The 57,436-nt window shown below is 36.1% G+C and carries 59 protein-coding genes (1 of these 59 cut by a window edge); 27 read left to right on the forward strand and 32 right to left on the reverse strand.

The window, feature by feature from the left end; genetic code table 11:
* Positions 1 to 146 precede the first annotated feature (146 nt).
* The 4 genes from ACPDG9_RS10200 (at position 147) to ACPDG9_RS10215 (ending at position 2,034) form a co-directional block, all read left to right on the forward strand.
* The gene (locus tag ACPDG9_RS10200; RefSeq protein ID WP_430527656.1) at positions 147 to 404 is read left to right on the forward strand and encodes a hypothetical protein; all 258 of its coding nucleotides are present in this window, start codon (positions 147 to 149) and stop codon (positions 402 to 404) included.
* 125 nt (positions 405 to 529) lie between these two features.
* A complete protein-coding gene (locus ACPDG9_RS10205) occupies positions 530 to 820 on the forward strand; it encodes a MauE/DoxX family redox-associated membrane protein (RefSeq protein ID WP_430527714.1) in 291 nt (96 codons plus the stop codon).
* Positions 810 to 1,493: a hypothetical protein gene (locus tag ACPDG9_RS10210; protein ID WP_430527657.1), complete on the forward strand. Its 684-nt coding sequence runs from the start codon at positions 810 to 812 to the stop codon at positions 1,491 to 1,493. Before ACPDG9_RS10205 ends, ACPDG9_RS10210 begins: the two co-directional genes overlap by 11 nt.
* A 358-nt stretch (positions 1,494 to 1,851) precedes the next feature.
* Positions 1,852 to 2,034: a hypothetical protein gene (locus ACPDG9_RS10215; RefSeq protein WP_430527658.1), complete on the forward strand. Its 183-nt coding sequence runs from the start codon at positions 1,852 to 1,854 to the stop codon at positions 2,032 to 2,034.
* A gap of 111 nt (positions 2,035 to 2,145) precedes the next feature.
* Here ACPDG9_RS10215 and ACPDG9_RS10220 read toward each other — a convergent pair whose 3' ends face one another.
* The 6 genes from ACPDG9_RS10220 to ACPDG9_RS10245 form a co-directional block, all read right to left on the reverse strand.
* Entirely contained in the window at positions 2,146 to 2,496 is a 351-nt protein-coding gene (locus tag ACPDG9_RS10220; protein ID WP_430527659.1) for a hypothetical protein, read from the reverse strand.
* Positions 2,497 to 2,508: 12 nt separating this feature from the next.
* Positions 2,509 to 2,775, reverse strand: a complete 267-nt coding sequence (locus ACPDG9_RS10225) for a hypothetical protein (RefSeq protein WP_430527660.1) — start codon at positions 2,773 to 2,775, stop codon at positions 2,509 to 2,511.
* A gap of 125 nt (positions 2,776 to 2,900) precedes the next feature.
* Positions 2,901 to 3,386: a hypothetical protein gene (locus ACPDG9_RS10230; protein ID WP_430527661.1), complete on the reverse strand. Its 486-nt coding sequence runs from the start codon at positions 3,384 to 3,386 to the stop codon at positions 2,901 to 2,903.
* A 31-nt stretch (positions 3,387 to 3,417) separates the two neighbouring features.
* Positions 3,418 to 4,368: an NAD(P)-dependent oxidoreductase gene (locus tag ACPDG9_RS10235; protein ID WP_430527662.1), complete on the reverse strand. Its 951-nt coding sequence runs from the start codon at positions 4,366 to 4,368 to the stop codon at positions 3,418 to 3,420.
* 22 nt (positions 4,369 to 4,390) lie between these two features.
* A complete protein-coding gene (serC, locus tag ACPDG9_RS10240) occupies positions 4,391 to 5,458 on the reverse strand; it encodes a 3-phosphoserine/phosphohydroxythreonine transaminase (protein ID WP_430527663.1) in 1,068 nt (355 codons plus the stop codon).
* Between the two features lie 3 nt (positions 5,459 to 5,461).
* A complete protein-coding gene (locus ACPDG9_RS10245; protein ID WP_430527664.1) occupies positions 5,462 to 6,520 on the reverse strand; it encodes an acyl-CoA reductase in 1,059 nt (352 codons plus the stop codon).
* A 73-nt stretch (positions 6,521 to 6,593) separates the two neighbouring features.
* On the opposite strand from ACPDG9_RS10245, the gene ACPDG9_RS10250 reads away from it, so the two are divergent.
* Positions 6,594 to 6,944, forward strand: a complete 351-nt coding sequence (locus ACPDG9_RS10250; protein WP_286442186.1) for a 4Fe-4S dicluster domain-containing protein — start codon at positions 6,594 to 6,596, stop codon at positions 6,942 to 6,944.
* A 92-nt stretch (positions 6,945 to 7,036) separates the two neighbouring features.
* On the opposite strand, the gene ACPDG9_RS10255 is transcribed toward ACPDG9_RS10250, so the two are convergent.
* Positions 7,037 to 9,076, reverse strand: coding sequence for an LTA synthase family protein (locus ACPDG9_RS10255; protein WP_430527665.1), 2,040 nt, complete (start codon positions 9,074 to 9,076; stop codon positions 7,037 to 7,039).
* A 658-nt stretch (positions 9,077 to 9,734) separates the two neighbouring features.
* Here ACPDG9_RS10255 and ACPDG9_RS10260 point away from each other — a divergent pair.
* From ACPDG9_RS10260 to ACPDG9_RS10275, 4 genes are all read left to right on the forward strand, one after another.
* Positions 9,735 to 10,184 (forward strand): hypothetical protein, encoded by a 450-nt coding sequence (locus ACPDG9_RS10260; RefSeq protein ID WP_430527666.1) that lies wholly within the window; start codon positions 9,735 to 9,737, stop codon positions 10,182 to 10,184.
* Positions 10,185 to 10,484: 300 nt separating this feature from the next.
* Entirely contained in the window at positions 10,485 to 10,979 is a 495-nt protein-coding gene (locus tag ACPDG9_RS10265) for a hypothetical protein (protein ID WP_430527667.1), read from the forward strand.
* A gap of 151 nt (positions 10,980 to 11,130) precedes the next feature.
* On the forward strand, positions 11,131 to 11,904 hold the full coding sequence (locus tag ACPDG9_RS10270; RefSeq protein ID WP_430527668.1) for an SMI1/KNR4 family protein: 774 nt from the start codon (positions 11,131 to 11,133) through the stop codon (positions 11,902 to 11,904).
* A 10-nt stretch (positions 11,905 to 11,914) separates the two neighbouring features.
* On the forward strand, positions 11,915 to 12,496 hold the full coding sequence (locus tag ACPDG9_RS10275) for a hypothetical protein (RefSeq protein ID WP_430527669.1): 582 nt from the start codon (positions 11,915 to 11,917) through the stop codon (positions 12,494 to 12,496).
* 38 nt (positions 12,497 to 12,534) lie between these two features.
* On the opposite strand, the gene ACPDG9_RS10280 is transcribed toward ACPDG9_RS10275, so the two are convergent.
* Genes ACPDG9_RS10280 through ACPDG9_RS10290 form a run of 3 tightly spaced genes read right to left on the reverse strand, consistent with a single transcriptional unit; the run spans position 12,535 to position 14,888 of the window.
* Entirely contained in the window at positions 12,535 to 13,623 is a 1,089-nt protein-coding gene (locus ACPDG9_RS10280) for a DUF695 domain-containing protein (RefSeq protein WP_430527670.1), read from the reverse strand.
* Between the two features lie 45 nt (positions 13,624 to 13,668).
* A complete protein-coding gene (locus ACPDG9_RS10285; RefSeq protein WP_430527671.1) occupies positions 13,669 to 14,199 on the reverse strand; it encodes a hypothetical protein in 531 nt (176 codons plus the stop codon).
* 47 nt (positions 14,200 to 14,246) lie between these two features.
* Complete coding sequence (locus ACPDG9_RS10290; RefSeq protein ID WP_430527672.1) at positions 14,247 to 14,888, reverse strand: DedA family protein; 642 nt, start codon at positions 14,886 to 14,888, stop codon at positions 14,247 to 14,249.
* Positions 14,889 to 15,070: 182 nt separating this feature from the next.
* On the opposite strand from ACPDG9_RS10290, the gene ACPDG9_RS10295 reads away from it, so the two are divergent.
* The gene (locus ACPDG9_RS10295) at positions 15,071 to 15,262 is read left to right on the forward strand and encodes a PLDc N-terminal domain-containing protein (RefSeq protein ID WP_430527673.1); all 192 of its coding nucleotides are present in this window, start codon (positions 15,071 to 15,073) and stop codon (positions 15,260 to 15,262) included.
* Positions 15,263 to 15,341: 79 nt separating this feature from the next.
* The gene (locus tag ACPDG9_RS10300; protein WP_430527674.1) at positions 15,342 to 15,587 is read left to right on the forward strand and encodes a hypothetical protein; all 246 of its coding nucleotides are present in this window, start codon (positions 15,342 to 15,344) and stop codon (positions 15,585 to 15,587) included.
* Between the two features lie 253 nt (positions 15,588 to 15,840).
* Here the strand turns inward: ACPDG9_RS10300 and ACPDG9_RS10305 are convergent, their stop codons facing one another.
* The 8 genes from ACPDG9_RS10305 to ACPDG9_RS10340 form a co-directional block, all read right to left on the reverse strand.
* Complete coding sequence (locus ACPDG9_RS10305) at positions 15,841 to 16,479, reverse strand: DEAD/DEAH box helicase (protein ID WP_430527675.1); 639 nt, start codon at positions 16,477 to 16,479, stop codon at positions 15,841 to 15,843.
* A gap of 1 nt (position 16,480) precedes the next feature.
* Positions 16,481 to 17,653, reverse strand: coding sequence for a sigma-54-dependent transcriptional regulator (locus tag ACPDG9_RS10310; RefSeq protein WP_430527676.1), 1,173 nt, complete (start codon positions 17,651 to 17,653; stop codon positions 16,481 to 16,483).
* A 25-nt stretch (positions 17,654 to 17,678) separates the two neighbouring features.
* Positions 17,679 to 18,983 carry an ABC transporter permease gene (locus ACPDG9_RS10315; protein WP_430527677.1) on the reverse strand — a complete coding sequence of 435 codons (1,305 nt, stop codon included), beginning with the start codon at positions 18,981 to 18,983 and terminating at the stop codon, positions 17,679 to 17,681.
* A gap of 2 nt (positions 18,984 to 18,985) precedes the next feature.
* On the reverse strand, positions 18,986 to 19,906 hold the full coding sequence (locus tag ACPDG9_RS10320) for an ABC transporter ATP-binding protein (protein WP_430527678.1): 921 nt from the start codon (positions 19,904 to 19,906) through the stop codon (positions 18,986 to 18,988).
* A gap of 190 nt (positions 19,907 to 20,096) precedes the next feature.
* A complete protein-coding gene (gene dnaJ, locus ACPDG9_RS10325) occupies positions 20,097 to 21,221 on the reverse strand; it encodes a molecular chaperone DnaJ (RefSeq protein ID WP_430527679.1) in 1,125 nt (374 codons plus the stop codon).
* 43 nt (positions 21,222 to 21,264) lie between these two features.
* Positions 21,265 to 21,807: a nucleotide exchange factor GrpE gene (locus ACPDG9_RS10330; protein WP_430527680.1), complete on the reverse strand. Its 543-nt coding sequence runs from the start codon at positions 21,805 to 21,807 to the stop codon at positions 21,265 to 21,267.
* 123 nt (positions 21,808 to 21,930) lie between these two features.
* On the reverse strand, positions 21,931 to 22,836 hold the full coding sequence (locus tag ACPDG9_RS10335) for a TIGR01777 family oxidoreductase (RefSeq protein WP_430527681.1): 906 nt from the start codon (positions 22,834 to 22,836) through the stop codon (positions 21,931 to 21,933).
* A 15-nt stretch (positions 22,837 to 22,851) separates the two neighbouring features.
* Positions 22,852 to 23,313, reverse strand: coding sequence for a DUF4442 domain-containing protein (locus tag ACPDG9_RS10340; protein ID WP_430527682.1), 462 nt, complete (start codon positions 23,311 to 23,313; stop codon positions 22,852 to 22,854).
* Positions 23,314 to 23,604: 291 nt separating this feature from the next.
* Here ACPDG9_RS10340 and ACPDG9_RS10345 point away from each other — a divergent pair, with 291 nt between their 5' ends.
* The 3 genes from ACPDG9_RS10345 to ACPDG9_RS10355 are packed head-to-tail and all read left to right on the forward strand — an operon-like array spanning position 23,605 to position 25,394.
* Positions 23,605 to 23,946, forward strand: coding sequence for a PadR family transcriptional regulator (locus ACPDG9_RS10345; protein ID WP_430527683.1), 342 nt, complete (start codon positions 23,605 to 23,607; stop codon positions 23,944 to 23,946).
* Positions 23,939 to 24,151, forward strand: a complete 213-nt coding sequence (locus ACPDG9_RS10350; protein WP_430527684.1) for a hypothetical protein — start codon at positions 23,939 to 23,941, stop codon at positions 24,149 to 24,151. Before ACPDG9_RS10345 ends, ACPDG9_RS10350 begins: the two co-directional genes overlap by 8 nt.
* Before the next feature lie 22 nt (positions 24,152 to 24,173).
* A complete protein-coding gene (locus ACPDG9_RS10355; protein WP_430527685.1) occupies positions 24,174 to 25,394 on the forward strand; it encodes a PspC domain-containing protein in 1,221 nt (406 codons plus the stop codon).
* Between the two features lie 36 nt (positions 25,395 to 25,430).
* Here the strand turns inward: ACPDG9_RS10355 and ACPDG9_RS10360 are convergent, their stop codons facing one another.
* Together ACPDG9_RS10360 and ACPDG9_RS10365 are read right to left on the reverse strand one after the other, a co-directional pair.
* A complete protein-coding gene (locus ACPDG9_RS10360; RefSeq protein ID WP_430527686.1) occupies positions 25,431 to 26,132 on the reverse strand; it encodes an OmpA family protein in 702 nt (233 codons plus the stop codon).
* Between the two features lie 22 nt (positions 26,133 to 26,154).
* Positions 26,155 to 26,553 carry a hypothetical protein gene (locus ACPDG9_RS10365; protein ID WP_430527687.1) on the reverse strand — a complete coding sequence of 133 codons (399 nt, stop codon included), beginning with the start codon at positions 26,551 to 26,553 and terminating at the stop codon, positions 26,155 to 26,157.
* A gap of 227 nt (positions 26,554 to 26,780) precedes the next feature.
* On the opposite strand from ACPDG9_RS10365, the gene htpG reads away from it, so the two are divergent.
* The 3 genes from htpG (at position 26,781) to ACPDG9_RS10380 (ending at position 32,507) form a co-directional block, all read left to right on the forward strand.
* Positions 26,781 to 28,634, forward strand: a complete 1,854-nt coding sequence (gene htpG, locus ACPDG9_RS10370; protein WP_430527688.1) for a molecular chaperone HtpG — start codon at positions 26,781 to 26,783, stop codon at positions 28,632 to 28,634.
* A gap of 129 nt (positions 28,635 to 28,763) precedes the next feature.
* Positions 28,764 to 29,735, forward strand: coding sequence for an EamA family transporter (locus ACPDG9_RS10375; RefSeq protein ID WP_430527689.1), 972 nt, complete (start codon positions 28,764 to 28,766; stop codon positions 29,733 to 29,735).
* Positions 29,736 to 29,891: 156 nt separating this feature from the next.
* A complete protein-coding gene (locus ACPDG9_RS10380; RefSeq protein ID WP_430527690.1) occupies positions 29,892 to 32,507 on the forward strand; it encodes a hypothetical protein in 2,616 nt (871 codons plus the stop codon).
* 38 nt (positions 32,508 to 32,545) lie between these two features.
* Here ACPDG9_RS10380 and ACPDG9_RS10385 read toward each other — a convergent pair whose 3' ends face one another.
* Both ACPDG9_RS10385 and ACPDG9_RS10390 read right to left on the reverse strand, forming a co-directional pair.
* Positions 32,546 to 33,376: a lysophospholipid acyltransferase family protein gene (locus tag ACPDG9_RS10385; protein ID WP_430527691.1), complete on the reverse strand. Its 831-nt coding sequence runs from the start codon at positions 33,374 to 33,376 to the stop codon at positions 32,546 to 32,548.
* A gap of 78 nt (positions 33,377 to 33,454) precedes the next feature.
* Positions 33,455 to 34,105 carry an NUDIX hydrolase gene (locus ACPDG9_RS10390; protein ID WP_430527692.1) on the reverse strand — a complete coding sequence of 217 codons (651 nt, stop codon included), beginning with the start codon at positions 34,103 to 34,105 and terminating at the stop codon, positions 33,455 to 33,457.
* Positions 34,106 to 34,156: 51 nt separating this feature from the next.
* Here ACPDG9_RS10390 and ACPDG9_RS10395 point away from each other — a divergent pair, with 51 nt between their 5' ends.
* Together ACPDG9_RS10395 and ACPDG9_RS10400 are read left to right on the forward strand one after the other, a co-directional pair.
* Entirely contained in the window at positions 34,157 to 34,600 is a 444-nt protein-coding gene (locus ACPDG9_RS10395) for a DUF4268 domain-containing protein (protein ID WP_430527693.1), read from the forward strand.
* A 42-nt stretch (positions 34,601 to 34,642) separates the two neighbouring features.
* Positions 34,643 to 36,511, forward strand: coding sequence for a hypothetical protein (locus tag ACPDG9_RS10400; RefSeq protein WP_430527694.1), 1,869 nt, complete (start codon positions 34,643 to 34,645; stop codon positions 36,509 to 36,511).
* Between the two features lie 50 nt (positions 36,512 to 36,561).
* Here the strand turns inward: ACPDG9_RS10400 and ACPDG9_RS10405 are convergent, their stop codons facing one another.
* The 5 genes from ACPDG9_RS10405 to ACPDG9_RS10425 form a co-directional block, all read right to left on the reverse strand.
* Entirely contained in the window at positions 36,562 to 37,752 is a 1,191-nt protein-coding gene (locus ACPDG9_RS10405; protein ID WP_430527695.1) for a GlmU family protein, read from the reverse strand.
* 135 nt (positions 37,753 to 37,887) lie between these two features.
* Entirely contained in the window at positions 37,888 to 38,139 is a 252-nt protein-coding gene (locus ACPDG9_RS10410) for a type B 50S ribosomal protein L31 (RefSeq protein WP_182648819.1), read from the reverse strand.
* A 230-nt stretch (positions 38,140 to 38,369) separates the two neighbouring features.
* Complete coding sequence (locus ACPDG9_RS10415) at positions 38,370 to 38,585, reverse strand: heavy-metal-associated domain-containing protein (protein ID WP_430527696.1); 216 nt, start codon at positions 38,583 to 38,585, stop codon at positions 38,370 to 38,372.
* Positions 38,586 to 38,734: 149 nt separating this feature from the next.
* Entirely contained in the window at positions 38,735 to 41,152 is a 2,418-nt protein-coding gene (locus ACPDG9_RS10420) for a heavy metal translocating P-type ATPase (protein WP_430527697.1), read from the reverse strand.
* Positions 41,153 to 41,240: 88 nt separating this feature from the next.
* Entirely contained in the window at positions 41,241 to 41,804 is a 564-nt protein-coding gene (locus tag ACPDG9_RS10425; protein WP_430527698.1) for a helix-turn-helix domain-containing protein, read from the reverse strand.
* A 245-nt stretch (positions 41,805 to 42,049) separates the two neighbouring features.
* On the opposite strand from ACPDG9_RS10425, the gene ACPDG9_RS10430 reads away from it, so the two are divergent.
* From ACPDG9_RS10430 to ACPDG9_RS10455, 6 genes are all read left to right on the forward strand, one after another.
* Positions 42,050 to 42,634, forward strand: a complete 585-nt coding sequence (locus ACPDG9_RS10430; protein WP_430527699.1) for a DUF4199 domain-containing protein — start codon at positions 42,050 to 42,052, stop codon at positions 42,632 to 42,634.
* A 9-nt stretch (positions 42,635 to 42,643) separates the two neighbouring features.
* On the forward strand, positions 42,644 to 43,609 hold the full coding sequence (locus ACPDG9_RS10435; RefSeq protein WP_430527715.1) for a glycosyltransferase family 2 protein: 966 nt from the start codon (positions 42,644 to 42,646) through the stop codon (positions 43,607 to 43,609).
* Positions 43,610 to 43,620: 11 nt separating this feature from the next.
* Positions 43,621 to 45,348 (forward strand): phospho-sugar mutase, encoded by a 1,728-nt coding sequence (locus tag ACPDG9_RS10440; RefSeq protein ID WP_430527700.1) that lies wholly within the window; start codon positions 43,621 to 43,623, stop codon positions 45,346 to 45,348.
* Between the two features lie 69 nt (positions 45,349 to 45,417).
* Positions 45,418 to 47,247, forward strand: a complete 1,830-nt coding sequence (locus ACPDG9_RS10445) for an ABC transporter ATP-binding protein (RefSeq protein ID WP_430527701.1) — start codon at positions 45,418 to 45,420, stop codon at positions 47,245 to 47,247.
* Between the two features lie 149 nt (positions 47,248 to 47,396).
* Positions 47,397 to 48,590 carry a nicotinate phosphoribosyltransferase gene (gene pncB / locus ACPDG9_RS10450; RefSeq protein WP_430527702.1) on the forward strand — a complete coding sequence of 398 codons (1,194 nt, stop codon included), beginning with the start codon at positions 47,397 to 47,399 and terminating at the stop codon, positions 48,588 to 48,590.
* Between the two features lie 97 nt (positions 48,591 to 48,687).
* Positions 48,688 to 49,107, forward strand: coding sequence for a nucleoside-diphosphate kinase (locus ACPDG9_RS10455; RefSeq protein ID WP_158962782.1), 420 nt, complete (start codon positions 48,688 to 48,690; stop codon positions 49,105 to 49,107).
* Between the two features lie 51 nt (positions 49,108 to 49,158).
* On the opposite strand, the gene ACPDG9_RS10460 is transcribed toward ACPDG9_RS10455, so the two are convergent.
* The 5 genes from ACPDG9_RS10460 to ACPDG9_RS10480 form a co-directional block, all read right to left on the reverse strand.
* On the reverse strand, positions 49,159 to 49,644 hold the full coding sequence (locus ACPDG9_RS10460; RefSeq protein WP_430527703.1) for a hypothetical protein: 486 nt from the start codon (positions 49,642 to 49,644) through the stop codon (positions 49,159 to 49,161).
* Between the two features lie 4 nt (positions 49,645 to 49,648).
* Positions 49,649 to 50,908: a C10 family peptidase gene (locus ACPDG9_RS10465; protein ID WP_430527704.1), complete on the reverse strand. Its 1,260-nt coding sequence runs from the start codon at positions 50,906 to 50,908 to the stop codon at positions 49,649 to 49,651.
* Positions 50,909 to 51,541: 633 nt separating this feature from the next.
* On the reverse strand, positions 51,542 to 52,486 hold the full coding sequence (glsA, locus tag ACPDG9_RS10470) for a glutaminase A (RefSeq protein ID WP_430527716.1): 945 nt from the start codon (positions 52,484 to 52,486) through the stop codon (positions 51,542 to 51,544).
* Positions 52,487 to 52,572: 86 nt separating this feature from the next.
* Positions 52,573 to 53,607 (reverse strand): AMP-binding protein, encoded by a 1,035-nt coding sequence (locus tag ACPDG9_RS10475; protein ID WP_430527705.1) that lies wholly within the window; start codon positions 53,605 to 53,607, stop codon positions 52,573 to 52,575.
* Positions 53,608 to 53,628: 21 nt separating this feature from the next.
* A complete protein-coding gene (locus tag ACPDG9_RS10480) occupies positions 53,629 to 54,534 on the reverse strand; it encodes a CPBP family intramembrane glutamic endopeptidase (RefSeq protein WP_430527706.1) in 906 nt (301 codons plus the stop codon).
* A 42-nt stretch (positions 54,535 to 54,576) separates the two neighbouring features.
* Between ACPDG9_RS10480 and arsC the strand changes: the two genes are divergently transcribed.
* Together arsC and ACPDG9_RS10490 are read left to right on the forward strand one after the other, a co-directional pair.
* Entirely contained in the window at positions 54,577 to 54,918 is a 342-nt protein-coding gene (arsC, locus tag ACPDG9_RS10485; protein WP_430527707.1) for an arsenate reductase (glutaredoxin), read from the forward strand.
* An 83-nt stretch (positions 54,919 to 55,001) separates the two neighbouring features.
* Positions 55,002 to 57,436, forward strand: partial view of a TonB-dependent receptor domain-containing protein gene (locus tag ACPDG9_RS10490; protein WP_430527708.1) — the 5' portion only. It continues 55 nt past the right edge of the window; the window shows 2,435 of its 2,490 coding nt (coding positions 1–2,435); it begins with the start codon at positions 55,002 to 55,004; its stop codon lies beyond the right edge, outside the window.

A 57,436-nucleotide genomic window follows, 5' to 3' on the forward strand; every position in this document is an offset into this window, starting at 1 on the left:
GCCTTTCTAATTCTTTTCATAATTCAAAGATAAGTTTTTATGCTTAACTTAATGTCCAGGCTAAGTTACCAAGTCCACTCTCTTCCTCGTATACTAATTTTGACCTTTATACTCCTTTTGAATCAACTGAAATAAGACATCCTTTTGTGAGCTTAACTGTTGAAAAAGAGTTTAGTAAAAAGAATATAAAAGTGGCTCTGGTAGTAAACAATCCCTTTATCAAAGCGAAAGAGGAATCTACTACACTGTATTCAGACAGCTATGACAACGTCCATATCGTCGATACGCGATTTAGATCGAAAGAAATAAAAGACTACGCTTCTATCGCGGTCAATTTAAGTTATACCCTAGGCAACAACAAACTAAAGGCTAAAAGAGATGCACCAATTCAAGCTACCTATTAATACCAATACTATGAAATACATCAAAAACTTTTTATTGTTATTCTGTATTTTCTTTTTACTCCTGTCAGTAATTGAAAAATTAATCAACTATAATTCTTTTGTATTAAGTATAGAAAAATACCCAAATTTTCTATAATTGGCTCATACTTCCATTATCCTATTTTGTAATAATAATGGAAATAAGTACTGTTATCACATTAATAATCAAAGAAAAAATAGGCTTCTTATTTCTGTCAATAATTTTCTTAATCTTTTCAATCTACATTATCATCTTAAATCATTTTGATAAATATTCCGCTTGTGGATGTGGTGGTCTTTTAAACTATTTAGGATATACAAGACATCTTATTTTTAATACATCCATATGTATTTTGTCATTTTTTTCTTATCTAAAATTGTATCAAAATGAAAAATAAAAAAAGAGCAGTAACCATTCTTTTTATAGCTGTTTCTATATTAATTTTTATTTTTTTTAGTATAAAGAACAAAATAAATTCTACTATTGATGAGGTTTACATAGATAGAAATATCATTAATACAGAGAGCAAGTCATTAGATATTGTCAAGAATATTTACACAATGCCTAGATTATCTTTTTCTTATAATAAGCCTGAATTTTTAGCATATAAAATAAATTATGCATCAGTAGATATTAATGAATACAACATTAACTCTTCTCAATTAATCAACTCTATTTCAATAAATATTAACGAACTAATTACTATTTCAAGTTTTGATAATGATTACTTATATTATATTAACAACAAAAACACACTTTTTAAGATAAACAAAAAAAAATTAAAAACAGAAAAGATAAAAGATTCTGTTTACAATGCATTTCCAATAAATAAGGAACAATTTCTTATTTATTCAACTATTAAAAAAGAAAATAAGTACAATATAGGTATATATAAATTAAACCTTAATGGCGAATTGAATAATATTTTCACAAATCAATCTGATACTATTTACAAAATGGAAAATATTCTTCTTTATGATGGGTATTTTACTCAACATGGAAATGGTTATTTCAGTTACACCTATTACAATATCCCAAAAATTGTCCTATTCAATAGTGATTTAACATAGTTAAAAACTTTCATACTATCTGACCAAACCGCACTACCTGCTATTTATTCAAGGAACAATACTTTTACATTATCTCAAAGTTCTAAATCTTTCACAAAAGGTGTATGTCTTGATAATTCGAGAAAGAAACTTGTAGTTTTTTCAAATTACTTTAATAAATATGATAATGGGATTCTATTAGATTATTATTCTTTAGAAACTGGTAAATATCAGAACAGCAAGCTTATAGTGATAAAGAATCAAAAGATTAATAATTCATACATTCAAAAAATATACTCTAAAGGCAAGATTAAAATATTTTCATTCGGAGATATAATAAATATCTAAAATAATTATTAACTAATTAAATTTAAAAATCATGAAAACAATTAAAATTACAATTGCGTTGTTAGCAATTATGGGAGGTTTTATTCTAAACCAAAGTGTTTATGCCCAAAAAGTGGGGTACGTTTGTAATCAATCATCTGATAGAATATGTCGAATAGGTGATATAACAAGTAAAGGAGATGCAGAAAGAGTTTCTATTCCAGTGAAGCCATAATTTCTTAATTCTCAAAAAAAGAATTAATTCTAAGTGGTTGGAGGCAATTCTGACCACTTTTTTTATCAAATCAGTTAATATGTCTTTACACAATAGGAATCCATTAAAAATTCAAACTATTCCACGTTCCTTCAACACACCCAATAATTCTTGATAATCTTTTACGCCAAACGCCACTAATAGTTTAGACACTCTCTTTTGCGTGGCACTTCTACTCAACAAAATTTGATCACTTATTTGATTCATGCGATAACCTTGAGCTAGCAAAAAGAGGATCTGCCTATTTTTTGAATCCAATAAAGAGGCATTTTTCACAATAGTCTGAATTGCCTTTTTTGCGCTAGGACTTATATAAGGGAAGTCGATTTTGGCAGCGGTTACAAGATCGCGAAACAATTTTTTCGTAAAATCTGTTTTGACCAGTAATGCATCTACCTTTATTGTTTTATGTATTTCATACAAGACAAGTGCTTTCTACTTGTCTGTTAGTAGAATGATCTTGCAATACGGAATATCCTTTTTTATAAACGCAGTGCAATCCAAACCTATTTCTACTTTTTCGTCAAAAACACCCATACTATGATCTGTAATAAGGGCTAGATCTAGATCTTTTACTGTAGTAAAAAGCGCAAAAAATTCTTGGCTATTAGCCATCTTCAAAAAAGTATGCTTTTCATTTCCTAAAACAGCTATATACCCTTCTACTAATAGTGGATTAGGTTCGATAATCAAAATTTTCATTTTTTATATTCAAAGTATAAAAATAAAAACACAAAACTTTTAAAAATCAATTATTAATGTAATTTAAATAAAAATCCCAAAAAGAATTATCTTTTTGGGATTTTTTTATTTTACGTTGGTATATATTAGAACAATCCTTTCAGTGAATCAATAGCTCCTCCTAATCCTTCTTTTCCTCCTGTTAAAGACCCTAACATATCTTTTAATCCTCCGCCATTGCCATCACTTAATCCACCGATTAAATCTGTTAGTTGGAAACCACTTTCTCCACCTTGCACTTTAGAAACAATCATTTCAATGACAGAAGGAATTACGCTACCTGCAAAATTAGAAGCTACACCTTCTGGTAATCCGATTTTTTCTGTTAACCCCGAAATCAAGTTTCCAATCATTCCTGATACCATCGGATTGGATGCTAAATTGCTTACTCCACCTCCCAGTAAATCAGTCAAACCACTGATATTACCACTGCTGATGCTATCTTTGAAACCATTGATGATACTCTCTCCTGTTTCTTTTGTAACTGCTGAAGTTAAATCTGTTGAAATTGCAGATCCACTGATTTCCTTTGCACTTACCTGCTCAATTAATTTTGTAATTTGCTCTACCATAGTTTTTATTATTTCATCTAAAATTAAGCAATTAATTTAACATACCCTTTATTTTAACAGTTATTTCAGACCAAACTTGATGGTGACTTTCATGCGTCGCTGTTGCGATATTAGGTGATAGAGAAAAAGCAGGTTGCATCAATACCTGAATTACAGGATGGGGTTCTTCTTCAAAGCGATCTAATCCCGCAAAAAGGATTGTTTCTTTGTTTACCTCATCCACTAAATCCACTTCATTAATCGCTTCTGGATAGGCACAGTTGACAATGCCAATTAGATTTTGTGCTTTTTCAAAAGATTCTTTATTAACAATATAACGTTGAAAATACTTGGTATGAACCGAAATAAAATGCACTTGTTCAAGTAGTACATCCATCGTTATGGATTCCATGTCAATAGGGAAAACAATTCCATTCGGCAGTTCAAATTCTGTTTTGATTGTAGGTGTTGCTGGATCCGTATATACTACATGCATCCCCAGTCCCAATGCTTTTTGTGCCAAAAACTGCCCTGCTAAATTCATTCCGATGATTCCCAGCGTTTTTCCCGCCAATTCAATTCCAGAACTATAGGACTGTTGTAGTGATTTAAACATCGTATCTCCTTCTAACGGCATATTTCTATTTGCTTCTTGTAGGAGTCTAGCACCACTAAACAGATGAGCGAGTACCATTTCTGCTGTAGCATTAGCCAAAGAGTCTTCTGCCCAAATGACAATAATTCCATTGCTCTTGATGTGGTCTATAATTTCTAAATTCACCACAACTCCAGCAAAAACAATTGCTTTTAAGTGTTTTAATTCATCGATCATGGTTTTGTTGAGCAACGTTCCTTGCTGCACTAACAAAATGTCAATATCATTTTTTTGGGTGTAGGCGACCACTTGTTCGTGGGCAACACGCACCTCTTTTATTTCAAATCCTACCGATTTTAATTCTTGTTTAACTTGTTCTGGTATACCATCATTGGCTAATACTCTCATGCTCTTCTTATTCTTTACACTATTAAACCCTTGTTTTCATTTGTTGTAAAACCGCTGCCAATACTTCTACACTATGCAAAGATACGGCATTATACAACGAAGCGCGATAACCTCCCACAGAGCGATGTCCTTTGATATTGGTTACATTTGCTTCCTGACAAAGCTGATCGAATACGGTATTCATCTGTTCCTCTTTAAAAGTAAAGGTTACATTCATTTTTGATCGATCTTCCTTCGCTGCCACTCCTTGTATAAAATCCAAGCGATCTATTGTTTGATACAAAAGCGCTGCTTTTTGGTTGTTTACTTTTTCAATTGCTGCTACTCCGCCTTGTTGTTTCAGCCATCTCAAATTTAACAAACACGTATAAATAGCAAATACATTAGCCGTATGATATAAACTATCTTTTGCAATATGTTCTTGATAATCTAACATTTGAGGAATAGTTCTGTTCGTTTTTCCCAAAATTTCTTCCTTGACCAAAATCAAGCTAACTCCCGCAGGACCTATATTTTTCTGTGCCCCTGAATAAATCAGATCCAGTTGATCATAGGCAAATTCACGGGAATAAATATCCGAACTCATATCGCAAACTAACGGTGCTTTGGTTTGGGGTACATCGTTAAACTGTGTTCCGTAAATGGTATTATTAGAGGTAAAATGTACATAATCAAATTCTTCTTTCACTTGTATTCCTTTGGGAATATAAGAAAAGTGCTGATCTTCTGAACTGGCAATAACCTTGGTTTCTCCTAACATTTTTGCTTGTTCGATCGCTTTGGCAGACCAGGTTCCCGTATTGATATATCCTGCTCTTTGTTGCATTAAATTATAGGGAATGCGCAAGAATTCCATACTTGCCCCTCCTTGTAAAAACAAAGCGACATACCCTTTTTTATGCAAGTCAAGCAATTCCAAACTCAATTGTCTTGCTTCTTCTAATAGGGTAATAAACTCCGTACTTCGATGAGAAATAGACAGGATTGACATTCCTGTTTGTTCAAAATTGAGAATGGCTTGTGCCGCTTGTTCATAAACCGTCTGCGGTAATAAACAGGGTCCTGCGCAAAAATTGTGTACGTCTTTCATTGCTTATAACTTTAATAAAAACGCAAGGGTATCCACTTGATCCGCATAATCCCAAAGTTGTGGATGTTGCGTTTGTCCAAAGGCAATACTATCTTCGGTTAATCCATCAGAAACAATACATTGTATTTTTTCTTGATCCACGCGTAATCGCTCTACTACTTCTTCTACCGTGTCGTAGTATTCATAATACACCGAAGAGATAGGTGACGCATACGAAGCATCTTCTTTAATCGTTAGAAACCCATTGTCTAATAGTTGAAATTCACTCATCAAGAAAACGGCTTTATTGTAATCGTAGTTGTTGGCGTATTTTTCATATTCAATTACCTCTTTTTGGGCGTACATTCCTTGAAAGAACGCATCAAAATTATACCCTTTAGGCACAAATAATTTGGATACATTTCGACAACCTAAACCATAGTAGGTAAAAATATCTTTTGCTAATGCTGTCAATTGGTCTGGTGTTTCCTCTCCTGTAAGCAATGCAACAGAGTTTCTGTTTTTTCGGATAATGTGGGGTACTGAACTAAAGTAGTAGTCAAAATAACGAGCGGTATTATTACTTCCCGTAGCAATAACAGCATCAAATCCCTCCATTTTACCCGCTATAAAAACCAAACGTTCTTTAAATTGAGGAGCAACCGTTTGCAAATATTCTGCTAAGAAAGGGACTATTTTTTGATCGTTGGAAGACAGCTTAACTAAAGCAATATTTCCAGAAAGCAAAACGGAAACTAAATCGTGAAACCCAACTAAAGGGATATTTCCGGCTAAGATTAAGCCAACCTTTTTTAAAGGTTCTCTTGAGAAATCGTAAGCGGCACACCATTGGGTTAAATTATCTTCTGTTAAGGCATCTGCCCATGATTGAACAGCGATAAGAACTTGTTCCTTTACAAACCATCCGTTATAGTGCACAGATGTCTCAATTAAAGCTTCAAATGAGGAAAAAAAAGGATCATTATATTCAACTTTTTCACTTTTTACAAATTCATTTGTAGCAAATTGTCTTAAAAAATCTCCTAACGCTACGAATGCTTTTTTTTTAGCTTCTAAATCCATATTGATTTGTTTCTGAAATGTTTTGGGTGTAAATTTGTAGCAAAGTTAATACATATAAAACAAAATATAAGCTATGGCAATCATTATAACTGACGAATGCATAAATTGCGGTGCTTGTGAACCTGAGTGCCCAAACAATGCGATATACGAGGGAGCTGACGATTGGAGATATAAAGATGGTACAGCCTTAAGAGGAAGTGTAGTTTTACCCGACGGTACGGAAGTTGACGCAGATGCTGCTCAAGATCCTGTATCTGACGAGTTCTACTATATCGTGCCTTCTAAATGTACGGAATGTAAAGGTTTCCACGAAGAGCCTCAATGTGCTGCTGTTTGTCCTGTTGATTGTTGTATTCCAGACGACAATCACGTTGAAAGTGAAGAAACACTTTTAAACAGACAAGCGTTCTTACACAATCACTAAGGAATGTAGACCGAAAAAATCACAGCCTTGTGCTGAGATATTTCATAACGAAAAAGAGATTTGGCCCTTTCCAAATCTCTTTTTTTTATGTCCTATTTTTTCTGCTGGTGTTGGTTAATACTTTTGTAAATCTCCACCGTTTTCATTGTCGTATACGACTGCATTTTATGTTGTAAATACAAGGCATGACTTGAGGTATTGTCTCCTACTTGTAGCTTTCTCTTTTCTTGATTAGTCCATGTATAATAATACGGTTGATTATTTTCGATGGCAACTGCTCCTTTCTCATCAGCGATAAAGTTATAATCATTCAAAGCGAAACGATGCTCTACAGCTGGGTCAAAAAGATTATCTCCAGTATAGAAATACGAAGCATCAGAAAGTGCCAAGTTAAATAGGGTAGGAAAAATATCCTTGTGCGAAGCCAATACACTTCCATCGAAGAAAGCAGGTTTATATTTTTCTGGTATATACATCAAAATAGGAACACTACGCTTTAAAAAACCCTCTTCTGCTGTATACTCAAAAACTTGACGAATGTTGTGATCACCAGACGCCACGATGATTGTATTTTCTCCTAAAGGAGACGTGCGGATCTCTTTAATAAAACGAGCTAGCTCTGACGCTGCATATTGATGAGAATAAAAATTAGCATAAGCCGTTTGCTCATCTACGCGTATTTTCTTTTTCATCTCTTCATTCATGGTGATTGGTTTCTTCTCAAAATAAGAAGGCACCTCAAAAGGCGTGTGATTGCTTATGGTTAGTCCGAAAATAAACTTCGGTGTAGTCGACTCATTTAACGTTTCTCGAATATAGTCAAAGAGATAGCCGTCGTGAACCCCCCAAGCAAATTCCTCTGCATTTGGAAATTTCTCTTGGATAAAGTTTTTACCCTGTATCACATCAAACTTTTGATGCTTAATCATATTGTCGATATTTCTCCATGAAATACTAGCCCCAGTTAAGAAAAACGTTTCATATCCCTTGCTCTTAAAAGGAAGTGCAATCGAACTAGCAAAAGGAGTATCGAAGTAAACCGACTGCGAAATAATCGTTTTAGGCGTACCAATTAAAAAGTCTTCTAAAGTTTGTATCGTCCCATTATAAGCAGATAAACTATTTTTAAAATAGTAAAGATTCGGCAACTCTTCCCTTAAATCCCCTAGTAAATTAAGTGTTTCATTGTTCAAATCAAAGTAGTGATTACTCATACTTTCCATTTGTAAAAACACGACATTTGGAGGATTTTGTGCTAAAAAATCACTGTGATTCGTTTGCGTAAACAAGTTTTCATCAAACAAGTTTCTTTCACTCTCTCCTTTATAGTTGGCTTGTACATCTGCCACCTGGCTAAATCCATTGGCTTGTAATTCTCTTTCGATATCAGGATGTATCGCGTTCTCTTTGCGTTCAGAGTTTGCAAATTTCAACGAATACAAAGCATTGTAACAAAGGGAATTGACAAATTCATTTTTTGAAATATTCGTGTGTTCTCTTCGCAATGTAAATACACCTACACTTCCTCTCATGCCGATAAAAAACAAAGGAAAGATCAATAATCCTATTAATCCATAAAGCTTAGCACGTGTTTTTACAGGTTTTAGTAAATTTCGTTTTACTCGTTTACTCCAATACAGCCAAGTTAAAATGACAAGCATATAGACTAAAGCAATATAAAACAACGGATAATCTGTCCAAACAGAGGTCAAAACTGCTGTTGTATCATCGTTAAAAATTCCGAAAAACAACAAATTAATATGCGATTGAAAGAATTGATAGAAAAAATAATCAATAATGATAAGTGTAACAAATACAAGCACTACAAACAACAAATAATAACGTGCAAAAGTGGCATATAATTTACTAAACCCTCCCTCCCATTTTTTGGGAATAAACAAAGAGGCTAACCAAAAAAGTACAAGAGGAAGAAAGCCATAACAAATGGCAGAGACATCAAATCGAGCTCCTACTAAAAAAGCCTCTCCTATTTTCCACTTTTCATTTTCAAAAACTTCGGAAGACCCATAGCTCCATAAAAACACCAATCGTCCAACCGCAAATAACAAAACAAAAAACAAAAAATAAAACAGTCCATTCCAAACTGTTTTGCGAAAAAGAGTAAGATTCATATTCTATTTTTTCAAAAGACTCAATTCGCAAAAGTACGGATTTAATACTATTTCAATCTGTATCTAGTAAGAAATAACGACATATTGTCCTAACTTTTCACTTCCTTCATCTAAACATCTCCAATGAACTTACTAAGTAAAAATGCCCCACTTTCTCGTTCCCTTGTGCTATTTGAACAAAAAGACAGGTAAAAATAACTATAATTAGGGATTTCTCATTTTGCGAAAACACTAGAATTTTGATTCAAGTAAGAAGAAGTAAAATTGCGCTGAAAAACAACTATATTATTACTTACAAGTTTGTTTACAATCGCTCTTAGTTTTCTAGGAGCGATTTTTTATAGCAATAAACTGGTATTAAAAATATATGTTCTTACAGCAATGTCCTTACTTCTCCTTCCTAGCATTCCTAATGAGTAGGAATCGTAGCTCTTGATTATTTAGTTTACTCTTAGCTTAAATAAAGCAGTATGACTTTAGAAAAAAATAAACAAACGCAGCACACGAAGAAGATGCAGTTGGATGAGATTGTAGTACGGTTGCTTTAAACAGAATCTACGGCACACAAGAACTCCAGCATTTTGGCATTTTACTTTTGGCTCAACTATAGTTCTATACTCCTATATTAATCATTGATTTAGATCAAAAATAAACACAAATGAAATTTTACTACCCCTCTTTTCTTTTTTTTATTCTTGTAGGATGTAGTTCAACACCGTTAACCTTATCTCCTACAGTTTATACACTCGAAGAACAAGAACGCATAAAGCAACTAGAGGAGAACACTTCTAAACTAGAACCAACGGTGTTTGTAAAGGAATTTAAAAAAACGTTTTGGGGACGTAAAGCCGTTGTGCAAATTCAAGGCTGGTATAGTTCACAAGGACATCGAGCCCGTAGATTGAGTGAAATCAAATGGGTGAAAGAAATCGATGGCGATCAGTTAACACTTACCTTTTATGCAAAACCCAAAACGGGTATAGGCAAAGAAAATGCCTATGTCTATGGATACAATTATCAGCAGGAAGTAACATTCAAAATTCCACCTACAATAAAGCAAATAAACTTTAAACTAATTGAACAGCATGGTCAAAACAAGATATTTTGAGCTACCAATCACGGGAATTTCTGCCTCAATAACACGAAGCTAGGATCTAAAACGAATAATTCAGTGGAGGCTCCTAAATAGCTATAATTCAGTTTATACAGATGAAATAACCTGCTTTTTTACAGGAATTAACAAATAGTTTGTATTCATATACAAGTTAAGGACCAAAAATTGAGAAACTTTATTTTTATTTTTTACTAAATTAACGAAATACAAAACAAATGGATTTCAAAAAACGGAGAAAATCTCTTTATTTTTTGCGTTTTTTCCTTATCTTCACTCCTACCTAACTTAATCTTTATGAAAATACGACTACCTAAATTCAAGATAAACTATTCTTTACTCACCTATATTTTTGCATCCGTTATCGGAATGATCCTCTTTTTTGACACGAGCACAGATAAGCGTTATTTATACTTGTTACTTGCTGTTTCATTCGTATTAATTCTATCGACAAGTTGTTTTAATGCGCTAACTTTCAGAAGTTATCGAAGTGTATTATGGCCTTTTATACTTAATATTGTTTTAGTTATTGTTTATATTATTGCTAACGGGGGAACAGGCGATACGTCATTCTTTGGAGCTGACAATGTTGCACTCTCTTTATTTTTCGTCATTTTAGGTTTTAACTCCCATTGGTATATCTTACTAGAACCTGCTCCTTTATCTGATTTTAACTTCCTTTTGATCAACGTAGTATTGTCTTTTATAATTCCGAGTCTAGGCTATATCTCAGGCTATATTTACACCTCAAAAATCAAGCAAAAAGAAGCATCAACTTGTTCAAACTCCTAAATGCGTTACTTCCTTTTTTTGATTTGATACACGAAGGATTTATATTTGTTTAACGGAGGAAATGTACCCTATTTAGTACAACTAAGACGATATTGTAAAACAGGTGTTCAGTTCTGCTTTTCCTTATTTTCTAATCCCCTCTTTCAAGTATATGCAAGAAAAACACATCGAATGCAACATACACGGTCAACAAGCGATGGCTTTGTTATGTACACATTTAGCACATAGTCTACACCATCGGAATCCAGTTGGCTTTTTCGAATACGATACAGGAGATACTGGAAGACCAGATGCTTGGTGCAATACCTGTGAAGAAGCTTGGAATCAAACTCAAACAGCATCTGATCGAGAGCACTGGTTTGTCAATTGTCAACACAAATTAGTTTGTGTTGCTTGTTGGGATGAAGCCAAGGCCCTGAATAAGCCTGCATCCCTTATTACCTTCAACGTATTAACCCTAGGAGAGATAGAAATTATCTTAGCAGACGAGAAAAAAGCGAAGCAAAACTTTCCTTCTTCTGTTTCTTTTCCATTTCCTTCGTTGTACAAGGATTTAGTTAGTGCTATTCCAACCCTAACAATATCTTCTGAAGCTATTTTATATGGTTCTGTGGAGTCTATGAGAGAAAACGAAGACAATGCCCTTCCTACCTATTGGATATTCGCGGGTAATGGACAGGGTGATCGTTGGTTAATGGATGAAGCAGGACAAGTTTTCTTTGGAGATCACGAGGATCCCCCTATGTCCGTGCACCCTTTAGCTCTTGACTTTCAGCAATGGCTGCAAATGGCTTTCCTGACCCAACAATTGGATGAATGGTATGATGGAGGCTACGATATAACGCAGACCAATAGCGCCTTTATTCGGGGTTTGAATCAAATTCACCCTAAACTAGAAGAAAATTACCCCTTTCAAATTGAATAAAATTCCTGTTATGAAAAAGACAATCACATTCGCTGTTTTTATCAGTTTTTTGATTTGTACAAATTGTCAAACTAAAAAAGAAGAACAAACGGCTCCCCATCCTGTGGAAGAAACAACAAATGCCCCAGAAGAACCCCTTCACATGCAAGAAGAAGCAGAACGAGAAATAGAAGAATATTTCTTATCACCTGATCATAAAACAAACACCATTGCGCTAGATATAGATGGAGATGGTCAAACAGACCAGGTCGAAATTGTCAAATCTTCTTCGAGTGGTTTATATGCTATTGTAGTGAAAAGAGGCAATGGCACTATGGATATCATAGGCCCACTTTCCGGCTCTACACACCGTGTTTTACCCTTTGATATGGAAGATTTAACTTGGGCACAAGATGTATCAGTGCAAGAAAAGAATACGGTTATTTATGAAGTTACAGATGAAGATGGCGATTTGCGTGCTGAAGAAGATGTTCCCGATGATGAAAAAAGCATATTACCTTATGAAAGTCTACACCTCAGTGTACCCGAGAGTTGTGGAAGTGGATTGTTATACTGGTTAGATGGAACCTATCATTGGCATCAAACAAGCTAAATATAAAAAGCGCTATTCAAGTTGAATAGCGCTTTTATTTATCCTTTATAACGTTCAAAAGATTGCCAATACTTATCCTTATAAATAGCGTAAGAAACGCTAAAATTGTTGCTGTATTTTTTCTTTATTTGATCCACAACTTTAGCAGGCTCTCTAAAGTCTTTACAAGCGAAGAAAATATCCCTATTCCCATCAACTGTTTCTCTACCGACATTTAAATACCCCTGTGCATCAGGTAAAAGCTCAATGAGTTCATCTTCAAACTCGTTTAATAACTGATAGGTTTTTTCATCAGGAAAGCCATTTTCATTGGCTTGAAAAGCGATCTCTACTCGTACCATCCAAGGATGTGACGCTTTGGCATCCCAATCTAAAAGCGTTCGATTAATCATCGCGATTAAAGGCATTCCATTATCCAGTTCTGCTTCCAATCCAACATAAGAATCGTTTTCCGTACTGTAACGCGTACCATCATATTTCTCAATAAACTCCTTTTCGCGCCAAATGAGGTAATCCTTGAGCTTCAAAATAGAAATTAATTCACCCGCTGCTTGATCTGGTCCTACGACGTTTAAATTGTCAATAGACGTAATTGCATTTAGCTCACCTAAGAAATTATCTAAAAAGATATAAATACCATTGGTGATAACAGAACGATCACGTTCTACAAAATCATCATAAACGATAACCAAATCAACTTCATCTGGATAAGCGGGGTGCTCAACGGCATAGAAATGAATCTTCTCTTTGGAGAATTCATAATTATTCATGCGAATATTGAATCGATTAATATCCACAGCAGGTTTTAATGCTGTAAATTTCCAACGAGCTACTTGTGGAGCAGCCTGTACTAAATCTTCAATAAAAGCGACATTTTTCACAATCCCATCTGGAGTAAAGATTAGCTCCGCGGTATCATCGTCCATCATACCAGATAGAAAATAAACCCCTTCTCTAATTTCTTGTAACTTTGGTCCTAAACAATCAAAGAATTGTTCTTCAATCGACTCCCGTTTTTTTACCACGTTGTAAAACGTTGATTCATTCTCTTGAAACCATTGCCAAAACTCTTCAATGGTATGGATTGGTTTTTCTTTTTTAGCAAAAATATTTTTTAGTATACTCATGTAATAATGGTATTTGCTTTCAAAAGACGGTTGTCTTGAAAGCTATTATTGTAATTTTATTTTATTTTGAATAGAGGTAATCCAAACTTGTGGTTCGTTTACTCGAAACTTAAACGTCCTATTTCCTTGTGTGTGAATGCGAATTCCCATTTCAAATAGTCCCCTAAATTTATAAACTTCAACTTGTCTAATGTTATCAAAATCAATAGATAACGGATTTTCTATAAAATTAGTCGCTTCTGGAACAAAATTCAATTGTTTTTCAGTTGCAAACAAGACACCTCTAACTTCAGCTGTTTTTATCATTTGATGTGCTACCCCATAGAAAGATGTTTCTTGAGGTCCGACACAATCAAGCATCGGTTTTTTCAGCTTTTTTCGCATCCATAGAAAGGAAACAAAGTACCAGAATAACGTAAAAAAAACAACGCGATACGCAATTTGACTAAGTGCAATCGGTTCCTTATCTACCAGCTGAAAAACGCAATAAACAAGTCCAGAACCAACGCCTAACAGAGCCCCATAATAAATGCGATATTGCTTACTCAATGCGATAAAATCACCTCCAATTTTCATTTAGTTATAGTTTAAAAATATCAAATTAAAAACTAGGTAACATTTCTTTACTTGTTTTTCTTCATCTTTGCTTTGATAAATTCAAAAATAATGGGTAATATCGAAATAAAAATAATTAATAGGGCTATTTTCGAAAAGTTATCCTTTACAATAGGTAGATTTCCTAAAAAGTATCCCGCTAAGGTCAACCCTACAACCCAAATAATACCTCCTATCACGTTATACGTCATAAAAATACGATACCTCATGCTTCCGACTCCAGCAACGAAAGGAGCTAGAGTACGTACGATAGGAATAAATCGCGCGATTACAATCGTGCGTTCTCCGTATTTCTCATAAAAAGCATGGGTTTTATCTAGATGTTCCTCTTTGATGACCTGCTTGCCGAATAGGCGTATTTTCGTCATTTTCATTCCTACCTTTTTACCGATAAAATAGTTTAAGGAATCTCCCGAAATAGCGGCAATTAAAAGTAAAACAATTGCCACAGTAATATCTAATTCTGACGATTGAGCGACGAGCATTCCCGTTGCAAAGAGCAAAGAGTCTCCAGGTAAAAAAGGCATAATGACCAAGCCTGTTTCCACAAAAATAATCAAAAATAAAATGGCGTAAATCCAAGCTCCGTAGTTCTCGATTAACGTATGCAAGTATTGGTCAATGTGAAAGATAAAATCTAGTAACTCCATGTTTTAAAAGTGAGTGTAAATTGAACGATTTAGTTTGTAACACAAAGATGTAAAGATTATTCTAATTAGAAAGAAAAAAATAATCTTTCTACCCTTCATTTTTTCATTCGTCTAATATCTTATTTCTACTTCTATTCGTTTATGTTTGTACGTACTATAATCACTAAAAAAACATACTAAAGATGAGTATCGCATTTTGGCAAATAGTTATACTTGGACTTCTTCTCTTTACCGTTTACAGTCTATATCAGGTAAGTCAATCGACAGCAAGTACCACTCAAAAACTTCTTTATGCCTTTCTAATCCTGTTTTTTCCTCTTTTAGGTAGTCTCTTTTATTTTTTTGTAAGTCGAAATAAGAAGAAAATCAACTAGCCTTTTTTTAGTCTTGTCGTGATTGATTGAGAAAAATTAAATATTTTTATCTATTCAATAGGAGATCAAAATAAAAATCATGATGTTGTTAGCCCTACTTACACCAGCTTCCTTAGGAACAAACCTCGCTTCGTTACAAGCAATTACAACCATGTTACACCTTTGTTTTGGTGTTGCGTTTCTCATTGTATTGGGGCGATTTATTCGGGATTTTTTCTTCTATAGACATTCGTTCAAACAAGCCTTTCACAGGCGAAAAGCTCCCTTGTTTATTTTAATGGTAGTTTATATCGTAACAATGTTCTCGATTTATTTTTTATGGTAAGAGAATATCGAGAGAGGAGAGAGGAAATAGCTATGAAATCGAAACCCAGTTGAAAATCGGAGCGTAGTGTAGATTCATCGAACACCAAAACCAATATAAAATAAGTGAGAAATATTCATCGAATACCACTATAATTAATTAACGCCCCATCGTCCTACCACCAACACAACTTCACAACACAAAAAAAGGAAGACCTTTCAGCCTTCCTCTATTTTTATAGTATTCCTTTACACTGTTAATTGATTACGGTTAACTAATCTTCTTCGTCTTCTTCGTAAAATTCAAGCCATTCGACGTCTTCCGTCATGGTTTTATCCACGAACATATCCAATTGTTCGACGTAGTCCGTTGCGAAATACACGCGCTGAGTTTTTCCGATACTTTCTGACAAGCGGTATAAACGAGGTTCGTGTCTATTTCTCAATTGTTGATCTACATCGTCAATGATGTACATTTTCAATTGGTTGACATCAAATCCTGCACCACTAAACATCAAGTTTAAGCGTTCTGCTGTTCCAATCAAAATATCATTCCCCAAAGACATTTGGTTTTTATCATCATCCAAATCAGTATAATCGTGTACACCAAATACGCGAATACCCATTCTGTCCCCTATTCGATCAAACTCCTCCAATAGGCGTTCTACTTCAAACTTATCTTTGACAACGATCAACACGCGAGTGGAGATCATATCGTCAACAGGTGCTTCAACGCGCTGCAGAGCCGCCATGATTAACGCTGTTGTTTTCCCTTCTTCTTGAGGTGCAATTAGCACAAAATCCTGTCCACTTTTAATGCGTCCAAAAGTTGCCTTTTGTAAAACAGTTGGTTCAGCAAATCCATTTTGACTCAAGTTGTTTTGCAGGACTGGATGTATTTTTTTTAACTTCATATTATTTTGTAGCAAATAGCTTTACGTCTTCTAGTGATACTTGATTTCCTCCTAAAATGATCAATCGTTCAATTACATTTCGCAACTCTCTAATGTTCCCGCTCCAATCATATTGTTGTAACAATTCGATGGCTTCAGGAATAAACACCTTAGGTGCAGTTCCTTGTTCCGCCGCAATTTGTTTGACGAAATGTTCCAACAGCAAAGGTATATCATCTCGACGATCATTCAAAGCGGGAACTTTGATTAAGATAACAGCCAGGCGATGGTATAAATCCTCTCTAAAACGCCCTTCTTCAATTTCTTTGCGTAGGTCTTTATTCGTTGCCGCTAATACGCGTACATCTATTTTTTGATCTTTCTCTGCTCCAACGCGGGTGATTACATTTTCCTGTAAAGCGCGTAATACTTTAGCTTGAGCAGACAAGCTCATATCGCCAATCTCATCCAAGAAGATAGTTCCCTTATCTGCCAGTTCAAATTTTCCTGGGCGATCTTTAACAGCAGAGGTAAAGGCCCCTTTGACGTGTCCGAACAATTCACTTTCGATTAATTCTGCAGGAATAGCTGCACAGTTCACCTCAATCAAGGGTTTAGCTGCACGTTGACTCTGGGAGTGGATTTGGTGTGCAACCAATTCCTTTCCTGTTCCATTCTGCCCTGTAATCAAAACACGCGCCTCAGTTGGCGCCACTTTTTCAATCATGGCCTTAATTTGTTCAATAGACGCATTCTGACCAATAATCTCGTATTTCTTAGATACTTTTTTCTTGAGAATCGTATTCTCAACCACCAATTTACTTTTATCTAAAGCATTGCGCACCGTGGTTAACAATCGATTTAGATCCGGTGGTTTTGAAATGTAATCATAGGCCCCTAATTTCATGGTATTAATAGCCGTTTCAAGATCACCGTGCCCTGAGATCATAACAAAAACAGTTTCTGGTTTAATCTTTTTTGCTTCCACAAGTAATTCATCACCACTCATCTTCGGCATTTTAATGTCAGAAATCACCAAGTCGTAATCTTCTTGGGCAATCTTTTGTAGTCCTTCCGCTCCATCCTCAGCTCCATCTACTTTGTAATCAGGAGATTCCTCTTCTAAAATCCGAATTAAAACACGGCGAATAGCGGACTCATCCTCAACAATTAAAATCTTAGATTCTTTGCTCATAACGTTTTTTTTTAGCAGGATAGGATTAATATTTCAACCATTTATACAATTCTTTCCACGAAGGGCGTTTTCCATACATTAGGATCCCTATTCGATATATTTTTGCTGCAAACCACACGGTTAAGATAAAAGTAGCAAACAACAATACGATAGATAAAATCACCTCCCAAATTGGAACACCAAACGGAATTCTCATTAACATCACCACTGGTGAAGTAAAGGGAATCATAGAAAATACAGTAGCCACTGTACCATGAGGATCTTTAATTACGGTAAAGAATCCAATATACACACCTAACATTAGGGGTAAAAGAACAGGAAAAACAAATTGTTGTGTATCTGTTTCATTATCCACTGCTGCACCAATAGCAGCATAGAGTGAACTATAAAGGAAATAACCTCCGATAAAGAAAATGATAAAATACACAAACCATGACAGCAAAGGTAAACTCAATACTTCTGCCATATAATTTTGAACGTCAGTCATCATTGTGCTTGGCATAGTGGTTGGCATTTGAGCAACCTCAACTTGAGCTACTCCAGCACTTAATCCAAACACAGAAGTTGCAACGAATAGCAGTATTCCACCGATAACTCCCCAAATTAAAAATTGTAATAATCCAGCCATAGAAGTTCCGATAATTTTCCCCATCATCAATTGGAAAGGTTTCACTGAAGATACAATAACCTCAATAATTCGATTTGTTTTTTCCTCTATTACAGAACGCATCACCATATTGCCATAAATGATAATGAACATCATAATACAGTATCCGAATATAGATCCAATGAAGATTTTAATTTCATTTAATCCGCGTACGGTTTGTTCTCCTGAAGCTTTTTCTAAGTGCAAACTTACATTAGCCTGGTTTTCTTTGATTATCAAAGGATCAATTCCCTTTTCAATTAAACTCAAACTAGAAACTTTATTTTCAATCGTTGATTCTATTTTACTAATAAAGGCAATACCTGGGCTCTCATTCGAAATATAGTACACTCCCTTTTCATAAGCACTAACTTGCTCTTGCTTGGCAATGTATAACAAGCCATCGTATTTTTCCTCTAAGACGTTATTTTTTAATACGTCAATAGGAATTTCAGATAAATTCTTATACTCATATTCGTCAGAATTATCGAAATCGCCTTTGAATAATCCACTTTCATCGTGAATCGCAATAACTTTAGTCGTCGACTTCATTGTACTCAAATAGCCAATAAGTACAGCAACAGCCGCAAAGAAAAGAGGAGCCAAGAAAGTCATAACAATAAATGCCTTATTGCGAACTTTGGAGATAAACTCTCTTTTTATAATTAGTTTTAAAATACTCATACCTATTTGCTTACTGTTTGAATAAAAATATCATTTGCCGTTGGTAGTTTCTCGACAAAATGTGTGACTTGTCCATTGTTTGATAAAATATGCAACAACTCGTTGGGCATTGCACTTCCAAGATCAACCTCTAATTGTAACTCATCGTTTAGCGATTTAAACGACGTTGGTTGTACACTAAATTTTTGAGATAGTTCAAACATCAAGCGATGAACATCGCTTGATAGGATTCCTACTTGATACAAATTAGTGCGAAAATCTCGTTTTACATCTACTAATCGACCTTCGATTAACTTATTTGATTTGTGGATTAAAGCAATATAATCACACATTTCCTCAACACTTTCCATTCGGTGTGTTGAAAAGATAATCGTAGCTCCTTTTTCTTTGAGTTCGAGAATTTCATCCTTGATAATATTCGCATTAACTGGATCAAAACCAGAAAAAGGTTCATCGAAGATCAACAATTTGGGTTTGTGTAATACAGTCACAACAAACTGTATTTTCTGTGCCATTCCCTTAGAGAGTTCTTGAATTTTCTTATCCCACCAGCCTTTGATATCCAATTTATCAAACCAGTAATCCAGTTGTTCTTTGGCTTCTGCTTTGCTCAATCCTTTCAACTGTGCGAGATATAACGCTTGTTCTCCCACTTTCATCGTTTTATACAATCCGCGTTCTTCAGGCATATAGCCAATATCTTTAATATGATGAGGACTCAAAGGTTGTCCATCTAAGATAATTTGGCCTTGATCCGGATAAGTAATTTGATTTATAATTCGAATTAGCGATGTTTTTCCTGCGCCATTTGGTCCTAGTAGACCATATACAGCTCCTTTTGGGATGGTTAGGGAAACATTGTTTAAAGCTATTTTATCAGAATATCTTTTTTCTACATTCTTAACTTCTAAGATAGGTTGCATCAATCGATCTTTTATATTTCTTGTAAAAATAATTCTTTTATTTCAACTTGCGAAGTAGAAGGTATATTTTGATTACAAATAGGCATAAAAAAACCCAACCTTATATTACTATAAGGTTGGGAAAAATTGCTATGAAAAAGAAAATCCACTGTTTAATAAGTGTGCATCAAATGTATGACTTCTTTTCTAATTATGAAAACATTTCTTTGACTTTTTCGAAAAAAGATTTATCTCCCTTGCCAGGAGCTGGTTTAAAGTTACCATCTTCCTCCATTTTTTCGAAAAATTCTTTTTGTTCTTTTGTCAACTTTTTCGGTGTCCAAACGTTGACATGCACGAGTAAATCACCACTGCCGTAACTGTTTAAATGCGGCAATCCCTTTCCTCTCAATCTGAGAATTTTTCCAGATTGGATTCCTTCTTCTAATTTAATGCGCACATTTCCTGTTACCGTATAAATTTCTTTATTACCACCTAAAGCAGCTTCTGAGAAACTAATATAAAGATCGTAATGTAAGTTATCTCCTTCTCTTTTTAGCGTTTCGTGTTCTAATTCTTCAATTACAACCAACAAATCACCTGGTACACTGTTATTTCCAGGTGCTTCATTACCTTTTCCTGCTACTTTGAGCTGCATACCTTCTGCAACTCCCGCTGGAATTTTGATCGAAACGGTTTCTTCTTGTAAGATCATTCCTTCCGAATCCGAACCTGTTGGTTTTTGGTCAATCATTTGTCCTGTACCTTGACAAGTATGACACGGAGACGCCGTTTGCATACGTCCAAACACTGTATTGGCAACTTTTGTCACCTGTCCTGAGCCGTTACAAGTAGCACATGTTTTATAGGTAACACCCGCCGCTTTGGTCTTGCGTTTTACTTTTACTTTCTTTTCAACACCATTGGCGATATCCTCTAGCGTTAATTTTACTTTTATGCGCAAGCTTGTTCCTTTAGCTCTGCGTTGACCACCTCCGCCAAAACCGCCAAAGCCTCCAAAACCACCTCCGCCGAAAGCACTTCCGAAAATATCTCCGAATTGACTGAAGATATCATCCATGTTCATATGACCACCGCCAAATCCACCTCCACCTTCGAATGCAGCATGTCCGTACTGATCGTAACGGGCCTTTTTATCCGGATCACTTAATACTTCATAAGCCTCCGCAGCTTCCTTAAATTTTTCTTCTGCTTCTTTATCACCTGGATTCTTGTCTGGGTGAAATTCAATCGCTTTTTTTCGGTATGCCTTTTTAATGGCAGCTGCATCTGCTCCTTTATCGATACCTAATATTTCGTAATAATCTTTCTTCATTTGGATTCTGAGTTTCTATTAATAAATTGATCTCAACACTAGTTTATTGACCAATAACAACTTTAGGAAAACGAATAATTTTATCCCCTAGTTTATATCCTTTTTCAACAACATCAACTACTTTTCCTTTTAGCTCATCTCCAGCGGGAATCTGTGTAATTGCTTCAGACAAATCTGCATCAAAGGCATCGCCATTTTGAATGACAACCTCTTCTAATCCCTTTGCTGCCAAAATATCCACTAATTTAGTCGAAATTAAACGTACCCCCGTTAGGTGATCACTCTCACCCTGTTTCTCCAACTCCGATAAAGCACGACCAAAATCGTCCAAAACAGGAAGCATCGCTGATAAAACCTCCTCGTTGGCTGTTTTAAACAACTCCAAACGCTCTTTTGATGTACGGCGTTTATAATTTTCAAACTCAGCGAATAAACGCAAATATTTGTCTTTCTCTTCTGCTATCTTTGCGTTTAATGTCTCTTCAACTGATGTTGTAGTTGCTTCAGTCGCTTCAGTCGCTTCAGTTTCTTGTGTATTTTCTGTGTTTACATCCACCTCTTCCTTGTTTATATCTTTATTTTCCATACGTGTACTCTAGTTTTATATTGCTATCCTTATAATCAAATCCTTTGCCAACTGTTTATTTATGTCATAATGGCAGATTTTCGCATTAAGTGAGAAGGTGAGATGCTCAAACAACAAACATATTTAGCCTTTATACAACTCAGCAAAGGCTTTCTTCAATGTAGGAAAGTGAAAATTAAAATCTAAGGCAAGTATTTTAGTACAACTAATTCGTTGACCTTTAGTTACTAGCATGGCTTTTTCACCCAAAACTAGTTGCAATATCCAAGTGGGTACAGCGGGCAAGAACATTGGTCGATTTAAAGCACGACAAAGCGCTTGAGTAAACGCTTTATTTGTTTCAGGTTCAGGCGAAACAGCGTTAAAAACTCCCGCTAGGCGATTGTCTAGTACAAATAGAAAAAGACGAACTAAGTCGTTCAAGTGAATCCAAGAATAGAATTGATGTCCTGTTCCGAGCGGTGAGGCCACGTACAATTTCGCCATTTGTTCCATTTTCGGTAAAGCCCCTCCTTGACGCGCGAGAACCAAACCTATGCGCAAGATAGAGACCGATAACCCTAAAGTTTCAAAACACCTGTTCTCTCCCTCCCATTGTTGCACTACTTTTCCCAAGAAATTCGTTGCAGGTGTATACTGTTCTTCTGTTTGAACCTGTGCTATCGTATCGTAAATACCTACAGCTGAGGCACAAATAATTTGCCTGACTTCGTGTGTATGTGTACTCAACAATTGATGTAACGTACGAGATGCCTCTACACGGCTATTGATAATTAGCTGCTTCCCCTCCCTAGACCAAGATCCGTCTATCGAGCTACCAGCTAAATGAATAATCACCTCTACCGCTGTAAGGCAATTAGAGTCAATCTCTCCCTTTTTAGGATTCCAATAATATCCATAACACCCAGGTAAATCGTGTAATTTATCTTTTGACGTAGTTAAGAACGCAACCTCAATGCCTTTTGCTTGCACTTGTTTCAACAACTCCTTTCCCACCAATCCTGTCGCTCCTGTAACTAAAACTCTCATAACGCTACTTTTACTTTATCTCTTTGTTCGCACTTTTAACGTCCACTCAAAATTAAAGGTAGACACTTCATCTCCCTTTTCATCAATCCCAACCGATTTCATCCAAATAGTTACCCCTTCCTGCGTGTCAATCGCCTTTTGAATCGCTTCGTCCACTAGATGACCTTCCGTACAAGTAAAGACAATCTTTCCTGTCGCTTTTTTAACAAAAACGGAATTATTCTGGGCAACAAGCATTGAAATACGCTGACCGCTTTCATTTATTTTCTTCATCACTAATGCGCCAGTAGATAATTCTGCAGCCATAGCTTGCACTGCAAAATACATCGATCGAAAAGGGTTCTGATTCACCCATTTATGTCGAACCGTTGTTGTTGCCTGTGTGTCAGAAATTGCTTTTAATCGCACACCCGTCCAATAAGCAGACGGCAACTTAAAGAATAAAAACTTATTAATTGATGAAACTGAAAATTCCATGATACTCCTAATTTATTTTAGCCTAAATATACAAAATTATACTATTGAACAGTTCCAAAATTAAAATATCACCGCTGCTCTCTCCTATTTTATAGGTGCTTCCTTTTTTAATTACCTACAATTTCATTTCCCGTAAAAACAAAACAAAAGACTGTAAACAAAAGCATTACCACTACAATTACACGTTATGAAAAAAAACACAAATGTTAAAATAAAGTTAATTATAAGTACTTTGCAATACATAGTACATTCCTTTAACCATATCTTTGCATAAGATAAATCATTGAACCTATGAATAGTGAAAATACAAAAGCTCAAATGCGCAAAGGTATCTTAGAGTTCTGTATTCTATCCATTCTAAAAGAACGCGATTATTATACCTCTGAAATATTAGAGGAACTTAAAAAAGTAAAACTTTTAGTGGTAGAAGGTACGGTATACCCTTTGTTAACAAGACTCAAAAATGGAGATTTGTTAACCTATAGATGGGAGGAATCCAATGCTGGTCCTCCGAGAAAGTATTACAAACTAACAGCAAAAGGCGAGGCTTTTTTAACTGAACTAGCAGAAACTTGGGAAGAGTTATCCCATGCCGTTCAAGAAATAACCACAAAAAACCAAGACAATGAATAGAACGTTAACAATAAATATCGGTGGTTTAGTTTTTCACATTGAAGAGCAGGCCTACCAACGATTAGAGCAATATATCAAAGCGGTTCGCAGATCTATTGCCATTGAAGAACAAGATGAAGTTGTTCAGGATATTGAATTGCGTATTGCAGAAATATTCAACTCTAAAATAACAGCGAATAAACAGGTAATCAATCACCTCAGATGACGTAGATGAAGTAATTCAGATTATGGGGCGTCCAGAGGATTATTCAATAGATGATGACACGCTCCATCAGCAGAGTGAACAGGCGTATTACCGTGAAAAAAAGTTATTTCGAGATACGGACAATCGTATATTAGGTGGTGTTTTGGCAGGTTTAGCTCATTACTTTAAGATTGACACGATTTGGGTTCGCCTCATCTTTATCTTTTTAGTTTTCTTCTACGGAACGGGAATCTTACTTTATTTTGTCTTGTGGATTATCATTCCCAGCGCCAAAACAGCTAGTGAAAAACTGGATATGATGGGAGAACCGGTCAACATTGAAACCATCGAGCGCAAAATTAGAGAAGGGGTTGACTATACGACCAATAAGATAAACAATATCGATTACGAAAAGTTCAAAAATCAAACACAAAGAGCAACAAACCAAGGCACTAAAGTTATTCGTTATATCCTGGGCATTGGCTTTATCGTGGTAGCCGTAATTGGTATGCTTGTCAGTTTTTTTGTCAATCTAATGATCATTGTCAACACAAGTGTTGTCATGCGAGAATTGGATCTTCCAGCTGATATTATTGACCCTACTATCCCTCGTTGGATTTTGCATATCTGTATCAGTTTGATAACGTTCTTACCTTTCATTGTTTTGTTGTTATTGGCGTTAAAATTACTCTATACCAACATGAAATACATTTGGATTACAACGATCACCATATTTGTTTTGTGGATTGGAAGCTTGATCGTTTTTCCCATTATGATTACCAATGGAGAAACGGGAGGATTTACCAAGACGTCCAAGACAAATGGATTTGGCTATACCATCACGTATTCCTCTAAAGATCAGTTACAACAAGCACCGGATGATTCTACTTTATTTACAACGGATAAAGAGCTCGTATTACAATTGGTAGATACGCTACAACCGTCTGATGAGTACCACAACAAAATTGAGATTGTTCCTTCTTATCAAGACCTTGCCTATGGAAAATTCGGCAATACAGGAGTGGAATACAAAGACGTTTTAAAAGCGACAGAAAACGACACCCAATACACCATTCAGATCACGGAAGAGCAATTAAAACTCGATCCTTTTTTCACGGTGTATTTACCTATAGGGAAAAAGATATGGATAGATGACACGTTAAAACCCTACTTGTTTTTACAACTTCAAACCAATATAAAACCAGGAGCACACTGGTATGAAATGCGAGATGATTTCAACTTACACTGCATAGACTGTAACTAAAAAAGGGAGCCAAAAGGCTCCCTTTTTCTATTTAGATTACATCGTAGCTGCTTCGTTTTGCGCATCGATAATCATTTGTTCGTTTGCTTTAATTGCAAATTCTACACGGCGGTTTTTAGCTCTTCCTGCTTCTGTATCATTACTAGCAACAGGATCTGCAATTCCCATTCCTTCCGTAGCTAAACGCTTGTTAGAAACACCGTTTTGCATCAAATACGTTTTTACTGCATTCGCACGTTGACGTGATAATTTTAAGTTGTACTCTTCTCTACCTGTATTGTCTGTATAACCAAAAATACTGATGTTTGTATCTGGATTTTCTTTAAAAACCACGATCAGTTTATCTAAGTTTTGCTTTGCTTTATCTGTCAAAGTAGCCTGATTCAAGTTAAAGTTAACTGAACTTTCTCCTAACGTTAATTTGATTCCCTCTCCTACACGCTCAACTTGAGCACCTGGAACAGTTTGTTCAATTTGACGAGCTTGCTTGTCCATATTGTTTCCAATAACACCTCCTGCAGCTCCACCAATAACACCTCCTAATACAGCTCCTAAAGCACTATTACCCCCTTTTCCGATATTATTACCTAATATTCCTCCGATAATTGCTCCACCAGCAGCACCAATCGTTGCTCCTTTTTGTGTATTATTCGCATTTTTGACAGAATCACAGCTTGTCAGCGATAAAGACCCCACAAGCAAAGCTCCTGCTAATAGGGTTGTAGTTGTTTTTTTCATAATATTACCTTCTTGTTGTTTCTTAATTCTTAACAAAGTGATATGTCACATCATATCCTTGTCCATCTATATAAAAGTTATCGATCAAATCAAAACTCGTAGCAGTTTGATTCTTAACTTTCATCTTATATCCTGTCGTAACATTCTTCGCTTTTAATCCTGCATCAATGAACTTAAATTCAAATTCGCCATTCGGATTTACAAACCACTTAAAGTTACTTTCAAACATCGGGCACGAATTTCCGCCCATTAAACTAACTACGCCAGTATTATTGTTTGAAACAAATTTCCACTGACTGCCTTTAAAACAATGTGCATCAGCAATATTAAAAGAAGTAACTTTTACAAACTCACCTCCAATGTGGGATACATTTGCTAATGTCCAATCTCCTTTAATTCCGTACTGCGACTGTTTATCCATCGTCGGTTTACAAGAAACTAATGCTAAACCTATAAAACTTAATAAAATTAACTTTTTCATAATAATTTCTCTATTTTATACAATAATACAAACTTTCTAGGTATAATCAGATTTTAGTGTCCAAAAAAGCGTCAAATGACAAATTGACATCTATTTTTGAGTTGGTATCTTTTTTGCCTATTCCTATTTCGTATAAAAATATTAAAAATAATAATACCATAATAAATATGACATCTGGAAAAATTAATGTTACTGTAGAGAATATCTTTCCTTTGATTAAAAAGTTTTTGTATAGTGATCACGAGATATTCTTAAGAGAGTTAGTTTCAAATGCAACTGATGCTACATTAAAACTAAAACACCTAACAAGTATAGGGGAAGCTAATGTAGAATATGGCAATCCTATTATTGAGGTTAAAATTGACAAAGACAATAAAAAACTGCACATCATCGACCAAGGATTGGGGATGACCAAAGAAGAGGTTGAGAAATACATCAACCAAGTAGCGTTCTCTGGCGCAGAGGAGTTTTTAGAAAAATACAAAGACAGTGCGAAAGACACGGGAATCATTGGCCATTTTGGTTTAGGATTCTATTCTGCCTTTATGGTAGCAGATAAGGTGGAGATCATCACCAAATCTTTTAAAGAAGCAGCAGCTGCACACTGGACCTGTGATGGAAGCCCAGAATACACTTTAGAAGAGGCAGACAAACAAGATAGAGGTACGGAAATCATTTTGCATATTGCTGAAGATTCGCTTGACTTCTTAGAAGAATACAAGATTCGTGAGCTTTTAACAAAATACAATAAATTCATGCCGGTGCCAATTAAATTTGGAACCCATGAAGAAGGTGAAGGTGATGACAAAGTAGAAGTAGACACCATCATCAACAACCCTAATCCAGCTTGGACCAAACAACCAGCAGACTTAACGGATGAAGACTACAAAAACTTCTACCGCGAGTTATATCCAATGCAATTTGAAGAGCCTTTATTTCACATTCACCTGAATGTGGACTATCCGTTTAATTTAACGGGAATCTTGTATTTCCCTAAATTGAGTGCGGATATGCAAATGCAAAAAGACAAAATTCAATTGTATCAAAATCAAGTATTCGTAACGGATAACGTAGAAGGGATTGTTCCAGACTTCTTAACGATGTTGAAAGGGGTGATTGATTCGCCAGATATTCCATTAAACGTATCTCGTTCTTACTTACAAGCGGATGGTAACGTAAAGAAAATTTCCAACTACATCACACGTAAGGTGGCGGACAAATTAAAATCTTTATTCAACGAAAACCGCGCTGATTTCGAAAGCAAGTGGAACGATATTAAGGTGGTATTGGAGTATGGAATGTTGTCAGAGGAAAAATTTGCTGAAAAAGCAGGGGCTTTTATGCTATACCCTACAACAGACAATACTTATTATACAATAGAAGAACTAAAAGAAGCAACAAAGGATTTACAAACTGACAAAGACGGTAACCTCGTTGTTTTATACACGTCAAATAAAGATGCGCAACACAGCTATATCAGTGCTGCAAAAGAAAAAGGATACCAAGTGATCGTCCTTGACTCTCCAATTGTGTCACACTTAATTCAAAAATTAGAGAGTGAGAATGAAAAAATGACATTTGCACGTGTGGATTCGGATCACATCAATAACTTGATTAAGAAAGAGGAAAACTCAATTTCTAAATTATCTGAAGAAGAGCAAACAACGTTACAATCGTTTATTGAACAAGTGGTACCAAAAGAAAAATACACGGTAAAACTAGAGTCAATGGATAGCCAAGACGCTCCTTTAATTTTAACGCAACCAGAGTTCATGCGTCGTATGAAAGAGATGAGTCAATCAGGTGGTGGCGGAATGTTTGGTATGGGTAATTTCCCAGAGATGTATAATTTAGTAGTGAACACCAACGCTGAATTTGCTTCTAAGATCTTAAACAATACCAATGAAGCGGAACGTACAGCTGCTTTCAGTCAAGCCTTAGATTTAGCGAAATTATCGCAAGGATTGTTGAAAGGAGAAGAACTTACAGCTTTCGTGAAGAGAAATTTTGAAAAACTGTAATACCTAATTTTTTTATACTAAGGTTCATATCCCAATCGGATATGAACCTTTTTCTTTTCTCCTAGATAGACATTTGTCCTATACCTCCAAAAAAATAATACCTACCTTTGCGCCGTTAAAATTGGAGCAATGAAAGAACAAAATTTGATAAAAGGTGTATTTCTAGTAGCCATTGGAGCCTCTAGCTTTGGTATGTTGGCTTCCTTTGTAAAACTGGCGTATTCTCACGGTTATACAACTGCAGAGGTAACGCTATCTCAAGTGTTATTAGGGTTAATCGGTATGTTTATCATCAATCTGTTGCGCAAAAAACAAGCTACAGAAGCAGTTGCTAGCAAAAAAGATATCCGAAATCTAATCTTGGCAGGAACTTCCATGGGGTTCACTTCTGTGTTATACTACATGGCGGTGAGTTATATTGACGCTTCTATTGCGGTTGTGTTATTGATGCAATCGGTGTGGATTGGGGTTGTCATTGAAAGTGTAGTAACCAAACAATTTCCAAGTCTACTCAAAGTAATCGCTGTCGCCCTTATTTTATTTGGAACGGTATTAGCAACGAATGTATTAGCCAATGAAATTGAATTGGATTACAGAGGCGTTATTTTCGGTTTTCTCGCTTCTTGTTCTTTTGCTACAACTATGTTTGCTTCTAACGTAGTAGCCAATCACCTTGCTGCGCCAAAACGAAGTCTATTCATGCTTTGTGGAGCTACAACGATTGTGCTTATTTTTTGTTTCATTACGCAAATAGGCCCTAACAATTCTGACACTATGCTGTCTTTTTATCAGCTATTTACAGACAATACAGCAGGAATTCGCGATTTTGATTGGAGTATTTTCTACTCTTGGGGATTGCTATTATCCCTTTTTGGTACGATTCTCCCTCCGATCTTCTTAAATATGGGGTTCCCTCATACGGGAGTTGGACTGGGAAGTATTGTTGCTTCAATTGAATTACCTGTCTCCGTTACTGTTGCCTTTATGGTGTTACAAGAGCAAGTTGTTTTAATTCAATGGGCAGGAATTCTACTCATTCTAAGCGCTATCTTTTTAATGAATAGCCGACTCATTTTTAAGAAAAAAGAATCCCTAGCTTAGTAACTAAACAACTAAAAATAAATCCAAAAGTCTTTGTATCAACTACAAAGACTTTTTTTATTTTGCCTCCTAAAAAACTTACATTCACTAAAAGTAGTGATATTGTTTTTCTGTGGTTTTATCTACATTTGTTGTACAATAAAAACACATAGTAAGATGTACAAAAAACTATTACCTATTGCCTTGTTATTCTCTTCTGCAATCTACAGTCAGACAGCAAAAGATACGTTATGGGTCAATACTTATGATGAAGTAACAACCAAAGCCTTGGCTAGTTCTTTTAAAATTTCTAAGCCCGTAAAAAACAGCGAAGGTTTGAAAGAATTTTCAACCTATAACAAAGAAACAAAAGCAATTGAAGTTAAAGGTATTGGTAGTATTGACCAAAACAACACCATCACGTATGATGGAAAAGTGACGTATTTCAACGCCGATGGTTCCGTTAATTTCGACATGTTTTTTGAACAGGGAAATGCAATTAAAATTACGTCTATCGATCCTTTTACACAAGAAGATTACACCTTGACGTATGAAAATGGTTATCCACATGATGGTACCATGGTTCAATTGTATAAAAACGCCTATTTCTACTATGCGATTAGTGAAGGGGTTTACGTGTCTTACATCTATGTAAATAAAGACAACACAAATGAAAAATACATCTTCACTTTTGACGAGGATAACAATATTGTAGACGAACAATTCATCAATGCACAAGGAGAAGTTGTTTATTCAGCAGCCTATGAAGATGGGATGGCGAAAAACGGTACTTCTATCACTTTAGATTATGATACCTTCCGCCCTATTTCAACCAACGTTTATGTGGATGGTGTCAATACGGAATCTGTGTTTTACTATAAATCAGGACAGGTAAAATACAAAACAACCACTACGACTACAAAAACAACTACAGTGTTCTATGGCAGCAAAGGAGCGGTAGTAGGAACGTATAAGGCAGATATAGACGAATATGGTTCAGAATCAAACCAAGAAGGGACCTATTTATTCTATAATGAGTATACAGATACACCAGATGTTGTAACGAGTCAATCCGAATACAAAAAAGGAAGTTTGGTAAAAGAAACTATTTTTTATGAGCAGCCGACTGCTTTTGTTCCTAAATCAACCAAATTCTACAAAGGAGATTATTACCTAGAGAAGATCGAATACTTCAATGAAGATGGAAGTAAAAAAGGAGAGTTAATCTACAATGAAGATGGTTATACGCCTCAAAATGGAGTTGCATATGATGACGATTCTGTTACAACCTATAAAGATGGTATTTTAGTAGCCAAGAAATTATTTTACTCCACAGGAGAACTTTTTGAAGAAGCTACTGAAAACACATCAATTTATTACGATAAAAAAGGACAGGTAATCGGTAAGCTACAAGCTAGAAAAGGAGAACCGGGCTACTATTCAGAACCATATCAAGGGGATTATCTTACGCTAACTAACGATGCAATTGGCACTAAAATCTCATATGACAAGGGTCAAATTGTTTATACCGCTACCTATGAACCTTATCCGTCGTATAACAGTACCCCTATTTTAAGAGAGGAAACTTTCACTCCCATTTCAGGTACTACCAAGCGCATTCATTACAGTAGACAAGGGAAAAAAAGTAGAGAAGTAGTATTCAGCAAAAACTACTATGATGAAGATATCTTAAAAGTAACCTACTTTGATACAAAAGGCAAGATAACGGGTGTTTTTGACAATATTGAGAAAGAGGGAACACAATACACCTTCTTCGACAATGACGTTATACAAACCACGAATACCTATAGCAAAGGCCAATTGATCTACAAAAAAGAATACGCCAATAAAAATGGAATGTACAGCGAGGATATTGTTCCTTACTTAGTTTCTGAGATTGACTATAACAAAGAGGGTGTTTTTTACGATGCGGAAGGAAACCAAATTGCAAAAGCTTCTTATAAAGGAGGACAACCTTATACCGGTACAGTGAGTACTACGGATGGTTATTCAACAACAATCACCACCTATGTTAAAGGGCTAAAAGAGGGATTGGAAACATTTAAGAGCGATTATTCCGATTACATTGACAGCAAAACCTACTATGAAGCGGGGGAAATTGTAAAAGAAGAAGTGTACAATGATTCGTATCTGCAATCGATCAAAACCTATAAAAAAGGAGAAGTTCTTGACACAACTGTATTCTACGATGAATCAGGAGAAGAAATGGCTCGTTTACAATACAGAGATGGATATCCTTATGAAGGTACATTCATTGCGTATGGATATGACAACAATGTATACACCACGTACGAAGAGAGTAGAATTGCCTATGAAAAAGCAATAAGTACATATACAGGAAACGTAATATATGAAAAGCAACTGTTATCCGATGGATCAACGCAACGCAGTGTTTACGACGAAAACGAAACCCTTGTTTATCAATTTGGTATCCAAAACAATGCTTTACATGGTTCATGTATTTACTATGAAAATGGCAAAGCAAAATACACGAGTAAATTTGAAGAAGGTCGTTTAGTAGAGGGGACTGTTGCTTTAAAAACATGGTCTGATCCTTACAGCTATTATGCTTATGACGAATCAACTTATTTCATTTGTACGTTACAAAAGAACAGCATGACCATCCAACGTTTATCTACAGAGACAAACAAAGTAACTTTCGAGTTAACAAGTAAACTTAAAAAAGGTGAAATGAAAGATAATCCTATTTTCCAAAGTACGATTGACAGTAGTAGCCTTTATCCTTATCACGAAGGTAACTCTTCGTATTAAAAACAAAAGGTCATCCCGTGGGATGACCTTTTTTATGCTTAATAGTTCTTAGATGAGCTGTAGTAATCATAGGTTCTCTTTTCATTTAACTCCTTCTCTTCTTCTATAAATTCTTGTGGAATTACTTTTAAGAAAGAAGGATGTTGCTCAATAGCCATTTCAATTTGTTCAACAATTTCATCTATACTACTGTTCTCGTAATCTATCTCCAAAGGTTCTTTAATAACCATAGATTGAAGGATCCCCTTCTTTTTTAGGTGTAATCCCTTTTTATCAAAAGAACGGCGAAAACCGTCAATTACGATGGGAACTACAACTGGTTTATAATTTTTAATAATATGAGCCGTTCCTTTTCGAATAGGCTTAAATGACTTGGTTGTTCCCTGTGGAAACGTAATGACCCATCCGTCGTCTAAGGCAATTTTAATACTTTCAACTTGATCCTGATTAACCTCGCGTTTTTCATCAATATCAACGCCCTTACTTCTCCAAGTTCGATCCACTTGGACTGCCCCTACATACGCCATAATACGAGGTAACAATCCTGCTTTCATCGTTTCCGCCGCAGCTACATAGTAAAGGTTAAGCTTGGGTTTCCAGATGTACATAATATTTTTAATTGAGTTATCTCTTCCCTTCAAGCTGGCGTTAAACACGTGATACATAGCGACCACATCGGCAAAATACGTCTGGTGATTGGAAATAAACAATACATTTTTATCGGGCAAATGGCGTAAAACTTCAGATCCTTCGATTTGTAAATCGTTAAATCCTCTAAAACGTTGGTGAGTTAGAAAACCAAACGTTCTAATGATCCATTTTTTAAGCCATAAAATATGGCCAAACGGATTTCTTTTAAATAATCCCATGTTCCTACATCCTGATTAATGAACTACAAATTTAAAGCTTTTAATACTTGCAATAGGTTAAAATTTGCTAATTCGCCTTTATTTAAATGTTTTTAACGCAGATTTCAACGTTTCCTTGAGTTCACTCAACATCATAGCCGTTGCGCCCCAAATCGTGTAGTCCTTATAGATAAATGCCGGAACATGTGTCCAAGAAGCATAACTCGTTTTCATTTCCACCTCTTTGACAATACTATCTTGTAGGAGTATATGCAAGGGAAGTTCAATAATGTTGGCCACTTCAAACGCATCTGGAGTAAAAATGAGTTCCTTTTCAGCAATTCCCAGATAAGGTTGAACGTAAAAATTACTTGGAGGAATATAGATTTTCGTAAATGGTTGAATGATTTCAATATCCCCCTGTACGACCCCAACTTCCTCTTGAGTTTCTCTCAATGCTGTTTGTAGCAAATCGAGATCATTGTGTTCATATTTCCCTCCTGGAAAACCAACTTGCCCAGAATGAACACCTTTATACGTTGCTCGTTCTATGAGTAATACATTGGTTTCTTTCTCCTTAGGATACAACAACATCATTACTGCAGATTCCCTTGGATGGCGTTCTACAAAATCTTCTGCATACAAATAAGGAATCCTTTCGACGGGAATCATTAATCGGTGCGCCTCAATACCAACAGGAGTTGCCCCTTTAATTTGCTCAATCTTATGCAAAAAAGAATCAAAAGTCATAGATTTGCTATATCAAATTAACACATACCTAAATTTACGACTTTATCAACAATGTATAGTAAAGAAGAAGCTAAAAGAATAAAAAAAGAATTTTGGATCCAGTTTGCTGAAACCTATCCAAGAAAATGGTTATTGCACAACACCAAGATTAAAGATGTCTCTTTTAAGTTCTACGCAGACAATAAAAAAGCAGAAGTGCTCTTAGATATTGAACCTCGAGATGAGGAAAAAAGAAAAATATACTACGAAAAAGTAGAGTCGCTCAAGGGAATTCTCTTAGAGGATCACCTTCCCGACGCCTTATTTGAACGGGAATTTTATCTCGAAAACGGGAAATTAATCAGTCGTATATGGGTTTCCTTAGCAGGTGTTTCGATCAATAATCCCGAAACTTGGGATCAGATGTTTGATTTTTTTAATGAGAAAATGACTGCTTTTGAAATTTTCTTTTACGAGTATGAAGATTATATTCGAGATTTAGAAATAAATACTTAACTTTTACGTTGAAATAATCTAGTTTCTCTACGAAAAAAATCCATGCTAAGATTTATCCCTTTTTTAATTTTCGTTTGTCTGGCTGTGCAAGTAAATTATGCGCAGGTTAGACCTATTCTAAAAGTCGATACAATCGTGCCACAGCTGGAACAACCTAAACTTGAGAAACTTCCTTTTCAAGTTGAAAAAGACACCACAGAGATTTTCGCCAATTTTAAGGAGAAAAACAAAGGAAGTAAGGTAGGTCGTTTGTTCAACAAACTCGTATACAAGAGCAACAAGCGTTTGGTAGCACACGCACCAGAGGTTCAAGTCAATCGCAACTTAGATAAAGGAGAAGGAAAGATCATTAGAAACATCAATATTACAACGTTAGATCCCTTTGGTTATTCGGAAAAAGACACCCTCAAAAAGCCGACAAAATCTTTAGAAGTATGGGGGAATCGATTTCATTTAAAAACGAAAAAATTCACCGTTCGCAATTTTCTACTCTTTAAAGAAGGGGATGTTTTTGACTCGTTAAAAGTAAAAGAGTCAGAGCGTTTAATTCGTACCCAACGCTATGTAAGACGAGTATTAATCACAGCTATTCCTACCTCTTCACCAGATTCGGTAGATGTAGCGATTCGAGAATTAGACTCTTGGACGATTTATCCCAGCGGATCTATTTCCACCTCTTCCATGCGGGTAAAACTGACTGATCGAAATTTCGGAGGTTTTGGCCATGATGTGACGGTTCAATACATTACGCGTTTTAAAGAAAAGAAACAAGGTGCTTATTTCAGCTATTCTGTCAATAACATTCAAAACACGTTTATTCGATCGAATATTCTTTATAACCAAGACACTTGGGGCAATTATGTTAAAGGAGTTTCTTTAAATAGACCCTTTTACTCTCCCTATGCAAAATGGGCTGGTGGATTTAGTGCCCAACAGCGTTTTAGGCGAGACTCTCTCCCCGATCAAAACATGAAATACAGTCTAGAATCGCTTAAGTATAACACCTACGATTACTGGGCAGGATATTCTATTCCAGTATTAAAAAAGAGCCCTATTATAACGAATTTGCGTACCTCGTTGCGCTTTGTAAAAGAAAACTACCATTCCACACCTGGGAAAGAGTATGATCCGTATAATTATTACCGCGATCAACGCTTGTATTTGGCCTCTGTTAGTTTGAGTTCTACAAACTACGTACAAGATCGCTTCATCTTCAATTACGATATCATTGAAGACGTTCAAGTAGGTCGGATTTTAGCGTTCACTGGAGGAATGCGTGATCGCTATGACAAAAGACGGGCTTATTTTGGTGCGCGATTTGCCATGGGAGGCTATACTAAATTGGGATATTTTGCTGGTAATATCGAATGGGGAGGGCACTTTCACGGCGGAAAAACAGAACAAGCAGCCTTCCGATTGGAAGGAACTTATTTTACTCGACTCTTTGTATGGGGCGATTGGAGGTTCCGTCATTTTTTTGTACCTCAACTTGTTATAGGATCACATCGCCTTGATCACATTGGTGATGAATTGAAAATTGAAGGTATTATTCAGGGAATACGCGCCCAAAAAATTACAGGTACGAAGCGATTGTCTTTAGCCTATCAATGGCAATCCTATGCGCCTTATGAATGGAAAGGATTCCGCTTTAACCCCTATTTTAGTTTTGAAGGTGCCTTTATTGGAGACAGTAGCAACCGCTTACTCAACCCTAAACTCTACTCTCGTTTTAGCTTAGGTCTTGTGGCAAATAACGACTATCTCGTATTTAGCAAGGTTACTATTTCTTTAGTTTACTATCCAACCATGCCTGATTCTGGAAATAGCGTATTCCGCGCCAATTCCGTTCAATACAACATGGATTTACCTAACTTTAATTACGATAGACCGCAAACGGTTTCGTATTATTAGAGAGAGGAAAGAGGAAAATTCACCCTTTTCCCCTTTCTTCTTTCCTCTTTCTAATAAGCCAATTTTGCTTGAAAGCGTTCTAATCTATTGTCTTCTGCCAAATGGCGAATGATATCTTCCTCTATTGCCGTCCATTCAATATGGCGACGACTCATAACAATTTGCATGGTAGCGATAGCTTTATCAACATCGTAGACATCGTCTACGTCTTTTCCGCCCCAGGTAAAACTTGGCAAAAATGTTTTTGGAAAACCACCTCCAAAAATACTACAAGCAACACCTACTACCGTTCCTGTATTAAACATGGTATTGATTCCACTTTTACTGTGGTCCCCCATCATTAATCCACAAAATTGCAAGCCCGTATTCTCATTGCTATTCGTTTGGTAATTCCACAATCTAACAGGTGCATAATTGTTTTTCAGATTGGAATTATTGGTATCTGCACCTAAATTACACCATTCTCCCAAAACAGAATTCCCTAAAAACCCATCATGTCCTTTGTTAGTATAACCAAACAGAACCGAATTACTCACTTCCCCCCCTACTCTACATTCCGGTCCTATGGTTGTTGCACCATAAATTTTAGCTCCCATTTTCACTTGGGCACCCTCACATAAGGCAAAAGGTCCGCGAATAATTGCACCTTCCATAATTTCTGTATTTTTTCCAATATAGATCGGTCCAGTTGTAGCATTTAGCGTAACAAAATTCAAAACAGCACCTTCCTCTATAAATACCTGTTCTTTTCCAAGCACTTGTACTGTGGAGGGAATAGCTTCAGAAATGCGATCTTCTGTCAACAAAGCATAATCTTGACGAATTGCAACATCATTGAATTGAAAAATATCCCATTTATTTGCGATTTTGATTAACTCCTCCGTATATTCAATAAAGTCATATGCATCAAAATCAATTTCATCTTGCTCCTCTTCAGTAAAAAAGGCAACGATATCTTCTTGATAGCTGATGGCTTGTTTGGGTTGTAAATCTTGAATCAACTCAACTAATTTCGCATTGGGTAAAAAAGCGCTATTAATCATAATATTTTGAGCTGCTTCCACCATGGGAAACTTTGCTTCTAAATATTCTTCCGTTACAGTTGTCGTAGTATAGCCTAAATACTTCTCCCACTTTTCGCGAATCGTTAGAATTCCCACGCGTATATCAGCTACTGGTCTTGTAAAAGTAAAGGGCAATAAAGCGTTTCTTACTTCCCCATCAAATAAAATATAATTCATAACAATAAATATCGGTTCATCTAATAGTCAAAGTTAAGGGAAACTCCTATAAAAAACACAACATCTCTAGTATATATGCAAAAAAAAACCTCCCAATTGCTTGGAAGGTTTTTCGTTATTGTAAGTAAATTCAGACTATTTGTTGAATTTAGCATATTTGCTTTTAAATTTATCGATACGTCCTGCAGTATCAATAAGTTTAGATTTACCTGTGTAGAATGGGTGAGATGTACGAGAGATCTCCATTTTGAACACTGGGTATTCTACTCCATCAACTTCAATTGTTTCTTTTGTTTCAACTGTTGATTTTGTAATGAATACGTCATCGTTTGACATATCTTTAAATGCTACTAATCTGTAATTTTCTGGGTGAATACCTTTTTTCATGATAAATCTATTTTTAAAAAATTGAGCTATTCTCTATTTCGAAGCTTCCTGTTTTCAAGAAAGGTGTAAACGTCAAATAACTTTTGGGTTATACTTATTTTATTTAAGCATGCAAATTTACAATTTAATTTGAATCTACAAATACTTTTTTGCTTTTTTGTGGGATGTTTTTTTGGTGTTTCGTTTTTTTGTCTTTTTGACTCAACTAACAACAATCAACTCCCATACTACTACAACGCTTCAGCTTTAAAGCCTTTTTTCTTGATGATGTTCACCACTTCTTCAGCGGTTAATACATCGTTTTTCAAAGTTAAAATTTTATCACTTACCGTCGTGTCTACTGTCCATTGACCTTCTCCTATTGCTTCATTTAAATCAGCTGTTACTTTTCCCACACAGCTTGAGCAGTTCAAATTGGTTTTGAATTGACTATTATTATTTGCCATATTTCTTTATTTTTAATGTTAAATACTTCAACAAAGTTCCTTTCTTTTGTATGAAATATCGTTATATAATTCTTGTTATAATTTGTGAGATTTCACGATTCTATCTGTCTAATTTCTATTTCAAATAGCTCTTTCTATAAGTCTACGACTTACTTCTTCCACTTTAAGCGCAAGCTGTTGCTCACTACACTCACACTACTTAGGGCCATAGCAGCTCCAGCAATCATCGGGTTTAGTAAAAAACCATTTACCGCATACAAAACTCCTGCTGCAATAGGAATACCGATTAGGTTATAAATAAAGGCCCAAAATAGGTTTTGTTTGATGGTATTAACGGTTTGTTTCGATAAGCGAATCGCCTGTGGAATTTTTGTCAAGTCTGAAGAGATAATGGTCATTTTAGCCACATCCATCGCGATATCACTTCCTTTCCCCATGGCAATACTGACATCAGCAGTAGCCAAGGCAGTACTGTCATTGATTCCATCCCCTACCATAGCCACTACATTTCCTTCTTGTTGCAGTTTTTTGACAAAATCTGCTTTGTCTTGTGGCAAGACCTCTGCTTTATAGTGTTGAATGCCTGTTTGAGCCGCAATTGCTTTTGCCGTTGCTTCATTATCTCCCGTCAACATATACAATTGAATCCCCATCGCTTGCAACTCTTGAATGGCTTGAACTGAGGTTTGCTTGATTTGATCTGAAATAGCGAGAACAGCTAAGGCTTGTTTACTATCTGCAAACCAGATTACAGTTTTAGACTCGATTCCCCATTGATCTGCTTGTTGTTGCAAAATTGGAGCAATCGCAATTTGATTTTCGTTGAGTAGTTTTTTATTCCCTACATAATAGGTTCCCCCTTGATGCTCTGCTTGCGCTCCTTTTCCAGTGATACTTTCAAAATTGGCAATTGCCGTTGACGGTACGTCCTTCAAATAAGTAACAACCGCTTCTGCCAATGGGTGTTCCGATTGTTTTTCGATACTGTGTAAAATATCTCTTCTTTCCTCCTGATCGTTGAGCCATTTTACTCCCGTTACTTGAGGTTTCCCTTCCGTAATGGTTCCTGTTTTATCCAATACAATGGCCGAAGCGTTTTTCGCCAATTCAAAACTTTCTGCATCTTTGATTAAAATTCCATTCTCCGCTCCTTTTCCTACTCCCACCATAATAGCAGTAGGCGTTGCCAAACCTAAGGCACATGGACAAGCGATAACCAAAACTGTTACAGCGGCCAATAAACCTTGAACAACTCCGTGTTCACCTCCGAGGATCAGCCATAAGACAAAAGTTAATACAGCTATTCCTATCACAACAGGAACGAATATTCCCGCAATTTTATCCACTAATTTCTGTACAGGCGCTTTACTTCCTTGTGCATCTTGAACCATGCGAATAATCTGTGCCAACATGGTTTCTTTTCCTACTTTTATCGCTTCAAATTGAAAGCTTCCCTTCTGGTTAATCGTTCCTGCAAATACCTTCTCCCCTTCTTTTTTCAATACGGGAACAGGTTCTCCACTCAACATACTTTCATCGACATAGGAACTTCCGTTTAATACCATGCCATCTACAGCAATCTTTTCTCCTGGTTTGACCAAAATTACAGCTCCTACTTGCACTTCTTCAATCGGCATTTGCTTTTCTGTTCCATCGGTCTGAATAACGAGTACCGTCTTAGGCTGGAGTCCCATTAGTTTTTTAATGGCTGAAGAAGTATTTCCCTTGGCCTTTTCTTCTAATAATTTACCAAGTAGAATAAAAGCGATAATCACCGCAGCTGCTTCAAAATAAACGTGTGCTTCTAATCCTCTACGTTGCCAAAAATCCGCAAATAGCATATTGAATACACTAAAAACATAGGCGATCCCAGTACTCAAAGCTACTAAAGTATCCATATTCGCTGAGCGATTTTTCGTTTGTTTCCACGCATTGACAAAGAAGTCTTTTCCGAAATACAGCAATACTGGGGTGGAAAACAACCACATAATCTCATTGCCATAAGGCATATCCATAAAGAACATTCCGATAATGACGACGGGAATCGATAAGACAACTGCCCCAAAGGTTTTCTTTTTAAGTTGTTTGAATTTTTCAGCGTGAATTGCCTCTAGTGACTCTTGTTGTTTTGTTTCCTCCACAAGCAATAAATCATAACCTGCACCTTGAACGGCTTGTTGGAGTTTCGTTGCATTAGTCAAGGTAGGTAAATACTCTACCATTAAATTTCCTGTTGCAAAATTCACTGAAGCATCTACAACTCCTTCCTCAAAGCTAACAATGCTTTCAGCACTTCCCGCACAAGAAGCACAAGTCATCCCTAGAACAGGAAAACTTTGTTTGACGGTAGGCACATCATACCCTAAATCTCGAATTTTTCTCACCGCTTTTCCAATCACTTCCGCATCTGCTATGGAAATAGCTACCCGTTCGTTATTGAGTTCTACCTTGGATGAATCAACTCCTTTAACTTGCGTCAATCCCTTTTCTACAATTAAAGCACAATGCTCACTTTGCACTTGCTCTAGCGGTAGATACACTACTTTATGTTTACTTGTTGTTGTCATATTCGCACTGATATTTGTATGGTACAAAGTTGACAACTATCCTAGAGTAAACTGTTATGTAATTTCAAGTATAATTTGTAATTTTTACTTATACCTCGTCCAATGGTTTTCTTTTGTTGTCGCGTATTTTTTTAAAGTGACTCGGGGTTAGTCCCGTTACTTTTTTAAACTGATTACTCAAATAAGCAACACTTGAATAATTGAGCTGATGGGCAATTTCACTCAATGAAAGCTCATCATACACCAATAACTCTTTGATTTTTTCAATCTTTTGAGCAATGAAATATTTCTCGATGGTTTTACCTTCTATTTCGGAGAACAAATTGGATAAATAATTGTAGTCATGTCCTAATTCAGTACTCAAGAAATCGGAAAGATTCACTTTCAACTCATTATCTCGATGATGAACCAGTTCAACAATAGCCGATTTAATTTTTGTGATTAATTGACTCTTCTTATCGTCAATGAGATAAAACCCCAAAGCTACTAAAGCCTTACTTAAGGCTTCTTTTTCTGGAACACTAAGCTCTTGCTTTAATTCTACCTCTCCTAATTTGATGGATTGAATGGATAATCCCAATTTTTCTATCTCCTGTTGAACCATGAATACACAGCGATTACACACCATATTTTTGATAAAAAGCACACACATAGTATAGATGTTTATTTGAGAAAAATCCTCTATTGATTTCACGTAAAAATAGCAAAAAACTAAAAACTAAAAACTAAAAAAGGCAATTCATATTCCTTTCCCTGTACAAACCAAGTAAAATTAGAAGGTTCTATTTACACCAACAGCTTGTTTCCCTTTCTTTTGTCTTATATTACATCAGAGAACAAAAACTAAAAGGGTATTTTTAGTATATTTGTAACTTACATTTTTTTGAAAACACACGGATGAAGAACCCACTCAACAAAGTAGGCATAACATTTGGGATTGTATTAGCCTTGTATTACGTCCTATTTAACTGTACCTTATTTTTTACAGACAAAACTCTTTTTGCAAATAAATTTGTCGGATTTTTTAATATATTCGTCATTATTGTTATTGGCGTCTTATGCGTTTTTATGGCAAGGAGAAAAGTGGGTGGTTATGTAACATTTAGAGAGGCTTTCACTCCCTATTTAATCACCATAGCCATTGGAGTTACAGTTAATTACCTAATGTACAACATCTTATTCAACCTCGTTGATCCCTCTGCAAAGGAGTTAATCAATACCGTTTTACACGATATGTTGGTTGATACACTAAACAATTCTGGTTTACCGCAAGAACAGATTAACGAACAGTTAAGTAAATCAAACGAGTTGAATCAATTTGAACCAGGTTCTCAATTGTTCATGTGGGCAGGTAGTATTTTACGTATGTCTATCTTGGGCTTATTGTTAGCCGCTATTTTCAAAAACAAGTCGGAGTTCACAACCCCGGTTAAGGAGGAAGAGGAGAAGACAGAACCAACTTCTTCTGAATCAAACAGCTAAACCATGAGTATTACTATATCCATTGTTATTCCCTTGCTTAATGAAGCAGAATCTTTACCTGAGTTATATACTTGGATCAGCAAGGTGATGCATGCGAACAACTACACCTATGAGATACTATTTGTAGATGATGGAAGCAAGGATCAATCATGGGAGATTATTACCCATTTATCTCAACAAGATCCGAGTGTAAAAGGGATTAAATTTCAGCGCAACTTTGGAAAATCACAGGCGTTACATGCGGGTTTTGCACAAGCAGAAGGTGAAGTTGTCATCACGATGGATGCAGATCTACAAGACAGTCCAGACGAAATCCCAGCCTTATATCGCATGATTCAAGAGGATCGATACGACATGGTATCGGGTTGGAAAAAAAAGAGATACGATTCAGTACTCGCAAAAAATCTACCTTCTAAGCTTTTCAATTGGGCCGCGCGAAAAACGTCGGGTGTACAATTAAATGATTTCAACTGTGGGTTAAAAGCGTATCGTCAAGAAGTAATTAAAAACATCGAAGTATCGGGAGAGATGCATCGTTACATTCCCGTTTTGGCAAAGAATGAAGGTTTTGACAAAATTGGAGAAAAAGTAGTACAGCATCAAGCGAGAAAGTACGGTACAACTAAATTTGGCATGAGTCGTTTTATCTACGGATTCTTGGATTTAATTACAATTTGGTTTTTATCACGATTTGGCAAAAGGCCGATGCATCTTTTTGGCACATTAGGAGTGCTTACTTTTAGTGTTGGTTTTTTAGCTGCCGCAAGTATAGGCGCTAACAAACTAATCAAATTATATCAAAACAAACCTGCGATTTTAGTTACACAAGATCCGTGGTTTTACATTGCGCTTTCCACCATGATCATAGGAACCTTATTATTTTTAGCTGGTTTTTTAGGAGAGCTTATTTTACAAACAAAATCAAATACGAGTCGATATAAAATTGCTGCATACAGTGGTTTAAACAAACGCTAAATTAAAAGAAAATGCAAATAGAAAAAGAAATTTTAGCAAAGGCAGAACAATGGTTACAAGAGCCATTTGACCAAGCTACACAAGCTATTGTTCAACAATTACTTGAGCAAGATCCTGTTCAGTTACAAGACAGTTTTTACAAAAACTTAGAATTTGGTACAGGAGGTATGAGAGGTATTATGGGGGTAGGTACAAACCGAATCAACCAATACACTTTGGGTAAAAACACGCAAGGATTATCGAACTTTATCAAAAAATCTTTTCCTAATCAAGAAGTAAAAGTGGCAATCAATTACGATTGTCGTCACAATAGTAAAGAATTAGCCAAGGTTGTTGCGGATGTATTCACCGCCAATGGCATTCGCGTATACCTATTTGGAGATATGCGTCCAACACCAGAGTTGTCTTTTGCGGTACGCTACTATGGATGTCAAGCGGGAATCGTTTTAACGGCATCACACAACCCACCGGAATACAACGGTTATAAAGTGTACTGGTCTGATGGAGGGCAAATTGTGCCACCAGAAGACGGGGCAGTTATTGACGAAATCAATCAATTGACGTATGAACAAGTTAATTTTGAAGGAAACGATTCGCTCATTACGATTGTAGGAGAAGAATTAGATCGTGCATTTATTGATTCGACCATTGAAAATGCGAGTTTCAATACGCCGCAAGCAGTCAAAGATGGCTTAAAAGTAGCCTATACTTCCCTTCATGGAACTTCCATTAAACTAATTCCAAGAACCTTGGAAGAAGCGGGCTACAACAACGTATATATCGTCAAAGAACAAGAAGAACCCAATGGAGATTTCCCAACAGTACAATCACCAAACCCAGAAGAACCAGAGGCCTTAACTATGGCTATGGCACTAGCGGAAGAAAAAGGAGCAGATATTGTGATTGGAACTGATCCAGATTCAGATCGAATTGGTATTGGAGTTCGCGATTTGGACGGAAAAATGATCTTGTTGAATGGAAATCAAACCATGGTAATGATGACGGCGTTCTTATTGGAACAATGGAAAGTAAACCGCGGTTTTTCTGGGAATGAATTCATTGGATCTACTATTGTTTCAACACCGATGATGCTAGATTTAGCAGAGAGCTATGGCGTGGAATGTAAAGTGGGATTAACAGGATTCAAATGGATTGCTAAATTCATCAAAGAGTTTCCACAACAACAATTCATTGGCGGTGGAGAAGAGAGTTTCGGCTATATGGTAGGTGACAAAGTGCGCGACAAAGATGCGGTAGCTTCTGCTCTATTGGTTTGTGAGATTGCAGCCCTGGCTAAAGCAGCAGGTAGCTCTTTCTATCAAGAATTAATGAATTTATACATTGATCACCGTTATTATAAAGAACACCTAATTTCTCTAGTCAAAAAGGGAATTTCTGGTGCAGAAGAAATCAAACAAATGATGATTCAATTACGCGAAAATCCGTTAACTGAAATCATCGGACAACGCGTAGTTTGTGTAGAAGACTACCAAACGAGTCAAGCGATAAACTTGATTACAGGTGAAACCGAATCCATTCATATTCCCAAGTCAAACGTATTGATTTACTACCTAGAAGACGGAACAAAAATAGCGGCTCGTCCAAGTGGTACAGAACCGAAGATTAAATTCTACTTCAGTGTAAATGAATGGTTAGATCGTCTAGAGGATGTCAATGCAGTGGAACAATTCTTAACAGACAAGATTCAGTCCATCATAGACGAAATGAAACTGAACTAAACAACAGATAAAAGGACTGGTCAAAAACCGGTCTTTTTTCTTTATTTTTGCCTTTTATATTGTACAAATATGAACGAATATTTTAAAAAAATTATCCACTTCGCTAAGCCGTATAAATCCTACGCTTATCTGAACGTTTTTTTCAATATCCTCTATGCACTTTTTAGTGCCTTAGGATTTTTGGCCTTAATTCCGATGTTAACCATTCTCTTTGGCGATGGAAAAAAAGTAACAGAACAACCTGTTTATACGGGGATTGGTCACCTAAAAGGGTATTTAGAAGACACCATGTCTTATTTTCTTACCCAATATACAGCAGAGCATGGAGCACAACATACGTTGATGGTTATGGCTGCTGTGGTTATTACAATTTTCTTGTTGAAAAACTTATTCAACTATTGGGCAATGTATTTCATCACCTTCTTGCGCAATGGAGTTTTAAAAGATATTCGCAATGCCTTGTTTAAAAAGTCCGTGGATCTTCCCCTTTCTTTTTTCTCAGAAAAACGCAAAGGAGATGTTATTTCTAGGATGACTTCGGATGTATTAGAAATTCAACACTCCTTTCTATCCATCTTAGAGGTGTTAGTCAGAGAACCCTTGACGATTGTCTTTACCATCATAGGTATGTTTGCTATTAGTACAGAATTGACGCTTTTTGTCTTTGTCTTTGTACCTCTTTCAGGGATTATTATCTCGAAAGTAGGAAAGACGCTAAAACGCAGTTCTCAGCGAGCTTCAGAAGAGCAAGGCTACTTTCTGTCGATCATTGAAGAATCACTATCTGGTTTAAAGGTAATTAAGAGTTTTAATGCAGAGAAAAGATTCAATAAAAAGTTTCAAGATTCCACCCAAACTTTTTACGAATTAAACAATACAATCTTAAATCGTCAAAACTTATCCTCGCCATTGAGTGAATTTTTAGGGATTGTCACTATTGCGGTATTATTAGTTTATGGAGGTCATTTGGTGTTGGGAACCCAAACCTTAACTAGTGCATCTTTTATTGCGTATATCGGAATGGCGTATAATATTCTAACACCTGCTAAAGCCATGTCTAAAGCCTCATACTCATTAAAAAGAGGAAATGCAGCAGCAGAACGCGTCTTGGAAATCTTAGAAGAAAAGAACCCTATTACTAGTTCTGAAAACGCGATTCAGAAAGAGCATTTTGACGATCAGATTTCGATTGAACATATTGACTTCAAATACGAAGATGAGTTAGTACTCCAAGACTTTACCTTGACGATTCCCAAAGGAAAATCGGTTGCTTTGGTTGGGCAGTCTGGTAGTGGAAAAAGTACACTAGCCAATTTACTGACTCGTTTTTGGGATATCAATAAGGGAGCAATCAAAATTGACAATGAAGACATCCGAAAGTTAGATTTACACAGCCTGCGCAACCTGATTGGTTTAGTTACGCAAGACAGTATATTATTTAACGACTCTATCAAAGCTAATATGTTATTGGGCAATGAAGATGCCACCGATGAAGAAATCATCGAAGCATTAAAAGTAGCTAATGCATATGAGTTTGTCAAAGACTTACCTCAAGGCATCGAAACTAATATTGGAGATTCGGGAAGTAAGTTATCAGGTGGACAAAAACAGCGCTTATCCATTGCAAGAGCCGTATTAAAAAACCCTCCTATCATGGTCTTGGATGAGGCTACCTCCGCTTTAGATACGGAAAGCGAAAAGCTCGTTCAAGATGCCTTGGAAAATATGATGAAGAACCGAACTTCTGTGGTGATTGCTCACCGTTTATCTACCATCCAAAATGCCGATCTTATCGTCGTGATGCAAAAAGGAAAAATTGTAGAGCAAGGAACACACGAGGAGTTGATGAAGCAAAATGGAACGTATACGAAATTAGTATCGTTACAATCCTTTGAATAAAAAACCTACCCCCCCCGCTCTTATCTCATTTAATAGCGGGGTTCTTATTTTTATCTCTATTTTTAAGAGATATCTTTTCTACTTTTCGTATCTTGTATTTTTGTGTTTAAAACTTGATATACAAGTCGATTGATTAATTCAATGAAGCTATGGAACTAACACTTTCACCTCAAGTCATTCCGTCTATATTAGACAATGACTTCTATAAATTCACCATGCAACATGCTGTGGTTAAGCAATTCCCTTATGCAAAAGCGGCTTATATTTTCATTAACCGCGGACAACATAAGTATCCACCTGGATTTGCTGAAGCCCTAAGGGCAGCGGTAGATGAAATGGCGAAACTCAAACTGACAAAGCAAGAAAAAGCATTTCTCCAAGTAACTTGTCCCTACTTAGATCCTACCTATTTGGATTTCTTACAAGGCTATCACTTTGATCCTTCAGAGGTGGAAATCACACAAGAGGGAGAAGATTTGGAAGTGGCAATTAAAGGATATTGGTACAGAACAATTCTCTGGGAAGTACCTTTGATGTCCATGATTTGTGAGCTATATTACAAATTAACAGGAGCTGTAAGAGAATCCGACGAGATCATTCGCTTGAAGACAAAGGAAAAAATAGAAAACTATAAAAAGTTAGGGATCACTATTGCTGAATTTGGAACGAGACGCAGACATTCGTATGCGGTTCATCAAGTGGTTGTGGAGACCTTACAACAATACGGAGGCGGTACTTTCATTGGTACGAGTAACGTACACTTAGCAATGAAATATGGCACTAAACCCATTGGTACACATGCCCATGAATGGTTTATGTTTCACGCGGCGAAATACGGCTTTAAGATGGCGAATTCTATGGGGCTTGAACATTGGGTAGATACGTATAGAGGTGATTTAGGAATTGCCTTAACGGACACCTATACCAGCAAAGTTTTCTTTGAATCTTTTGATAAAAAATTCGCAAAACTATTTGATGGAGTGAGACACGACAGTGGAGATGCCATCGAATTTGCCAATCAAACGATTGCGCATTACAAAAAGATGAATATCGATCCACTTTCTAAAACAATCATTTTCTCTGATGGACTAAATCCTGACAAGGTAGATCGCATTGCGACTTACTGCAAAAATCGCATCGGAATGTCGTTTGGAATTGGAACGGATTTCACCAATGATGCGGGATTGCCAGCGTTGAACATTGTCATCAAAATGACACAAGCTTATCCAGAAGGAGGACCATGGACCGATGTAGTCAAGCTTTCAGATGAACCGAAAAAACACACAGGAACACCTGAAATGATTGATTTAGCACAGCGATTACTCGATATTCCAACAACCTAATTCAATTACTTCACTTAGATCGTGAAGATTTTAAAACAAAACATCCTATTATTAGACATAAAAGTCTATTTTTGCAAAAAATTTAATTTTAGAACAAATGGCAACGAACAGAACTTTTACAATGATTAAACCTGACGCAGTAGAAGCAGGTCATATCGGAGGAATCCTTAACATGATTACAGAGGCAGGATTTAAAATTGTTTCTATGAAGTTAACGCAATTAACAGTTAGAGACGCTCAAAAATTCTACGAAGTACACGCTGAAAGACCTTTCTATGGTGAATTAGTTGAATTCATGTCAAGAGGTCCAATCGTAGCGGCTATTTTAGAAAAAGATAACGCTGTTGAAGATTTCAGAAAATTAATTGGAGCTACAAACCCTGCTGATGCAGCGGAAGGTACAATCCGTAAAAAATACGCTAAATCAATTGGAGAAAATGCAGTTCACGGATCCGACAGCGATGAGAATGCTGCGATCGAAGGTGCATTTCACTTTGCTGGTAGAGAGCAATTCTAATTCATTTAGAAATGACATAAAAAAAACCACGAGCGATGCTCGTGGTTTTTTTTATTTGATAATTGTTACCGTATCATCTTTATGCGTTCTATCCCATACTAACTCATCATTATAGAACATTTTTTCTTTCATTGCTTTATACATTTCTCCTTTTGCCTGAACTTCTATTTTATCAATATCTCCATTAGGTAAGAAGATATAGACGAGACTAGTACTATTAGGTCCACTCGTTATAAAATGAGTATATACAAAGCGGATATAATAGCGTTTTTCAGAACCTTTAATTTTATGTATAATATGATTGGATTCCTCATTCGCAAGAGTAATGGGATATCCCTCTTCATTCAGATAAAAAATTCTAATTTGTTTAGTCTCCCATGTGCCATCTAAAGGATCTAATAGATCTTTACCGTCCCTATTCAAGTATTCGATGTTGAAAATCATATCTGTAAAATAACTATCTGCAATGTCGTCGTCGTTGCTTGTCGTACACCCAATTAGAAAAAAGAGACTAAAAAGTAAAAATAAATTCTTCATAATCTTATGGTTTTATTCCAATAAACATTTTCTTCTCATACTGGTAATTTGCATTATTTCCATCATTTCTATGCACTTCTTTGATCTCAAAATCATCATATCTAAACCATCCATTATTATTCGATGCATCATCAGAACCTACTCCACTCCACCCCCAATTCATATGAAAAAGCTTTCCTCCAGGTGTAGACACTATACGCTCATAAGGTGTTCCATAATCATAAACCGTCCTATATATCGTTTCTCTAAAACCATCACATACCCAAACATGTCCTTCACTGTACTTTGTCTTCTTAAACATCCCTAATCCTGTTGTCGTCTTTTTATGCTTGCCAAACATTATTACAGGTCTATTGTTGCGCAATTCTATTGCTAATATATCAGGATTATAATCCGTTGATGAAATTGACTGAGCATAACCATAACCATTTTTAAAAACATTTAGTATATTTCTTGCTTGTGCTTGTGAAATTTCACAATCGTATTCCATTCCTACTGCAGTACCAATATCTCTCATTAATCTAGAAATTTCATAAGCATCTGGTAGATTGGAATCAGAAACTTCATTCGACATGATCTGCCAATTATAAGAGCTAGGAAACTCATGGTATTTCATTACTTGAGCTATTGCAGTAGCTACACAGCCAGCAGGTGCTTTTTTCCATTCTCCTGAACAATTAAATTCTGGTGAAAAATTATTATATCCTTTCCCTTGTCCCCATTGTGTTTGAAGTAAAGGTGCAACTTCTACAAATATAGGATCTGCTGAATATGGAGGATTGTCATCTCCCTCTAAAGGAATATTTCTATTCCATTCTTCCATTACATTAGAAGGTATTTCCATACCTTCTGTATAATTTAACATTTGAATTTTCTCCATCCTATTAATAAACCAATCAGCAAGTCCTACAGGTATATGATCCATATCAAAGATGACATCCAATGCATACCCTAATATGGGTATTTCTTTCCTTGTTCCTGATACCACAATATACCCCTTAGGTAAAAAAGTAACAACGTAAAGGACGATAACATTGTCTTCATCACGTATAACAAGTACCTTATCAATATCCCGATTCTCAAAATCCGGAATAGACTCAGCTTTATTAGATTGACTTGTGTCATGTCCATGTTGAGGAGTTCCTAAAAAAGATAAGGCAACAGATTTAGCCATCTCACTAGAAACAAAATATTCTGTTTCGCTAAATCCCTTCTCTTCTTCCCTTCTATTTTCATCTGACGAACAGGATAAAATAAAAAACACAAATAAAATAAATAGTTTTTCTTTCATATTTAAGTAATTCAATAGATTAATAATCAATTACTTAAAATCAAAAAACATACCGTATTTAACTTTATTTTACACAAAAACAACAAGTTGTAATTTTCATTTGTAAAAACAATTCTTCCTCACAAAATTTACATTCACTTATTTTTTTTCAACCTTTCCTCTCCATTACAAAAACAGCTCTTTGATGGATTGAAGCCGTGTTGATGTTCTTGTTACGAATAATACGATACCTTCTTTTTTAGTTTCACATTAACTTAAATTTTCTAGTATGAAAACAGTACACATCAAACTCTCCTTTCCTATCAACTAGTATCACGCCCGACGGCTAAAGCTTTTTCACTAAGGAGAACAAATAGCCTACATCATGTACTAGTGATGTGGACCTCCGTAGGTTGTTTTACTCTAATCGTTTTCATGATTCCACGAAATGATTATGCAATTCAATTACTATTGACGGCACTAACCCTAGGTTTTACCTTGCGTTTTTATATCACATCAGAAAACTACAGATTAAATAATAATTATGCTAAACCAAAATAAAAGCCCTACTAAAACGTTTTTTAGTAGGGCTTTGCATCTTTATTATTTTCCTCCACTGAGGTGCTATTAAAACAAACTCAAATTCAATTGATTGACAAAATCGTACAGCATATGATAACCGACTACAGAATTTCCGTGCTGATCTAAAGCAGGATTGTAAACACCTATTCCTATTTTATTGGGCACACTAACTGCGATTCCACCACCAACACCCGACTTACTAGGTAATCCAACAGTTCTAGCGTATTCACCACTAAAATCATACATACCTGCAATGAGCATTTGCGCTTGAATCAATCGCGCTAAATCGCGGTTATAATAAGTTTTATCTCCATCAAAACGGGTACAACCATGTGCATAAAAGTACCCTATTTTCGCTAAATCTTCTGCCGTAACTTCGATTGAACACTGTTTGAAGTAGTTGTCTAATTTGTTTTCTTCTCCCTCAATTAAACCATTATTTTTCAACAAATAGAAGATCCCTCGATTGCGATGTCCGGTTTCTTTTTCAGATAAATATACAGCTTCATTGATTTCGATAGCGTCATTTTTAGTAATATAACGCAACATATTTAATATTTTCTGGTAGGCAACATCCCCTTCACCCTCAATAAAAGCCGTAGTTAAAATAGCACCTGCATTCATCATAGGATTCAATGGTTTTCCCGCCGTTTCTAAATTTGCATAGTGATTGAATGCTTTTTCAGTTCCGTAATATCCTATGCGTTCATATAAGGCTTTTTCGCCTTTTTCCTGTACAGCAATCATCAAAGCGATCACTTTAGAAATACTCTGAACCGTAAACTTTGCTTTTACATCTCCTACATTAATGATTTCTCCATTTTCTTTTACCACAGAAAAAGCAACTGCTTCTGGATTGGCTTTTCCCAATTCTGGGATGTAATCAGCTACTTTTCCCTCTTCGTAATATTGGTGATTTTTACTTGCAATTTGTTGCATCATCTCCTTCGTTATTTGCCTATCTAATGCATCTCCAACCTGTTGCGCCATACCCGGGCTTACCTGACCTATTCCTATCAACATAACCAATAGTACTATTTTATGTAATTTTATTCTATTCATCTTCTTCACTGCTTTTACGCTTTTAAATTTTTATTTCGAATCACCTTTCCAGATTCAGTTTCTTCGAATTTTGCTACAAATTGGATTTCTTTGGGCTTTTCGTATTTGGCCAATCCTTCAAAAATATCCGCTGCCAAAGTATAGGGTTGACTTTCAATCACCAGTACAACAATAGTACCGAAATATGCATCGGCTTTCCCTCCTATAAAGAAACGAGCGGCAATCTTTTTTGCCAATTTTTCCTCAATCTGCTCAGGAAACAACTTAACGCCACCGCTGTTGATTACATTATCGTAACGTCCAAGCCATTCAAATCGCTTGTTGTCTATTTGATTTACTAAATCATTCGTAACGATTGGCTTGGGATTCACACTTGGAGCATGGATAACCAAACATCCGCGCTCATCTGTTTGTATACTTGCATGAGGCAATACCTCAAAATAAGGCATTCCGATGCGTTTAGCAGCCATATGGGTAATGGTTTCTGTCATTCCATAAGTTTCGTACACTTTAGTTTGTTTTCGCTGTAATTCTTGCGCTAATACAGGAGATACCTTCGCTCCTCCAATGATTAACGTATCAATTTGATTCAACTCGGCTAAACTGTTTTCTACTTGCATGGGAACCATAGCCACAAAGTTATAATGCTTATTTACTCCTTCTAAAGGGCGGGCAGTAGGCTTACATACCTCTAATTCCCAACCAAATAAAAGAGCGCGAATAAACATGAGCTTTCCCCCGACAAACTGGGCAGACATACACAATAAAGCTGTACTTCCTGCTTGCACGTCAAAAAAAGAAACCGTTGCTTCAGCAGAAGCACGCATCGCCTGTTTTGGCAAATGGATTTCTTTGGGTGGTCCGGTTGTACCAGAAGTGCGTTGAATAATATAATCCTTAGCATCAAACCAATGCAAAATCAACTGGCCCAATTCACATACATAGTCTTCCGAAGAAACTGCCATCTCTTCGGCTTTCTCTACAAGAGAATCAAGCGTGTGTGTTACTCCATTTAATGCAAACTGTGGATGGATATAATTGCGGTCCATAAAACAATACGTTATAACTAGTTAAGCTACTCTTCCAAATAAACGGTTTTTCCAATCCTTCCATTGGTATCGCTTAGCAAATAGAACAAGCAGAATAGGATAAAATATAAATACTTGCCATACAAACTCCCAAACCGATATCTTTTCTTGTGGCGTAGTATTTAAAAAGATAGAATTGGTTTGAAAAACGGTCCAACTAGAAGTCACAAGTAAAGCACCTATTAAGTTATTCGCCGCATGGAAACCCAAAGCTAATTCCAATCCATCGTCCATTAACGTGAGTATACCCAAAAAGAAGCCCGTTCCAATATAGTAAATCATAATTGCACTACCCAAGGTTTCTACTTCGGGATTAGCCATATGCAACAAGCCAAAAATAACAGAGGTTACCAGTAAAGCTACTCCTCTACTTCTTGTGGCTAATCCAACACCTTGCATTAAATAACCGCGAAAAAAATACTCCTCAAAACTCGTTTGAATAGGTATAAAGATCAACGCAATGACAAAGAATCCTATAAAAGCAGCCCAATTAAAACTAAACACAAAATCACTGGGATCGAGGATATAACTAATAGCAAAACTCAAAAGGATTAAAACAGTCTGACAACCAAAAGCAAAGCTAAATCGCTTGAGATCAATTTTTGTACGAGAGGTAGTTAAACTCACTAGAGATTGTTTGTGGACAAACAATACCCACAACAGCAACAAAATCAAAAAGATAGTAAAAGGGATAATCAGCTGAAAAAAAGCCATGTTTTTCCCCATAAGTTGAACTTGGGTGTGAATTAACTCCTTGGTTGATATGGATGAAACTTGGGTCGCTATCCAATTTACAACCATTATCATCAAATAAAAGAAGGTAAACGGAAGATAGAGCAGTAATTGCTTCTTATTTACTTGAGAGACTAGTTGATCGATGTATTTCATTTTTCAAAAAAATTGCTATATTTGAGAACAAACCTTAACACTATGATTACAATTTATCACAATCCTCGTTGTAGCAAATCCAGGGAAAGTATCGCATTTATGGAACAACAAGGCGTAGCCTACAAAATTATAAAATATTTGGATGCAAACCTTGGATATGACGACATTAAAGCGCTTTTGCAAAAACTAAATTTCACTCCAATTGAGTTGGTTCGCACAAAAGATGCGTTTTGGCAAGAGAATTTTGCGAATAAAACACTTTCTGATGAAGATATAATTCAGGCGATGGTGGCTTATCCCCAAATTATTGAGCGCCCTGTCGTGGTTAATGGATCTAAAGCTATTGTAGCTAGACCCACTGAAAAAATACATCAAATTCTTTAATTAACTTTTTTTTAACAAACCAAGTATTAAACCATTGGATGAAATTATAGTCTAATTTATGAAAAGTAAACTAACAGACTATAATGAAAAAACAAACGCCTTCATCAGTTCTCCTGCTGTTGTTCGTCTTTTTAACGACACTAACAGCAGCAGCTCAGAACCGCTCTCAAAGCACCGTCACGGGCACGGTAATAGAGGCTTCAACTAACACGCCTTTAGAATACGCTAGTATTTACGCTCAAAACGAGAGCAACTCCAATATCGTTTCTGGAGCAATGACAGACGCAAAAGGAAACTTCTCTTTTGATGTTCCAGACGGTAACTACTACATCAAAATCGATTTCCTAGGGTTTAAGACCTTAGAACTAAAACATATTGCTATTAAGGGCAACACAAATATAGGAGTTCACAAAGTACAGGATGACACGCAAATGTTGGAGGAAGTCACTGTGATTGCGGAACGCTCTACTGTGGATATTAAGCTAGACAAAAAAATATACAATGTCGGACAAGACATGATTGTCAAAGGGGGGACTGCTGCAGATGTATTGGACAACGTACCATCCGTAGTGGTGGATAGCGAAGGAACAATCAGCTTAAGAGGAAATGAAAATGTAAAAGTTCTAATCGATGGAAAACCAACAGGATTAGCCAATAACATCCAAGAAGCTATGCGCATTTTACCTGCTGAATCTATTGATCGCGTGGAGGTAATTACCAATCCATCTGCTCGATATGAAGCCGAAGGAGGCGCTGGAATTATCAATATTATCTTGCGCAAGGGCAAAGCACAGGGAATTAATGGAAGTATTACGGGAACTGTTGGAGATCCTCGCAACTATGAACTCAATACGATGTTCAACGTCAGAGGAGAAAAATACAATTTTTTTACTTCTTTAGGCTATAGAGATTCGAAATCAGAAGGATACAATTTAAACGACAACCGCTATCTCGATCCTATAACAGGTGAACCTACACAACGCATCTATGAGTATAAAGACAACAATAGAGAAAGACAAGGTTATAATGGTACTTTTGGTTTAGAATGGAATTTAACTCCTTCTATTACGTGGACCAATACGGTAACAGCTAGACGCAACAATGGATCTAACCCCAACAGAGTAAGCTACGATTACTTCGATGCATCGAATGCCTTCTTATACAACAGATACCGCAACGAAGAAAAGAAGAGTACACGCAACAACCTAGATTACACGACTACTTTTGAGAAAAAATTCGATAAAGAAGGGCATGTACTAACCATTGAAGGATCCATCTCTCAAGATAAAGACAACGAAGATGCGACGATAGACGACATCAATGACTTTTTAGATCAAACGTCATTCGAACGCACTTTTAATAAAGAAAAAGAAAAAAGTGGATTAGCCAAATTAGATTACACCCTACCTATAGGTGAGCATGGAAATTTTGAAGCTGGTTATTTGGGTACGTTCAAAGACAATACAACAGATTTTAGTCTGCAGCGTTTACAAAACAACCATTGGAATACGGACAACCGCTTATCCAATAGCTTAGAATACAAAGAAACTATTCACGCGCTTTATGCTCAATATGGAAATCGCATCACCTCTCAATTGAGTTTTATGGTAGGCTTGCGTTGGGAAGATTCTTCTATTGATGTCAATCAATTAGCTTCTCAAAGCTACAACAAGAAAAAGTACAACGATTTCTTTCCTAGTGCTTTCTTAAACTATGAACTCAACGAGAGCACCAGTACAAGTATTAGCTATAGTAGACGTGTAAATAGACCGCGTGGTTTCTTCTTGAATCCATTCTCTAACTACACGAGTAACATCAACTTTTTTCAAGGAAATCCAGACTTAGATCCGGCGAAAACTCATGCCATCGACTTGGGCTTTATGAAACGTTGGACTGGCTTTACCTTAAATGCTTCTGCTTACTACAACAAAACAGAAGACACCTTCCAATTTGTACGTAGAATTGCAGGAGAAACAGAAGATGGAACACCTATTTCTGTCAGTTCACCGATTAACTTAGCTACAGAACACCGCTATGGATTGGATATTACCCTCAACTACTCGCCTTTTAAATGGTGGAGATTGAATGGTAACTTCAACTTCTATCGAACAGAAACAAGAGGAGATTATACGTTTACGCATCTAGATGGTACGCTAGAAACACAAAACTTTGATCAAAATGCTTATGCTTGGTTTACCCGTTTATCGTCTAAAATTACCTTACCGTACAAAATTGACTGGCAGTTAAATGGAATGTATCGCGCGCCGTATAATACAGCACAAGGGAAAGTATTGGGTAACTTATCTGGAAATATAGCTTTGAGTAAAGATATCTTAAAAGACAAAGGAACCCTTACGTTTAATATTAGCGATATCTTCAATTCAAGAAAAAGAGAACAAGATTTAGTGCTACCTCAATCACTTTCACACAGTGAAATGCAATGGAGAGGAAGACAAATTAATCTTTCGTTTACTTACCGCTTTAATCAACCTAAAGTAGATAAAAGAAATATGAAACC

The organism is Myroides sp. C6-3 (assembly GCF_050522425.1).
Classification (GTDB): domain Bacteria; phylum Bacteroidota; class Bacteroidia; order Flavobacteriales; family Flavobacteriaceae; genus Flavobacterium.

What these genes read in the sequence shown, in the direction of transcription:
- ACPDG9_RS10210 (WP_430527657.1), top strand. Translation starts at nt 810, where the DNA reads ATGAAAAATAAAAAAAGAGCAGTAACCATTCTTTTTATAGCTGTTTCT.
- ACPDG9_RS10215 (WP_430527658.1), top strand. Translation starts at nt 1,852, where the DNA reads ATGAAAACAATTAAAATTACAATTGCGTTGTTAGCAATTATGGGAGGT.
- ACPDG9_RS10225 (WP_430527660.1), bottom strand. Translation starts at nt 2,775, where the DNA reads ATGAAAATTTTGATTATCGAACCTAATCCACTATTAGTAGAAGGGTAT.
- ACPDG9_RS10230 (WP_430527661.1), bottom strand. Translation starts at nt 3,386, where the DNA reads ATGGTAGAGCAAATTACAAAATTAATTGAGCAGGTAAGTGCAAAGGAA.
- ACPDG9_RS10235 (WP_430527662.1), bottom strand. Translation starts at nt 4,368, where the DNA reads ATGAGAGTATTAGCCAATGATGGTATACCAGAACAAGTTAAACAAGAA.
- serC (WP_430527663.1), bottom strand. Translation starts at nt 5,458, where the DNA reads ATGAAAGACGTACACAATTTTTGCGCAGGACCCTGTTTATTACCGCAG.
- ACPDG9_RS10245 (WP_430527664.1), bottom strand. Translation starts at nt 6,520, where the DNA reads ATGGATTTAGAAGCTAAAAAAAAAGCATTCGTAGCGTTAGGAGATTTT.
- ACPDG9_RS10250 (WP_286442186.1), top strand. Translation starts at nt 6,594, where the DNA reads ATGGCAATCATTATAACTGACGAATGCATAAATTGCGGTGCTTGTGAA.
- ACPDG9_RS10255 (WP_430527665.1), bottom strand. Translation starts at nt 9,076, where the DNA reads ATGAATCTTACTCTTTTTCGCAAAACAGTTTGGAATGGACTGTTTTAT.
- ACPDG9_RS10260 (WP_430527666.1), top strand. Translation starts at nt 9,735, where the DNA reads ATGAAATTTTACTACCCCTCTTTTCTTTTTTTTATTCTTGTAGGATGT.
- ACPDG9_RS10265 (WP_430527667.1), top strand. Translation starts at nt 10,485, where the DNA reads ATGAAAATACGACTACCTAAATTCAAGATAAACTATTCTTTACTCACC.
- ACPDG9_RS10270 (WP_430527668.1), top strand. Translation starts at nt 11,131, where the DNA reads ATGCAAGAAAAACACATCGAATGCAACATACACGGTCAACAAGCGATG.
- ACPDG9_RS10275 (WP_430527669.1), top strand. Translation starts at nt 11,915, where the DNA reads ATGAAAAAGACAATCACATTCGCTGTTTTTATCAGTTTTTTGATTTGT.
- ACPDG9_RS10280 (WP_430527670.1), bottom strand. Translation starts at nt 13,623, where the DNA reads ATGAGTATACTAAAAAATATTTTTGCTAAAAAAGAAAAACCAATCCAT.
- ACPDG9_RS10285 (WP_430527671.1), bottom strand. Translation starts at nt 14,199, where the DNA reads ATGAAAATTGGAGGTGATTTTATCGCATTGAGTAAGCAATATCGCATT.
- ACPDG9_RS10290 (WP_430527672.1), bottom strand. Translation starts at nt 14,888, where the DNA reads ATGGAGTTACTAGATTTTATCTTTCACATTGACCAATACTTGCATACG.
- ACPDG9_RS10295 (WP_430527673.1), top strand. Translation starts at nt 15,071, where the DNA reads ATGAGTATCGCATTTTGGCAAATAGTTATACTTGGACTTCTTCTCTTT.
- ACPDG9_RS10300 (WP_430527674.1), top strand. Translation starts at nt 15,342, where the DNA reads ATGATGTTGTTAGCCCTACTTACACCAGCTTCCTTAGGAACAAACCTC.
- ACPDG9_RS10305 (WP_430527675.1), bottom strand. Translation starts at nt 16,479, where the DNA reads ATGAAGTTAAAAAAAATACATCCAGTCCTGCAAAACAACTTGAGTCAA.
- ACPDG9_RS10310 (WP_430527676.1), bottom strand. Translation starts at nt 17,653, where the DNA reads ATGAGCAAAGAATCTAAGATTTTAATTGTTGAGGATGAGTCCGCTATT.
- ACPDG9_RS10315 (WP_430527677.1), bottom strand. Translation starts at nt 18,983, where the DNA reads ATGAGTATTTTAAAACTAATTATAAAAAGAGAGTTTATCTCCAAAGTT.
- ACPDG9_RS10320 (WP_430527678.1), bottom strand. Translation starts at nt 19,906, where the DNA reads ATGCAACCTATCTTAGAAGTTAAGAATGTAGAAAAAAGATATTCTGAT.
- dnaJ (WP_430527679.1), bottom strand. Translation starts at nt 21,221, where the DNA reads ATGAAGAAAGATTATTACGAAATATTAGGTATCGATAAAGGAGCAGAT.
- ACPDG9_RS10330 (WP_430527680.1), bottom strand. Translation starts at nt 21,807, where the DNA reads ATGGAAAATAAAGATATAAACAAGGAAGAGGTGGATGTAAACACAGAA.
- ACPDG9_RS10335 (WP_430527681.1), bottom strand. Translation starts at nt 22,836, where the DNA reads ATGAGAGTTTTAGTTACAGGAGCGACAGGATTGGTGGGAAAGGAGTTG.
- ACPDG9_RS10340 (WP_430527682.1), bottom strand. Translation starts at nt 23,313, where the DNA reads ATGGAATTTTCAGTTTCATCAATTAATAAGTTTTTATTCTTTAAGTTG.
- ACPDG9_RS10345 (WP_430527683.1), top strand. Translation starts at nt 23,605, where the DNA reads ATGAATAGTGAAAATACAAAAGCTCAAATGCGCAAAGGTATCTTAGAG.
- ACPDG9_RS10350 (WP_430527684.1), top strand. Translation starts at nt 23,939, where the DNA reads ATGAATAGAACGTTAACAATAAATATCGGTGGTTTAGTTTTTCACATT.
- ACPDG9_RS10355 (WP_430527685.1), top strand. Translation starts at nt 24,174, where the DNA reads ATGGGGCGTCCAGAGGATTATTCAATAGATGATGACACGCTCCATCAG.
- ACPDG9_RS10360 (WP_430527686.1), bottom strand. Translation starts at nt 26,132, where the DNA reads ATGAAAAAAACAACTACAACCCTATTAGCAGGAGCTTTGCTTGTGGGG.
- ACPDG9_RS10365 (WP_430527687.1), bottom strand. Translation starts at nt 26,553, where the DNA reads ATGGATAAACAGTCGCAGTACGGAATTAAAGGAGATTGGACATTAGCA.
- htpG (WP_430527688.1), top strand. Translation starts at nt 26,781, where the DNA reads ATGACATCTGGAAAAATTAATGTTACTGTAGAGAATATCTTTCCTTTG.
- ACPDG9_RS10375 (WP_430527689.1), top strand. Translation starts at nt 28,764, where the DNA reads ATGAAAGAACAAAATTTGATAAAAGGTGTATTTCTAGTAGCCATTGGA.
- ACPDG9_RS10380 (WP_430527690.1), top strand. Translation starts at nt 29,892, where the DNA reads ATGTACAAAAAACTATTACCTATTGCCTTGTTATTCTCTTCTGCAATC.
- ACPDG9_RS10385 (WP_430527691.1), bottom strand. Translation starts at nt 33,376, where the DNA reads ATGGGATTATTTAAAAGAAATCCGTTTGGCCATATTTTATGGCTTAAA.
- ACPDG9_RS10390 (WP_430527692.1), bottom strand. Translation starts at nt 34,105, where the DNA reads ATGACTTTTGATTCTTTTTTGCATAAGATTGAGCAAATTAAAGGGGCA.
- ACPDG9_RS10395 (WP_430527693.1), top strand. Translation starts at nt 34,157, where the DNA reads ATGTATAGTAAAGAAGAAGCTAAAAGAATAAAAAAAGAATTTTGGATC.
- ACPDG9_RS10400 (WP_430527694.1), top strand. Translation starts at nt 34,643, where the DNA reads ATGCTAAGATTTATCCCTTTTTTAATTTTCGTTTGTCTGGCTGTGCAA.
- ACPDG9_RS10405 (WP_430527695.1), bottom strand. Translation starts at nt 37,752, where the DNA reads ATGAATTATATTTTATTTGATGGGGAAGTAAGAAACGCTTTATTGCCC.
- ACPDG9_RS10410 (WP_182648819.1), bottom strand. Translation starts at nt 38,139, where the DNA reads ATGAAAAAAGGTATTCACCCAGAAAATTACAGATTAGTAGCATTTAAA.
- ACPDG9_RS10415 (WP_430527696.1), bottom strand. Translation starts at nt 38,585, where the DNA reads ATGGCAAATAATAATAGTCAATTCAAAACCAATTTGAACTGCTCAAGC.
- ACPDG9_RS10420 (WP_430527697.1), bottom strand. Translation starts at nt 41,152, where the DNA reads ATGACAACAACAAGTAAACATAAAGTAGTGTATCTACCGCTAGAGCAA.
- ACPDG9_RS10425 (WP_430527698.1), bottom strand. Translation starts at nt 41,804, where the DNA reads ATGTGTGTGCTTTTTATCAAAAATATGGTGTGTAATCGCTGTGTATTC.
- ACPDG9_RS10430 (WP_430527699.1), top strand. Translation starts at nt 42,050, where the DNA reads ATGAAGAACCCACTCAACAAAGTAGGCATAACATTTGGGATTGTATTA.
- ACPDG9_RS10440 (WP_430527700.1), top strand. Translation starts at nt 43,621, where the DNA reads ATGCAAATAGAAAAAGAAATTTTAGCAAAGGCAGAACAATGGTTACAA.
- ACPDG9_RS10445 (WP_430527701.1), top strand. Translation starts at nt 45,418, where the DNA reads ATGAACGAATATTTTAAAAAAATTATCCACTTCGCTAAGCCGTATAAA.
- pncB (WP_430527702.1), top strand. Translation starts at nt 47,397, where the DNA reads ATGGAACTAACACTTTCACCTCAAGTCATTCCGTCTATATTAGACAAT.
- ACPDG9_RS10455 (WP_158962782.1), top strand. Translation starts at nt 48,688, where the DNA reads ATGGCAACGAACAGAACTTTTACAATGATTAAACCTGACGCAGTAGAA.
- ACPDG9_RS10460 (WP_430527703.1), bottom strand. Translation starts at nt 49,644, where the DNA reads ATGAAGAATTTATTTTTACTTTTTAGTCTCTTTTTTCTAATTGGGTGT.
- glsA (WP_430527716.1), bottom strand. Translation starts at nt 52,486, where the DNA reads ATGGCGCAACAGGTTGGAGATGCATTAGATAGGCAAATAACGAAGGAG.
- ACPDG9_RS10475 (WP_430527705.1), bottom strand. Translation starts at nt 53,607, where the DNA reads ATGGACCGCAATTATATCCATCCACAGTTTGCATTAAATGGAGTAACA.
- ACPDG9_RS10480 (WP_430527706.1), bottom strand. Translation starts at nt 54,534, where the DNA reads ATGAAATACATCGATCAACTAGTCTCTCAAGTAAATAAGAAGCAATTA.
- arsC (WP_430527707.1), top strand. Translation starts at nt 54,577, where the DNA reads ATGATTACAATTTATCACAATCCTCGTTGTAGCAAATCCAGGGAAAGT.